We start from the raw sequence: 44,210 nt of genomic DNA, 5'->3' as shown, positions 1-44,210 counted from the left end.
TGGAAACGGCTCCCCTAGCCCCGATAGAAGCGGAAATCCTTTTTGGGGCGGGGTTCGCCCCAAAAAGATTGCAGCGGATAGCGGGAAATGGCTCCTTATCTTTATTAAATCCCAATTTTTTATCCCGAAGCTTCGGGACCAAATTCCAATCCTGGCGGCCTCGCTGCGCTCAGCCAGATATTTGTTCTTAAATATTTTGGTTTGCCTGAATAGCGTTGCGTGAGACGCACTGCGGTGCGCCTCTACAGGGAAAATTGGCATTTTGAAAATTATACTATTATATAGTGCGAATAAATAAACCCGACAGGTTTTGGAAATCTGTCGGGTTTGATGCCGATTATTTACGAATGAATATAATCTAGCCGTGAAATTACCCCTGAGCTGCGTTCTCTACTTGCATAGTATTATGTAAAAAACAAACCCGACAGGTTCGGAAAGCTATTGGGTCGTGGATTAGAAAAATCACCCTTATATATAATAGAGTAAAGTTCTACATATATATTGTATGTATTTTTGTAATCATGTATATTTGCATTCACAAAATTATAAACAATGATCAAGATTACTTTACCCGATGGGTCAATTAGAGAGTTCGCTTCGGGCGTAACTCCAATGGAGGTCGCTAAAAACATTAGCGAAGGTTTTGCAAGGAATGTCATTTCTGCATCTTTTAATGGTACAACTATTGAAACCGAGACTCCATTAACGACCGACGGTAATCTTATTTTATATACTTGGAATGATGCTGAAGGTAAAAAAGCTTTCTGGCACTCAACTTCGCACGTAATGGCTCAAGCTCTTGAGGAATTGTATCCTGGAATTAAATTAACTCTTGGACCTGCAATTGCTAATGGTTTCTATTATGATGTAGATTTTGAAGATCAGAAAATTTCTGAAGCTGATTTCAAAAAGATCGAAGATCGCATCCTTGAGATTTCAAGAGGAAAGTATGATTTCAAAATGCGTCCGGTTAGTAAGGCGGAAGCATTAGAAATGTATAAAGACAATGTTTACAAGACTGAATTGATTTCGAATCTTGAAGACGGAACTATTACTTTTTGCGATCATGCTACTTTTACTGATTTATGCCGTGGTGGACATATTCCGAATACTGGAATTATCAAAGCGGTAAAAATCATGAGTGTTGCGGGCGCTTACTGGAGAGGTGACGAGAAGAACAAACAGTTGACTCGTGTTTATGGAACTTCTTTCCCTAAACAAAAAGATTTAACTGAATATCTTGAACTTCTTGAAGAAGCAAAACGTCGTGATCACCGCAAATTAGGAAAAGAGCTTGAATTGTTTGCTTTCTCTCAAAAAGTGGGTCAAGGTTTGCCTTTATGGTTACCTAAAGGAGCGGCTTTGAGAGATCGTTTGGAGCAATTCTTAAAAAAAGCACAAAAGAAAGCTGGATACGAACAAGTTGTTAGTCCGCATATTGGTCAAAAGGAACTTTATGTCACTTCTGGTCACTATGCTAAATATGGCGCTGACAGTTTTCAGCCGATTCATACTCCTGCAGAAGGTGAAGAGTTTTTATTGAAACCTATGAATTGCCCTCACCACTGTGAAATATACAATGTAAGACCTTGGTCATATAAAGATTTACCTAAACGTTATGCTGAATTTGGTACTGTATATAGATATGAGCAGTCTGGAGAATTACATGGTTTAACTCGTGTTAGAGGGTTTACTCAAGATGATGCGCATATTTTCTGTACTCCTGAACAATTGGACGAAGAGTTTAAAAAAGTAATTGACCTTGTATTATATGTATTTGGTTCGTTAGGTTTTGAAAATTTTACCGCTCAGATTTCATTAAGAGATCAGGAAGATAGAGAAAAATACATTGGAACAGATGAAAACTGGGAAAAGGCAGAAAATGCTATTATCAACGCAGCAAGAGACAAAGGTCTTAACACTGTTGTAGAATATGGCGAAGCGGCTTTTTATGGTCCGAAATTGGATTTCATGGTAAAAGATGCTTTGGGAAGACAATGGCAGTTAGGAACTATTCAGGTAGATTACAACTTGCCTGAGCGTTTTGAATTAACTTACAAAGGTGCTGATAATGAATTACATCGACCTGTTATGATTCACAGAGCTCCTTTTGGATCCATGGAACGTTTTATCGCAATTTTACTAGAGCATACAGCAGGAAATTTCCCACTTTGGCTAATGCCTGAACAGGCTATTATCTTGTCTTTGAGCGAGAAATACGAAAATTATGCTAAAAAAGTTTTAGATTTGCTAGAAAATCACGAAATTCGCGCCCTAATTGACAACCGAAATGAAACTATCGGTAAGAAAATTAGAGATGCAGAAATGCAGAAAATCCCATTTATGCTTATCGTTGGTGAGGAGGAAGAGAAAAACGGAACAATTTCAATTCGTCGTCACGGGCAGGAAGGAAAAGGAAACATCACAGTTTCTATCGAAGAATTTGCTTCGATTGTAGACGAAGAAATAAAAAAGACATTAAAAGTATTTACAGTTTAACTTAAATTAGAAAGTCATAGCAATAAAAAGTAACAGAGGTTTTCAACCTCGAGTAGAAAAAAAAGATGCACACAGAATAAACAATCTTATTCGTGTTCCAGAAGTACGTCTTGTAGGGGAAAACATTGAACCTGGGGTTTTTAAAATAGCTGATGCGTTACGTTTAGCTGACCAACTTGAGTTGGATTTGGTTGAAATCTCGCCAAACGCTGAGCCACCGGTTTGTAAAATTATGGACTACAAGAAATTTGTTTACGAACAAAAGAAAAGAGATAAGGCTTTAAAAGCTAAATCTTCTCAAGTTGTTGTAAAGGAAATTCGATTTGGTCCTCAAACTGACGAGCATGATTATGAATTTAAAAGAAAGAATGCTGAAAAATTCTTGAAAGAAGGAGCTAAATTAAAAGCTTTCGTTTTCTTTAAAGGACGTTCTATCATTTATAAAGATCAAGGTCAGATTCTATTATTACGTCTTGCTCAAGATTTGGAAGAACATGGTAAAGTTGAAGCTATGCCTGTTCTGGAAGGAAAGAGAATGATTATGTTCATTGCTCCTAAAAAGAAAAAATAGTCTCAGTTAAGAGTTTCGGTGTTCAGCTTCTGAACCTGAAACTTTAAACTTGAAACAAAAAATATAAGTAAGTAAGAATAAATTAAAACACTAGGAAAAATGCCTAAAATGAAAACAAAATCTAGCGCTAAGAAACGTTTTAAAGTTACTGGCTCTGGAAAGATTAAAAGAAAGCATGCTTTTAAAAGTCACATCTTGACTAAAAAATCTAAAAAACGTAAATTAGCTTTGACTCACTCAGCGCTAGTTCACCAAACAGATATGAAAAGCATCAAACAACAATTAAGAATTATCTAATAATTCTTTAGGTTAAAAAATTATTTATATAACCTTGAAGTATGGCTTTAAGTTCCTTTGATTCAATTCAGGACGCCTGCTACAAAAACACATTAAAATTATGCCAAGATCGGTAAATTCAGTTGCTAAAAGAGCAAGAAGAAAAAAAATAATGAAGCAAGCCAAAGGTTTCTTTGGAAGACGTAAAAACGTTTGGACAGTTGCTAAGAATGCAGTAGAGAAAGCAATGTGCTACGCTTACCGCGATAGAAAACAAAACAAAAGAAATTTCCGTTCATTATGGATTCAACGTATCAACGCTGGAGCTAGATTAGAAGGAATGTCTTATTCTCAATTCATGGGAAAAGTTAAAGCTAACGGAATCGAATTGAACCGTAAAGTTCTTGCAGATTTAGCTATGAACCACCCAGAAGCTTTCAAAGCTATTCTTAATAAAGTAAAATAAAACGTTTTATAAACTCAATTTAAGATTACTTACTTATTATAAAAAAACCATCCGACAAGTCGGATGGTTTTTTGTTTTTACTGCAACTTAGTCTGCAAATAATAAATTAAATTTACTAAAAGTAATTTTTAATAAATGCAAAACGCACTCATCAATCATATTCAAAAGTTCGTCAATCTAGAACCTTCAGAGATTGACGTTTTAGAGTCTTGCCTTAGTCTTTCACAAATCAAGAAAAAAGAGCATGTTTTGCAAGAAGGACAAATATGCACTACGATGCATTTTATTGTGAAAGGATGCATGCGACAATATATCATCAACTCTAAAGGGACTGAACAAACGCTTCAATTTGGAATCGAAAATTGGTGGATAACTGATTATTTAAGCTACCTTAATCAAATTCCTTCTCATTTTTATATACAGGCTGTTGAGAGCAGTGAGGTAATTGCTATTGAAAAATCGGTTTTAGATTCTGTTTTAATTCAAATTCCTAAACTTGAAAAGTATTTCAGAATTGTTGCTCAAAAGGCTTTTGGCGCAGCGCAAATGCGAATTAAATTCTTGTTTACCATGTCTGCAGAGGAAAGATATTATCATTTCAAAAATCAGCAGCCAGATTTTGTACAGCGCGTTCCTCAATATATGCTTGCCTCCTACTTAGATTTTTCAGCAGAATTTATGAGTAAAATTAGAGCTGGGAAAGTTTAGTTCTAATATACTAAGGCTCTAAGCCGCTAAGCTACTAAGTTGTTGGAACCTATATTTTTTTTTTAGAAAGACTTATAAACTTAGCAGCTTAAATAATTTCTTGAAGTAGTTCAAGTTTTTGAAAGTATACATTACTGACCTTTGTAATGAACTTTTAAAACAAATAAAAATGAAATCAAGAATTGTTATTCCGCAAGTTGCTCCAGAAGCTTATCAGGCTTTAATGAATTTAGAAAAATATATTTCTTCAACCTCTTTAACTCCTGAACATAAAGAATTAATTAAAATACGTGCATCGCAAATTAATGGCTGTGCATACTGTATTAACATGCATACTGCTGATGCTAGAAAATATGGAATTTCTGAACAAAGAATTTATCTTATTAGTGCATGGCGTGAAGCTGATGTCTACAGTGAAGAAGAAAAAGCAATCCTAGCTTTGACCGAACAAGTTACTTCTATCTCTAATCATGTTTCGGATGAAGTTTATCATAATGCAGCACAATTATTTGATGAAAAATACCTTGCTGAAATCATTCTTGCGATCATTACTATTAACTCATGGAATAGACTTGCAATTACAACTGGTATGCGTGCAGAATAATTTATAAGGATAAGCTTTACAACATTTTCAAACTTTAACATCCCCTCGCCCGGAGGGGTTGTTTGTATATTGTTGTAAATGAATAACCAAAAAATAAAAAATATATTTTTTGCAAAAAACAGGTATTTATACGCTTTCACAGGAACTCAGTTTTTTTATTTTTGGCGCATGATACCAAAAAGAGTACAATTTTCACTCTATATACTTCTAGTTTTTATGGTTTTTTTTGCCTGTGAAAACAAAAAAAAGAATACTGTGAAAATTACAAATGACAATGCCAAGATTGAAAAGGCGATACATGCAGCTGATTATTTCTACAAGAATAAAGAGTTCGATAGCGCATTTTATTTCTACAATAAAGCCAGAACAAAATGTAATCCGAACAGAGATGCAAAAAAGTATGTTTATTGCATGTATTATATGTCCGAAATTCAACAGGACCATCAAGATTATATCGGAAGCACTGCTACTGCAAATGAAACAATCCCATATTTAAATAAAGTAAAAGATCCTAATTATGTATGGAACATTTATAGTGTTTTAGGGAGAAACTATTATTACACTTATGACTATCCAACTGCAATTTACTACTATTCTAAAGCTTTTACTTTAAATACCGACAGGATAAACAAACTCGAAGCAAAAAATAATATAGCCGCAATTTATATTAAACAACATCAGTACAATAAAGCACTTCAATTATTTTCATCAATAAGTAACGAAAAAATTGTACAGCAAAATCCAATATATTATTCAAAAATACTGGATTATATTGGTATTTGTTATTTCAAACTCAAGAATGAGAAAGCTTTGGCTTTTTTCAAAAAAAGTATACAAATAAAGACTGAAGCAAAGTATGAAGATGGCTTAGGCAAAACATATTATAATCTTACGGAATATTATCGTAACAATAAGGCTTTATCGATGATGTACGCCAAATTAAGTTACAAAAATTACACATTATCTGGTAATACTGATGACCGTTTACTTGCTTTACAGTTTATTACAGAAAATAATAATTCAGATATTCAATCTAAAAAAAATGCACTAGTTTATATAAAAATAGCAGATAGTATATATAGAGAAAGACAAAAAGCTAAAAATCAGTTTGCAAAAATTAAATATGACTCTAAAAAGGAACAAGAGGAAAATTTAAAATTAAGTGCCCAAAAAATTAAAAACGAACTTCTATTAGCAAAACAAGAAAGAAGAAATATTACTTTTTACATCATAATTTTAATAGCATCTTGCCTAATTGTCTTTCTCTATATTTTTCTGACTGTAAGAGCAAATCGCCAAAAAATAGAAGCTACTTACAAAAGTGAAACCAGAATTTCCAAGAAATTACACGATGAGCTTGCTAACGATATTTATCATGCACTTGCATTTGTCGAAAACAAAAATCTTTCATCAGAAGAAAACAGAAGTCATTTATTAAAACGATTAGAAGATATTTATTCGCGCACAACAAATATTTCTAAGGATAATAATCTAGAAACGAGTTCTCAAAATTTTATCTCTTCTATTAAAGAGATGATTTCTAGTTTTAATACACCTCAAGTTAATCTTTTAATAAATGGTCTGGATTGTATTTCTTGGAACGACATTAATAAAGATAAAAAAACAGCCGTTTATCGTTCGATACAGGAATTGCTTGTAAATATGAAAAAACACAGTGATGCAAGCTTGGTTGGAATAACTTTTAAGGAATTAGACAATTTTATAATCATTAATTACACAGACAATGGAAGAGGAGCTGACAAAAACAAAATGACGGTAAAAAATGGTTTGCATAATATTGAAAATCGAATTGGTTCCATTGAGGGCGGGATTAAAATTCATTCAGATTTAGGGAAAGGTTTCAAAGTACTAATCAAATTTCCGGTATAATGTTTAAAAATCTACTTTACTTTTTTCCAAAAAAAAAGGTCTTTTTCTGCCTTTTAGCTTGCGGGGTAGTTCTAGCGCTTTGTTTGTCTCTGAAATTTACAGACCCTAAAAAACTACCTTTAAATGACACCAAAATCGACCGTTTGTCACAAATAAAAAAAACACTGGCAAAGGCACATGCTTTTTCAAACGTTGAAAAAGGCGACAGCGCTTATTTTTATTTCAATAAAACTCAATTGTTATGTGAGCCAAAAGAGGACTATGCCGATTATTACGTGGAATCACTAAATAATATGGTAGAAATTTTACAAAGACAAGGTGACTATTATAAAGTAGAAAATATACTCGTAAAAGCTTTACCATACTTAGATAAGACAACAAATGTAAAATACGCCGTTAACACTTATACGTTTATGGCTTACAACTATGATTTTACTTATGATTATGAAAAAGCATTATATTATCATAGAAAAGCATTAAAGAAGGCCTTCTCTACATTTAGAAAATCTCGTATAATATCTGAAATTGCCTTTGTTTACGTGCAGGAAGGAAAATATCAGGAGGCTGTTGATTTACTAGAACCTATAGCTTGGCTGAATATAGAGGACAAAATTACTCCTGCAAACACAGGTTTTCAGCGCACTGCTAAATTGTACAATTTGGGGCTTTCCTACCTTTATCTTGGAAATCATAAAAAAGAAGCTTTTGACTGCTTTACCGAAAGTCTAAAAGTCGCTCTTACTTTAAATGATGACTATGAACTAATTACCTCCTACTATGCTCTTTATAAATATTACGAAAAATACAATAATCCTAAGCTCAAAAAAATTAATATTGAGAAAGCGTATTACTATGCTAAAAAGTCAAACTCTAAATCCTATGAGGTTAACATGTTAGGCTATCTAATTGAGGCAGACAATGCAGCAAACTCAAAAAAGAATTTTAAAATTTATAGTAGAATGCTTGACAGTCTTATTGTGAGCAGAAAAAAAGCAAAAAATCAGTTCGCAAATATTATATATAATTCACAGAAAGATAAAGATGAGAACTTAGAACTTAAAAATTTTAAAGCCGAAAACGAGTTAAAACTCCAAAGGCAAAAAAATAGAAGCTATATCTCTTATATAGTAATTTCAATGAGTATTATAAGTTTAATATTTATATTTTTTTACATAACTGTAAAAGGAAAAAAAGAAAGAAACAATGAAGTTTTCAAGAATGAAATGCGCATTTCTGAAAAATTGCAGTTTGAACTCGAAAAAGACATTGATAAAATTTTGTTGTTTACAGAAAATTACAATCTAGAAAAAGAAGAAAATAAAGAAAAACTTCTATCTCATTTAAACAATATCTATCTAAAAACCAGAAATATTTCTCGAGAAAATAGCGAAATAGCTACCGATGAAAATTTTGAAAAGGCGCTTAAAGAAATGATTTCTGGATATACCAACCAAAACCTAAACATAATAATAAATGGTTTGCATACTTTTTCGTGGTGTAAAATCGAACGAGTGAAAAAAATTACTGTTTATCGTGTTCTTCAGGAAATTTTTGACCAGATGAAAACACTAAATAATGCTTCGTTAGCAAGTATAACATTTAAAAAAGAAGAAAAAAATATCTCGATAACATATAGTGATAATGGCAACGAAATCAGCTCAAAACATATTGTTTTAGAAAAAAGACTACAAAATGTGGAAAACCGTATTAAAACAATAAAAGGAACACTTAATTTTGGCACATATTCCGAGAGCGGTTTTAAAATAAGTTTCAAATTTCCAATATAAGACCATATATGTTTAAAAAAGTTTTAGTTGCCGAAGATCTAGACAGTATCAGCATTGCAGTTGTTCAAGTACTTGAAGAGTTACAAGTTCCTGTAATTCATCACGTGAAATATTGTGACGAGGGTTTGCTCAAAGTAAAAAAGGCATTGGCTGATAAAGAACCTTACGATTTAGTGATTACAGATTTGTCTTTTAAGTCTGATCATAGAAAAGTAAATTTAAATAGCGGCGACGAACTTATTGAAGCCATCAATAAAGTACAGCCAAATATTAAAAAAATTGTTTTTTCTATAGAAGACAAAAGCTACAGAATTAAATCTTTGTTTAATGATTTAGGAATTAACGCCTATGTTACAAAAGGAAGAAACAGTATTTCTGAGTTAAGAAATGCTATTAAAAGCGCCTTTAATAACGAAGAAAAAATTCTTTCTTCAGATCTGTCTTTTAGTTTTAACGATAAAGCGCTTATTGAAATTGAATCGTACGATATTTCTATTTTAAAACTTTTATCTCAAGGATATATTTTAGAAAGTATTTCTAAGGAGTTTAAAGATTTATCTATAACACCAAACGGAACAAGCAGCATCGAAAAAAGAATCAATAAGCTTAAAATTTACTTTAAAGCAAACAATAATGTGCATTTGATTGCAATTGCAAAAGATTTCGGATTGGTGTAATTTTTATGGGCTTTACGGGTTTCCGTAAGGATTACACTTTTGATTCTGCTAAATTTGTGAGTATCTATTAACTGACTAATGAAACCAAGAAGTAAAGCAAGTATTATCTTGTCTAAAATTAATACTACCCAAAATAAAATTATAATGAAAACAATGTTACTTTGCCTTTTTTTATCGATAAGTTTTGCCATTGTTTCTGAAAGAACAGGCTGGCTGGAAATTGACTGGAAAATAATTTTTATTCCAGCTTTATTAGTATTGCAAATTATAATTATCGGTACAGCCTTAAAAAATCGATACAAAAAACATTAATTAATTTTAAGAAAGGCTTAATTATTGCAAGAAGAGAAGATTCATATCTTAGTTTCTTTACATTTTACATGAAAAATACTCTTAGCCTCGTCTTATTATTAATTACATTTATTTCTTTTTCGCAGACCAAAGTTGCCTCTTGGAATATAGAAAATCTCGGAAAATCAAAATCTGATTTCCATTTAAATTATATTGCCAAAACAATTTCTAATTACGATATAATTGCAATTCAAGAAGTTGTTGCCGGAAATGGAGGAGCTCAAACCGTTGCTAAACTTGTCACTTTACTTAACCAAAAAGGAAACAAATGGGATTATAGTATAAGTAATCCTACTTCTAGCAGCAGTTACAAAACAGAGCGTTATGCTTTTATTTGGAAGACTCACAAAGCCAAATTAAAAAACAAACCTTGGCTTGAGAAAAAATATAATCTAGAAATTGATCGGGAACCTTATTTTGCCACGTTTGAAATTAACAAAAAGACGTTCACACTTGTCAATTTTCACGCAATAACACAAAAAAAGCAACCCGAAACCGAAATCAAATATTTCAAGTTTTTACCAAACGAGTATCCAGATTTAAATCTCGTCTTCTTAGGTGATTTTAACTGTCCAGAAAAACACACTGTTTTTAATCCGTTAAAAAAAATGGGATATTCGCCTGTATTAAAAAATCAAAAAACTACTCTTAAGCATAAATGCAAAAACAATATTTGTCTGGCGTCTGAGTTCGACAATATTTTTTACAATACATCTGCACTAAAAGTCAGCAATTCTGGAATTATAAAAACGTATGAAGATTTTGATTCACTTCAAAACGCAAGAAAAGTATCCGACCATATTCCGATCTGGTTTGAATTTTCTTTAAACTAATTACGTTTTAAGCTTCTTTTTTCTGGCAGCAGGAAACAAAACATTATTTAATATCAATCTGTAACCTGGCGAATTTGGATGCAAATCTAAAACTGTTGGCGGATCACCAACTTGATGCTGAAAGTCTTCTGGATCATGTCCTCCAAAAAAGGTAAACATTCCCTTCCCTTTTTCCCCATGGATATATCTCGATTCTCCGTTTAACTCGCAGGTACCCATAATCAAGATATTCGATTTTATCAAAGAAGTATCAAACGATGTTGTCTGCCCCATAAAACCTTTTACCAATTGTGTATGATTTTGGCATAACATACTCGGAATCGGATCCCATTTTGCAGAAAATTCCATTAAAGTAAAGTAATCCTTATCCATTACTATTCGCCTTTTTGTAGTCATATCGATATCTGAAAACTCATAAACTTCAGGTCTTCTTTCCAATGTAAAGTTTTTAAAGGCAAAAGAATTATTATAATTTAATTTTGATTGATAATTTGATTCGCTAGGATCTCCGTCAAACATCGTTTCACAAATATCTACTCCATCGGCAGCAAGCGCAATATCAAAACTATCTGTAGCAGAACACATGGCAAACATAAAACCGCCGCCAATTACAAAATCTCTAATTTTTTTTGCAACAGCTCCTTTTTCCTGAGATACTTTCTCATATCCTAGCTTTGCTGCTAAAGCTTCAGCATCTTTTTTCTGGTCAATATACCAAGGCGTATTTTTGTAAGCGGCGTAAAATTTTCCATATTGTCCGGTAAAATCTTCATGATGCAAGTGGAGCCAATCGTACATTAATAACTGATCGCTCAGAACTTCTTCATCATAAATTGGAGTAAAAGGAATTTCAGCATAAGTTAAAACCAAAGTTACAGCATCGTCCCAAGGCTGTTTCCCTTTTGGCGTATACACAGCAATTTTTGGTGCTTTTTCTAAAATAACAGATTCCATATTTTGAGAAGGACTCGAAATATCATTTAAAATCGATGCCTGTTCACTATCTGAAATTACTTCAAAACTAACTCCTCTTATTTTACATTCTTTTCTAATTTCATCAGCATCAGGCAATAAAAAAGAACCGCCACGGTAGTTTAAGAGCCAGCTTGCTTTATAATCCCTGCTCAAACACCAGTAAGTAATTCCGTATGCCTTTAAATGATTTTGCTGCGTTGTTTCGTCCATCGGAAGTAAGATAAACGACGCCTTTGCATTAAACGTAACTAATAGTATAAAAATGTAGAATAAACTCTTATTCATTAGAAAATTATTTTAGTAAAGATATAAAAGGCTGCAACAAAAAAAGAACACTCAATGTCTTTTCTGACCTAATAGAATGTTAAATAAAAAAGACTTGAAAAAACAAGATTTACATCAAGTGAAAAACAGGTAAAAACACCTATACTTTGGAAGAATTTTCTCTATACATTTGCTATCCCAGGTTCACAAAACTAATCGCTGTAAAAAATTAACCATTATGAAGTTTAATGAAAGTAACAACCAGCAAAAGGGTCTGAATATAATTCAGAAAATAGGTTTATGTGTCCTAGTAATAACAATCATATTGTATTATGTTTTGTCAATTCAGTTTTTGACAGCCTAATTTTTTTAGATTGTCAAAACCGCCAATTCATTTTGGATGGCATAAACAACTAAACCAGCAATATTTCGCGATTCTGTTTTAAGCAATAAGTTGTTCCGGTGTCCTTCTATAGTTCTCGGACTTAAGAAAAGATGTTCTGCAATTTCTGCGGTAGTTTTCTGCTGGCAAATTAATTGGAGAATTTCGATCTCACGAGGCGAAAGGAAATTGGTTTCTAAACCGCCTCTTGCATTTTTAGGAGAAACTATTGTTTCTTGAATTGTTTTTAAGACATTCTCGTTATAATAGAATCCTTTTTTAGCTACTTCGTTGATCGTATGAATTAAATCTTTTGGAGTGGTGTTTTTAATTAAGTAGGCTACGGCGCCAACTTGAATCATATTTGCAATAAACGATTTGGTATCGTAACTCGTTAGTGCTATAATTTTAATATCAGGATACAGCTTTTTAATTATTTTAGTGGCCTCGACACCATTTAAGACCGGCATCTTTAGGTCCATTATTATAATATCTGGCTTAATTTCTCTTTCGTCTAATAGAGAAATAAGTTCATCTCCATTGGAAGCTTCGAAAATAATGTCGATATTTTCTTCTCTCTGTAATAAAAAAGAAATTCCTTTTCGAAACAAAATTTCATCATCGACTAGAGCAATTTTAATAACAGCATTCATCCTATTTGGTTTTGGTCGTTAAATTTGGTTTATCGAAATTACAAAATATGATTTAGAAAAAGTCTAAATACCTTATTTTATTGCCTAAAAACCTACCAAAACACACAAATTTAACTTAGAATGTAAAGTTTACAGCAATTCCGTTATTGATTTCAGACTTAATTTCTATCGTCCCTTCCAAAAATGATATACGGCTATCAATATTTTTCATTCCTAAACCTTTTTGATTTTCCGCATTAGAACCATCAAAACCAACACCATTATCTAGGTAATCACAAGTATTTATTCCGTTTATATTAGCAAAAGAAATCCATATCTGTGTCGCCTTTCCATGACGAAGCGAATTATTCATAAGTTCTTGGAGAATTCTAAAAACATGCAAATGACGGTCTATGTCTTTATCATCAAAATCAATTTCATTTTTATAATGGGTTTTAACCGATTTACTAGATTCAAACTCGTCACACAGCTCTTCAATGCCTGCATGCAAACCAAATTTTTCGAAAACTGGCGGTAGCAGATTGTGGGCAATTTTTCTAGAATTATCTAATGCTTTGTTGGTTAAATTGATTATGTTTTCAGTAATCTCAGCCGTTTCACTTTCAGTAAGATTGGGTGCCGAAAGCAAATGAGTGTTTAAGGAAACAATGTTTAATTTTGAGCTAATATCGTCATGAAGATCTTGCGCTATTCTTTTGCGCTCTTCTTCTTGCGTTACAATAATAGCGTGCAATTGCTCTTTTTGATAACGAAGTATTAAATCTATTTTCTCTAGTTCCTTCTGAATGATTTTTTTTCTAGAAAAATAAAAGAATATAATTAATGCTACTGCAACAATTATGAAAAACAAAGAGATATATAATATTATGGCTACGAGCTCTTTCTCAGGAATATGGCCTGCATTCATATCTTTTTTATGTATGTTATATAATTACGAATTAGTTTTTAAACCTCTTTTCGAAAAGCTCACTTTCCATTCATAAAGAATAAAAAGATAATAAACTACATTCAAAAATGCATTTAACTGCCAACTCAAATATTTCACTTCGGTATTTAAAACTGAAGTCAGATTACCAATAATAAACAATACTGTACTTGACAATAAATATAGAATTATACCCATATTTACATAATAATACGTTTTATTTTCAGTAAGCATATTATAGAAATGCAACAATGCAAAAACAACAATCGACAGAGAGGTCAATGTAATTTCAAACAGATTAAATTTTAAAAACTCTTTTGGCGAATTAACAAACTGTATTGTCAGAGCAAGAAGAGCTACGACAAGCCAAATCTTCACAAATTGCTTTTGAGCTTTAACATTTAAAATGGAATAATAAAACAAACTCAACAATATCATTTGGCCTATAAAGAAACTATTGACCAGAAACAAATTATTCATTTTAAGAGAATACAAAATCTCCATTGAAATCTGTATAAAAAAAATAAATGCCAAGTAAGAAACTAAAAAAACATTAGCTTTTTCCTTTCGGAAAAAGCTAAATGAATATAATATTAGATCAATTAATAAAATCAAATAACCTGAATATATTAAAAAATCAATCATTTTATTTTATTGTCTAAAAAATTAAAAAGGAGGACTTGGACGTGAACCATCGTATACAACTTCTTCACCGCCTTCACAATTATCGTCCTTATCAGCAATACCGTAAACATTAACCCATTTACCAGTTTTGTCATCAAATTTGGCTCCGTTAAAAAGTAACGTTTTCTGTTTATCATCGTTAATACCGATATAAGCCCAAACTGCTTCCGTACCAAGCTCTAATACTTTTTCAAGACTTTTTCTTGGTATCAAATAAGCTTTTACTTTTTTACTTGCATCTTCAATTGTGGTATCGCCTTGAAATCTTTTTTCCCACTCATTTGCAGTTGCTACAGGAATTTGAATAGGTCCTGGAAAAGTTTCTTCATTCATAATTTAAATTTGTTATTGGTTAATAATTAAAAAAAAATTGATAGTTTATAATTGGTTTAGCTAAACTACTGATTTTTATTAGAAGATTAACGTTAAAACATAAAAAAAGCCTTAATAATAAGGCTTTTTAATTTTTTAGAATGGTACATCGCTATCGTCATCATCGTCATTTAAATTACTTCCGAAAGCTTCGTTAGCAGATGGTAAATTTTTAGTTATATATTGATTATCATCATGATTCATTTTAGAAGGCAAGTCATCATAACCTCCTGTAAATTCATCAAGATTATCAAATTTTCCTAAGTGTCCCAAAAATTTCAAACGAATGTTTTCAATACCACCGTTACGGTGTTTTGCAATCATAATTTCAGCCTGACCCGCAGTTGGCGAAGCTTCTTCATCATCCCATTCTTCAATTTTGTAATATTCTGGTCGGTATAAGAACGAAACAATATCGGCATCCTGCTCAATTGCTCCAGATTCACGAAGATCCGAAAGCAAAGGACGTTTACTAGATCCACGCGTCTCAACGGCACGCGACAACTGAGAAAGTGCAATAACTGGAACGTTAAGCTCTTTTGCCAATGCTTTTAAGTTTCGGGAAATTGTCGAAATCTCCTGCTCACGGTTTCCTCCTCCTTTAGCATTTCCTCCCGCAGTCATCAACTGCAAATAATCGATAATAATAATTTTAATACCATGCTGCGACGCCAAACGACGACATTTTGCTCTTAAATCGAAAATAGAAAGTGAAGGTGTATCATCAATAAATAAAGGCGCTTTCTCTAAATCTTTTACTTTAGTACTCAACATGGTCCATTCGTGAGCCTCTAATTTACCGGTACGCAATTTTTCTGATGACAATCCTGTCTCCGAAGAAATAAGTCTCGTAATTAACTGTACAGATGCCATCTCAAGTGAAAACAAAGCTACTCCATGTCCATATTGGATAGCAATATTTCTCGCCATAGAAAGGACAAATGCCGTTTTTCCCATCGCCGGTCTCGCCGCGATAATAATTAAATCCGAAGGCTGCCATCCAGATGTTAGCTTATCCAGATTATGAAAACCAGTTTCTACACCACTTAATCCCTCTTTTTTAGAGATCTCTTCAATTTTCTTTTTAGCTTGTAAAACCAAACTCTGTGCGGTTTCAGAACTACGCTTGATGTTTCCCTGCGTAACTTCGTATAATTTAGATTCAGCCTGATCCAATAAATCAAAAACGTCTGCACTTTCATCATATGATGCTTCAATAATTTCTGAAGAAATTCGAATCAAACTTCTTTGAATAAATTTTTGAAGGATGATACGCGAGTGAAATTCGATATGCGCCGAAGAAGCAATTTTCTGAGTCAGCTGAATTAAATAAAAATCTCCGCCCGCTATATCCAATTTTCCGTTTTTCTTTAACTGAGTCGAAACCGTTAAGATATCAATTGGCTGCGTTTCGGTAAAAAGCTGTAAAATAGCTTCAAAAATATGTTTGTGTGCGTCTTTGTAAAAAGCGTCTGGTTGCAAAATATCAATTACATCGTCAACCCCTTTTTTATCAATCATCATTGCCCCCAACACAGCCTCTTCTAAATCAATGGCTTGCGGTGGCAACTTCCCTTTTTCTAAGTTGATAATTGTGGTTTTGTCGACCTTAACCGGGTTTAAGTTTTTGAAATTTTCCATATAGCGAAAGTAGCAAAATTTAAAAAAAATCTGCTATCGAGTTATAACTAATAATTGTTTATAAATAATACTGATTTGTTCATAACCAAAAAAAAATCCGAAACCGTAGGGCTTCGGATTTTTAATCATTTGATATGAATTTACTCTTTAAACTCGCCCATATTACTGTATTTGTCCATTCTCTGGGCAATTAAGTCGGCTGTTGATAAGTCTTTTAATTCATTATATCCTTTAGTAATGTATTCTGCTACTGTTTTGAAAGTAGTTTCGCGGTCGTAGTGTGCTCCGCCTAGTGGTTCTGGAATTACATCATCAACTAATTTTTGTTTCTTCATGTCAGAAGAAGTTAATTTTAAAGCTTCTGCTGCACGCTCTTTATACTCCCAGCTTTTCCATAAAATAGAAGAGCAAGATTCTGGAGAAATTACAGAGTACCAAGTGTTTTCTAACATATAAACACGATCTCCAACGCCAATTCCTAAAGCTCCACCAGAAGCACCTTCACCTACGATAATCGTAATGATTGGCACTTGTAGACGAACCATTTCGAAAATGTTTCTAGCAATTGCTTCTCCTTGTCCTCTTTCTTCTGCTTCAAGCCCTGGGTATGCACCTGGAGTATCTACTAAAGTAAGAACAGGAATACCAAATTTTTCTGCCATTTTCATTAAACGCAAAGCTTTACGGTACCCTTCTGGGTTTGCCATACCAAAGTTACGATACTGGCGTGTTTTTGTATTATAACCTTTTTGCTGACCGATAATCATAAACGACTGTCCGTTTATCTTACCAAGACCACCAACCATCGCTTTATCATCTTTAAAACTTCTGTCTCCATGAAGTTCTAAGAAAGTCTCTCCGCAGATTGCTTTGATATAGTCTAAAGTATAAGGTCTATTTGGGTGTCTTGACAATTGTACCCTCTGCCAAGCCGTAAGGTTTTTATATATATCTTTCTTAGTCTGTTCTAATTTCTTGTTGATTTCCTTGCACGTTGGGGTCACGTCAACGTCAGATTCTTTCCCAATAATAACGCACTTTTCTAACTGGTCTTCAAGTTCTTTAATTGGAAGCTCAAAATCTAAATATTCCATGGATTTTTGAATTTTGTTTGTAAATCGAACCGCAAATATAAAAATATTATATCATTGGCGAAGTTAATTGTTATTTAAAGTATAAAAATGCATTTTAAAAATAAGGAAACTATTACAAGTTTTCTTTCTTGTTCTGATAATGTTTAAACACACCATTCAGAATAACAGTTATGATAATTATAACCGCTCCAATGTAAAATTCGACACTCATTTTTTCTTTTCCTCCCAAGATAAAATAAGCCAAAACTATTCCGTAAACCGGCTCCAAATTAGTGGTTAGCATTACAGTATAAGGCGTCAATCGTTGCATCACTTTTACTGAAGCCGTAAAAGCATAAGCCGTACAGATTGAAGCCAAAATCAGTAATAAAACCCAGTTATTTAAAGACAATTCAAAAAAATCGGCAGTAAATTTTCCTTGAAATAAAAAATAAATCGTGATAAAGAAAACGCCCGCTCCAAACTCATAAAAAGTAATAACTGAAGGTTCGTGATCTGAAATTAATTTCCCGTTCATTAACGTAAATAAAACGCCTAAAATAATTGCTGCCAGAGCATAATAAACTCCTGTGAGATATTTTATTTCTACCTGAAGAATTAATCCTAAACCTGCAATAATTATAAGTCCGAAGAAAACCTCGTACCAAAGCACTTTTCTTCCGTAAAATAAAGGTTCTAATAAAGAAGCAAAAAATGCTCCTAAAGAAAATATGGAGAGTGTAATGGAAACGTTGGAAACATGAATGGCTTTAAAGAAGAAAATCCAATGAAGCGCAATCAACAATCCAACAAAAATCAACTTAAAAAATTCTTTTATAGGAACTTGAAAAGACTGTTTTTTGAAGGCAATAAATCCGCCAAGAAAAATCATGGCAATCAGCATTCTGTACCAAACTAGATTATCGGCATCAATAGTAATTAAAGCGCCTAGAATAGCCGTAAAACCCCAGATAAAAACAATTAAGTGAAGATTTAAATAACTTTTTAAATTATCGTTTCGCATTACGTAATAGATAAACTGCTAAAATTCCGAAAACAATATTCGGGAACCATACAGCCAATAAAGGTGAAAATGTAGATTTTTCGGCAAGTGTACCAAAGATTTTATCGAAGAATACAAATGAAAACGCAATTGCAATTCCAATAGCAAGGTTCATTCCCATTCCGCCTCGACGTTTCATCGAAGAAACTGAAACCGCAATAATCGTTAAGATAAAGGCAGAAACTGGTATACTGTATTTTTTATAAAGAACAACCAGATACGTATTGATATTTCCAGAACCTCTTTTTCTTTCTTTTTCGATAAAATCAATTAATTTACCCAAAGTCAGCGTTTCGGCAATGTAAACAACTGGCGTTAAGTCGGCCAATTCAAATTTAAAAGCAACATTTCTCTCTGGAAATTTTTCAATTACATCATTCAATTCTCCAACAGTTCTTTTTGTGTAATCGTACAAAACGTAAACCTTCTTTTTCGGATCCCATTTAATACGGCTTGCTGTAATTTTATAGGTTAATTTTTCTTTTTCGAAATGTTCTAAAGAAAAATTAAAAGCTGTTTTAGTTTCTTCATTAAAGCTGTTTACGAAAATAAAATCATTATCATTTATCTGTCTGAAAACGTTAGTGTTTTCACCACGCATGAGCTGTTTACCATTTCCTTTCAGATACGTATACCTAAAATTATTGTAGCCTTCACTTGCTGCTGGAACAATAAAGAATCCCATCAGCAAAACGAAAATAGAAACGATTGTTGCTCCTATTATATAAGGACGCAAAAAACGCGTGTAAGAAATCCCAGAACTTAAAATCGCAATAATCTCTGTATTATTCGCCAGTTTTGAAGTAAACCAAATTACCGACAAAAACAAAAATATCGGAAACAGCGAGTTAATAAAGTAAATCGTGAAATTATAATAATAGAAAGCAATATCTCCAAACGGAATCTTATTTTCTAGCATTTTATTAACCTTCTCAGAAACGTCAATTACGATTCCGATTGGCGCAAATAAAAGAAGCATCACAGAAAAAGTTCCGAGGTATCTTTTTAAAATGTATTTATCTATTATCGACAGCATAAATTTTTTGTTTATTTTGTTTCAGGTTTAATGTTTCAAGTTATCTACACAACCTAAACTTGAAACCTGAAACTTGAAACTTTTTTAAAGTCGTTGGCTCATATTTTTAACCATCATTTCTTTCCATGGTCTAAAATCTCCGGCTAAGATATGTTTTCTAGCTTCACGAACCAACCACATATAAAAACCAAGATTATGAATCGTAGCAATTTGTTTTCCTAAATATTCGTTAGCAGCAAACAAATGGCGCAAATATGCTTTAGAATACTCTGTATCAACAAAAGTATGCCCCATTTCATCGATTGGAGAAAAATCGGCTTCCCATTTTTTATTCTTGATATTGATGGTTCCGTTTGCTGTAAAAAGCATTCCATTTCTTGCATTACGAGTTGGCATAACGCAGTCAAACATATCGATACCTAAGGCAATATTTTCTAAAATGTTTATCGGAGTTCCAACCCCCATTAAATAACGAGGTTTATCTTCTGGAAGAATTTCACAAACCACTTCAGTCATAGCATACATTTCTTCAGCTGGTTCCCCTACAGAAAGTCCGCCAATTGCATTTCCTTGCTGTCCAGCATTGGCTATATACTCAGCCGACTGACGGCGTAAATCTTTATAAGTACTTCCTTGAACAATTGGAAAAAACGTTTGCTCGTAACCGTATTTATAAGGAACTTTTTCCAAATGATTGATACAACGATCTAACCAACGGTGCGTCATGTGCATAGAACGCTGTGCGTAACGGTAGTCGCAAGGATAAGGTGTACACTCATCAAATGCCATGATAATATCGGCACCAATGGTACGCTGAATTTCCATTACGTTTTCTGGCGTAAAAAAGTGGTAAGAACCGTCAATATGCGATTTAAACTTAACTCCTTCTTCCTTAATTTTTCTATTTGATGAAAGAGAATATACTTGATATCCTCCAGAATCGGTCAAAATATTACGATCCCAATTCATGAATTTATGCAGTCCTCCTGCTTTTTCAAGAATTTCAGTTTGCGGACGTAAATATAAATGGTAGGTATTTCCAAGAATAATATCTGGATTGATTTCTTCTTTTAGCTCACGCTGATGCACTCCTTTTACAGAAGCAACAGTTCCAACAGGCATAAAAATAGGCGTTTCAATTACGCCGTGATCTGTAGTAATACTACCCGCTCTAGCTTTAGACTGCGGATCTTTTTGTAATAAATCAAACTTCATAAATTCGTTTTTCTCCCTATTGTTCGGGACGGCAAAGATAATCTAATTTAAAGAATTAGATAATTTGTGAATTAGAAAATTAGAGAATGATTAACAAACTTGAAATCTGAAACCTGGAATTTGGCAAATTAGACAATTGGACAATTAGAAAATTAGATAATGATTAAACAAACTTTAAATCTTAAACCTAGAATTTGGGCGTTCCCTTCGGTCGGGCTATCCGCTATATTCCCGATTAACAAAAACTACGGCTAAAAAGCCTTGTTTTTCTAAATCGGGAGATGCCGCTTCTATCCCTAACGCAAACGTCTTTGTAACAATTAAATGTAAAAACTGCAATTTCCATCATTTAAAATATAATATCGTAACACGATGATTTTGTAACTTTAAAACAATAAACAATTAAATTTTAGAAATCATGATAAATGCTGAAGAAAAACGAGACCAAATCAAAGATGAACAGATTGAAAAAAATCTTGAGAACATGGATTATCCAGCAAACGAAGACATTTACAATCAAGATAATAAATTGGAAGATATCAATCCCGAAGAGATTTCAGGAGAACGCATCATTAACCAGAACAATCACGAATGGAAGCAAAACAGTGACAAAATCGGAAATGATTTGGACATTCCAGGAGCTGAGCTAGACGATGAGATGGAAGATATAGGCTCAGAAGATGAAGAAAATAATTTTTATAGCGAAGGCGATACTGAGTAACAATCTTTTGCTTTCTCTCCAACTTAAAATCTTGCAAAGCGCAAGATTTTTTTATGAATTAAATAAAAATTGTAAAAAATACACTTATAAAAAATCAAAAAGAAAAACAGTCGTTATATTTTTTTAGATAATGTAAAAAAAAGAGCAAATTTTAACAATTGCTGTAAAACTAAAGCAAAAAATCATTTGTCTCCCCGCAAAATAACGTTTACTTTTGCTTCAGTTTAACTTTTACATATAAAATGAAGCCTAACACACAACAATTAAGCGATTTAACGATCCAAGTAAGAAGAGATATTCTTAGAATGGTACATGCTGTAAACTCTGGACACCCAGGTGGTTCTTTAGGTTGTACTGAATTTTTGGTTACACTATATCAAAATATTATGGACCGCAAAGAAGGTTTTGATATGGACGGAATTGGAGAGGACATCTTTTTCCTTTCAAATGGTCACATCTCACCAGTATTCTATAGCGTTCTAGCGCGTAGCGGTTATTTTCCAATTTCAGAATTGTCTACTTTTAGATTATTAAATTCTCGTTTACAAGGACACCCAACAACTCACGAAGGTTTACCTGGAGTTCGTATGGCATCTGGTTCATTAGGACAAGGTTTATCTGTAGCTTTGGGAGCAGCTCAAGCTAAAAAATTAAACGGAGACAAACATTTAGTTTTTACTTTACACGGAGACGGAGAATTACAAGAAGGTCAAAACTGGGAAGCTATTATGTATGCTTCTGCTAAAAAAGTAGACAACCTTATTGCTACAGTTGACGTTAACGGAAAACAAATTGACGGAACAACTGACGAAGTTTTGGCAATGGGAAGCCTTCGCGCAAAATTTGAAGCTTTTGACTGGGATGTTTTAGAAATTACAGAAGGAAACAATATCGATGCTATTATCGCTGGTTTAACTGATGCAAAATCAAGAACAGGAAAAGGAAAACCAGTTTGTATCTTATTGCACACAGAAATGGGTAATGGTGTAGACTTCATGATGCACACACACGCTTGGCACGGTAAAGCTCCAAACGATGACCAATTGGCAGCTGCATTAGCTCAAAATTATTCTAAAGACCAAGTAGACTATTAAAAAAAGTGTTCAGTATTCAGTAAAAAGTGTTCAGTGAAAAACGTAGAACCTTAACAGCTGAAAAACTTAGAACCTCAAAAGATAAACAATGAAAAAATATACAAATACAGGAAGTAAAGATACTCGTTCTGGTTTTGGAGCGGGAATGACGGAATTAGGTCAGAAAAACGAAAATGTTGTAGCATTATGTGCTGACTTAATTGGATCATTAAAATTTGATGAATTCAAGAAAAATCACCCAGAGCGTTTTTTCCAAATCGGAATCGCTGAAGCAAACATGATTGGAATCGCTGCAGGTTTAACAATTGGAGGAAAAATTCCTTTTACAGGAACTTTTGCTAACTTCTCTACAGGAAGAGTTTACGATCAAATTCGTCAATCTGTTGCTTACTCAGACAAAAATGTAAAAATCTGTGCTTCTCACGCAGGTTTAACTTTAGGAGAAGATGGGGCAACTCACCAAATCTTAGAAGATATCGGATTAATGAAAATGTTGCCAGGAATGACTGTAATCAATACTTGCGATTACAACCAGACTAAAGCTGCAACATTAGCATTAGCAGATCACCACGGTCCAGCATATTTACGTTTCGGACGTCCAGTTGTAGCTAACTTCACTCCTGCTGACGAGCCATTCGTAATTGGAAAAGCAATTATGTTAAACGAAGGAACAGATGTTACCATCATTGCAACAGGACACTTAGTTTGGGAAGCTCTTATTGCTGCTGAAGCTCTTGAAGCAAAAGGAATTTCTGCTGAAGTAATCAACATCCACACTATCAAACCTCTTGATGAAGAAGCTATTCTAAAATCTGTTGCTAAAACTAGATGTGTAGTTACCGCAGAAGAGCACAACTACCTTGGGGGTCTTGGAGAAAGCGTTTCTGGCGTATTAGCTTTAAACAATCCAACTCCGCAAGAATTTGTGGCTGTAAAAGATAGTTTTGGAGAATCTGGAACTCCAGAGCAATTAATGGAAAAATACAAATTAAACAATCAAGCAATTGTTGAAGCTGTAGAAAGAGTTATTAAAAGAAAATAATTTAAAGTTTTCTTATTACTTTATAAAAACCTCGGAATTTACATTCCGAGGTTTTTTTATGGCCTTTTTTCACCCTTTCAATATTCTTTTTTCTTTTAGTTTATTACTTTAAACCAAAACTTTTAAACTCACAAACATCATTAATACAAGAGAAAAAAACAACAAAAAAAGCCTCGAAATCTAAATTTCGAGGCTTTTTCTATATTAAACTATTTTTTAATTCTTTTGATAAGGATATGTTTTATCAAGATGAATTCTTAAACGCCCTGGCGCTGTATAATCCTCAGGAACAAACAAGCGAGGATTTGTTATAGACTCCGGTTTTGTAGGATCTGTAAGCTCTCCTGTTGGTCTTCTAGGAACACCCCAAGTCTCTGTTTCATCAACATTTGGTGTAGCAGGATTGTCTCCAATTGGATCATAAGGATAATACAAACTAATTCCCGTAACTGGAGCTCCAGTAGGTTTTGTAATTTCAAAACGAGTTAAATAACCGTCCCCATCGTCATCATGATCTAAGAAGTCTGGAATTAAATCTCCATCAGAATCGTCTGGATTAGCAGGCGGATTAGGATATAATGTTGTATTTCTGTAGTCACGAACATATCCATCTCCATTTAAATCTTCCTGATAATCAAAAATACCATCAGGATTCAAAACTAATTCTCCAGCTGTAGAATAACCATTATTTTCATGATCCAATCTCTTGTAATCGTATAATTTTATAGTAAAAATTAAAGGAGAATATGCTGGAATTGTACCTCCACTAGAACTACCTGCGTAATACCCTAAACCAGAAGGAATAAACAAAACTCCAGCTCCAAAGTCTTGGTAATTTGCAGATCCGTCTTCATTATAAGTAGTTGTACCAGTTTTAAATTGTGGAAATAATTCACTCCAACCTAATATAGTTTGAAATAAATCTAGAGAAGTCTTAGGATAAACCACTTCTTCAAACAATGTTGTGGTTAAATGAGTAGGCTCAGAAGCCGTTGCATCAACACGCTTTAAATACTCTCCTCTATAAGCCGTTACTACTCCATCTGTATTCATCGGAGAAGTACCTGAACCTTCTCTCAAAACTAAATAGTATGCTTTATAAGTTATTCCGTGTACGTATGGTATCTCTCTTAAAAGCAGTTTTGGATAAGTCGGACTATTTAAATAAGACATTACAGAAGGCTGAGTTGCTGGATCGGTTATTTTCGTAAAAGTAACATCCATATTAGCAGACACAGTAATATAATTGGTATTCAAATATTCTTCAATATTTGCATTATCAGTATTAAATTGCTCTTGATAATCCCTAAGCGGAACAACTACTGGATCATCGTCATCCTTTTTATTACAAGAAACGATGGCAAGACCAGCAAGTAACAAAACAAAATAATATTTAAATTTATTCATTATTAGCATTTTTTTAGGTGCGCAAGATACAATATTGATTTATTTTTGTAAAGAATTTAACTTCTATTTTAGAAAAATTATGAGAATAGATAAATACTTATGGTGCGTTCGATATTACAAGACTAGAAACATGGTTACAGAAGCTTGCAAAAAGAACCAGATCACTGTAAATGGGCAAGTTGCAAAACCATCAAAAGAGGTATTTCCAACAGACAAGATTACCTTTAGAAAAGATCAAATTACACAAATTATAACAGTTTTAGACATTCCGCAAAATCGTGTCGGAGCAAAATTGGTAGATATTTATCAAAAAAACGAAACTCCGCCAGAGGCGTTTGCACATTTAGAGATGTTAAAACTATCTAAAGAACATTCTAGAAGAACTGGTGCAGGACGCCCGACTAAAAAAGACCGAAGAGACATTGACGATTATGGAGACGATTTTATTGATGAGGAAGATGATGAGATTTAAATTCCAAATCTTAAATTCCAAATTCCAAAAAACTCACAAAACCTAAAAAATAGATTCCAAATTCCAAAACTACATCGCTAAATTTTGAATTCAAGCAATTGGAATTTGGATTTTAGAAATTGGAATTTAAAATAATTATCTTAGCAAAAAATAAAATCATGAGCAGCAATATTATCTTAACAAATCAAGAAATCGACCATAAAATAAAACGTATCGCTTACCAAATTTACGAGACTTTTGTAGACGAAGAAGAAGTGATTATTGCCGGAATTGCTTCTAACGGATTTGTTTTTGCCGAAAAAATAGCTTCGGCACTTAGCAGCATTTCTACCTTAAAGGTTTCTATCTGCGAAGTCAAAATAAACAAACAAAATCCGCAAGAAGCGATACACACTTCATTAAGTGCTGAAGAATATAAAAACAAAGGATTGGTTCTGGTTGACGATGTTTTAAACTCAGGAACCACCTTAATCTATGCTGTTCGTCATTTCTTAGATGTTCCGCTTAAAAAATTCAAAACAGCAGTACTTGTTGACCGAAATCATAAAAAATACCCAGTAAAGGCAGATTTTAAAGGAATTTCGCTTTCAACTTCTTTATTAGAGCATGTTCAAGTTGTTTTCAATTCAGAAAACGGCGATTATGCTTCTTTAAGCTAATATTTTCAAAATATCCTGAACCGTTTCTTCGACAGATTGACCATCAACTGAAACTTTGTATTTCGCTTGATTGTAATAAAAACTTCTGTCGAATAAATGTTTCGCGATAAACTCTTTCATTTCTTCCTCATTCATATTAGCAATCAAAGGACGCTTACTTTTGTTATGCACCAATCTATCATATAAGGTGTCAATTGATGCTTTTAAATATATAGAGGTTACATCATCGCCTTTTAGCAATTCATGATTATTGGCATAACACGGAGTACCTCCACCTAAACCAATGATATTATTTTCTGAAGACTGTAGCAATTCGACGAACATTTCGTGTTCTAATTTTCGAAAATACACTTCTCCGTGCTTCTCAAAAATCTCATTTATGGATAAATTTGCTCTTTCTTCGATGCATTTATCTAAATCTAAGAACGGAATATTTGTAATTTTTGACAAATTTTGGGCTATTGTCGACTTTCCGCAGCCCATATAACCTAACAACACAATTTTTTTCATATTAATAAAACCTTATAAACTAAGCAATTGGAAACTTTTCCAAAAAAAAGACAAATTTATGATAAAATAGCTTGGAAACTTCAAAAAAAACTCCTTATATTTGCACCCGCATTCAAGAAATTAAATGACTCGATAGCTCAGTCGGTAGAGCACATCACTTTTAATGATGGGGTCCTGGGTTCGAGCCCCAGTCGGGTCACAAATTTTGTGATTAACAAATTAAATTTCTTGAAAGCAATGACTCGATAGCTCAGTCGGTAGAGCACATCACTTTTAATGATGGGGTCCTGGGTTCGAGCCCCAGTCGGGTCACAAAAGGTCGCGTAATTTATTTTACTCGACCTTTTTTCTTTTAAGGCCATGTGGAGAAACGGTAGACTCGCCATCTTGAGGGGGTGGTGCTCGCAAGGGCGTGAGGGTTCAAATCCCTCCATGGTCACTAAAAGCGGAAATCTTGTTGATAGGATTTCCGCTTTTTTAGTTTTACAGGTTTTACACTACTTCAAAATCGGTTATATTTACATTACTATAAACTAAACTATAATAGCCGAAATAAATATATGAAGCCAACACATGTATTATCAATCATACTATTTTTCATTTTACATTCCTGCCAAAAGAATAATGACAAAAAATTAGAAAAAGATATTCTTGGCGAATGGACGTATATCAAAACATTAAGCATAAAAAAACCACAAAAACCTAAGAATTCCAAAATTCCGCCACCACCGCCACCACCTTTTGCCGAGCGCAGAATAGGATATACATTTTTAGAAAACCATATCTGCGAAAACAAATCTGGATATTTCAAAACAACCGAAGCAAAAGAATGGAACGATAGAAGAACATACTTTTTAGGAACTAATACCAAATATAAAATCGAAAACGATAGTTTGAAAATTTTTGATTTAGGAAGTAAAACTTGGGAGAATCAGAAAATAAAATCTATTATTGAAGATACATTAACTACACAAATAGATGACAGTACCTTTGCTAAATTTGCCAAAGTAAAATACAAAATCAATCCAAACGAAAATTATGACCAAATCATAGTTTCTTCTTCAGGATGTTTTGGCTCTTGCCCTATTTCAAACATAAAAATTGAAAACAATGGCAATGTCTTATATTATGGACAAGATTATAATACCCAGAATGGTTTTTTTAAATCAAAAATAACCCAAACCCAATATCAAAAAATTCAAACCAGTTTTAAAAAAGCTGATATAATGAATCTTGAAGATAGCTATACAGCAAACTGGACAGATGATGAAACTATCACTATAACATTCATCAAAAAAAATAAAATTGTAAAATCGGTTAGCGATTACGGAAGACAATCTCCTGAAGCTCTAATTTGGGCATATATGCCTGTTAGATATTTGTACCAACAAATAAGACTCGCTCCTATAAAAACAGAAAAGCTCTTATTTCCGTTACGAAGAATCAGTTTTAGAAAAGGAAATCAGATTTGCGATTTAACTAAATCTGAAAGCTATTATTTATTTACAGAAATTTTCAAAGGTCAGAAAACAATCAGCAATTTCGAACATAAATATTATATCGAATTCTGGAATCCTCAAGATAAGAAAGAAATAATTTACACTGACGGAAGATATTTTAAATCTAAAGACAAAACCATCGATATTGGTTACAACTTCTTGGTAACAAATGCTATTGTGGCAAATTTTAGACTAAAAGATAAGTACGATTAATCTCTAACGAAATTTCTGCCTTATTTAAAATCATAAAATTTTATTCCACTACAAAACAAGCGCTTAGGATTTTATATAAATTTTATTTCAAAATTCATTCAAAAAAGGCTTGCCAACCTAAAATAAGTCCTTATATTTGCACCCTCATTGAAGAAATGACGACTCGATAGCTCAGTCGGTAGAGCACATCACTTTTAATGATGGGGTCCTGGGTTCGAGCCCCAGTCGGGTCACAAAAGGTCAAGTAATTATTTTACTTGGCCTTTTTTGTTTTTTTTAGGCCATTTAAAAAAACAATAGATCTAATCAATTATACGCTTATTTCCAAAGCAAAACAATCAAACATTTAAATCAACAAAAGGAATAGCAAAGACTTTTATTTTTATCCGATTTTTTCTACATATCACTTCAAATTTTATTTAATTTGCAAGGAAGCAAAATGTCGAAAATCCTAAAAATCTAGTTCCGTTTTAAATGAAAAGAATATTACTGTTCGTGCTTCTATTTTCTTGCACTAAAAACATCGCTCAACAAAACATAATAGATAAAGATAAATTCATCCCTTCTAACATTGATTTTAAAGGATGTGTAAAGAAAATATTTATTGAAGACTATAGAATAAACAGATCCGGCAATAAAACAGATTCAATCAAAAAAATTTCTGAAATTGAATTTTCTTCTAAAGGAAAATTAAAAACTCTAAATCTCTACGACAAATCAATCAATAACCTATGGCAAGCAATTTATTTTGATGATTTAGAAAGAATTATTACTATTTCTCAATTTGACCAAAATATACTTACGCCTGTAATATTTCAATATTTCAGCAATAAAACTGCATTTCCAGATGTAACTAGAATTAATACTTACCCAAAGCAAAAAGAAAAATACCTTAATCATTTCAAAGACAATCTGGTTATATTACAAGAACACTTTATAAACGACACTTTAGCAGATTCCAGAAATTATAAATACAATAATCAGAATCAACTAATTCAGGAATTATATATTAATCCTGAAAACCCAACAGGCGAAGGAATGCTCTCTAAACAAGAAAATCAATTGAGTTTTTATCCTGAAAGAGAAACCTTGTATGAATACAAAAAAGCGAAAGACACCATTTTTAAAATAAAAATTCGCCCCAAGTATAATAGAAAAGAAATTGTAAAAAATATAAAAAACAACAAATACTCTTTGGAAATAACAGAAAGCTATGACAATAATTTCCTGGAAAATTCCAGGTTTTATTACACCTATAAAGACTCTATCTCTGATTCTAAATATTACTACACGAACAATAAAGAAATTCGGAATTATTACAAAACTTATATAACTCCAAAATCAAAAACTTACAAATGGCTATCGGGTTATTCCGCTAAAGAAGAAAAAATATCACATGTAAAAATTGATATTATCTATGACAAGTATAAAAACTGGATTACAAAAACATATACAGATGAAAACAAGATGATAATTCACATTATAAGAAGAAAAATTGAATATCATTGTCATTAAAAAATTTTGTTTTACTAATCATTATTATTTAAAAGAAATTTCCCTCATAAAATAAAAACTTTCCTAAATTCGTAGACGAATAATTAAATCACTAATCCCAAATTAGTTTTATGAAAAACCTACTATTAGCATCATTTATGATGATCGCATGCTCTTCATGGGCACAATCTGCAACCGCTTATTTTGACAAAGCCATGAAAAAAGCCGAAGCTGGAAACACCAAAGGTGCCATCGCCGATTACACCAAAGCCATCAGCATGAATTCTAAATTTGTTGAAGCGTATCAAAATCGCGGTGTGGCAAAACTGAAGTTAAATGACCTGAAAGGAGCTCAAGCCGACTTTAGCAAAACAATTGAACTAGACAGCATGAATGCCGATGCTTTTACCGGCAGAGCCAATGTCAATTACAAATTGCAAAACTACCAGGGCGCTATTGATGACTGTACCGCTTCTTTAGGCTTAAATCCGAAAGATTATATCGCTTATAACTTAAGAGGTTTGGCTTATAATAAAATTGGAGACAAAAAAAATTGCTGTAAAGATTTTAGCAAAGCAATCGAATTAGGAAGTCAGAGCGCTATAAAAAACAAAGCCACTTTCTGCAAATAAACATAAAAATCGAACATTTTCAGAACAGCCAGTCTAGATTTTAAATCTGCTGGCTGTTTTGTTTTTTATCAAAGTAATATATTTCTTAAGAAATAATTACCTGATTTTAGGTAAAAAATATATTCTGAATACCTAAACCTCTAATTCTCTATCTTTTTAATGTAGTTTTAAGGTCGCATATAAGATTTTATTTTACATTTGTTGACTTAATCGCGAATAATGATAAACAATATTAAAACTGTTTTCAGTATTAAAGATCTTGAGAACTTATCTGGAATTAAAGCGCATACCATACGCATTTGGGAAAAAAGATACAATATTCTTGAACCTATGCGAACCGATACTAATATTAGATTTTACAATCTTCAAAACCTGCAGAAACTTTTAAATATTACGTTACTGCACGAATACGGCTATAAGATTTCTAAAATTGCAACCTATCCTGAAGAAAAAATACCGCAGTTAGTTCGCGAAATAATTTCGAAGAAAAACTCTCAAAACTACGCCATTACCTCTTTTAAAATGGCAATGATGAATTTTGACCAAGAATTATTCTTCAATACATTCGATTGGCTTATTACAGAAAAAACGTTTAAAGAAGTTTTTAAAGATCATTTTTTGCCTCTTTTAAAAGAACTTGGATTGTTATGGCAGTCTGAAACCATTACTCCTGCAAATGAACATTTTATGAGTCATTTGATCAAACAGAAAATATTGATTTACACAGAAAGCCTTCAAATTAGAAAACCGACAAAAACGGATCGAATTTTTGTTCTATCGCTTCCGCTAAATGAAATTCACCAGATTGGATTATTATACCTGCAATACGAAATATTAGATAAAGGCTACAAAACCATTTATTTAGGAGAAAGCATGCCTATAGAAAACCTTCAGGATCTAACGAAACATTTTGAAAACATTGTTTTCATTTCTTTTATGACAGTTCAGCCAGACAGAAGTGTAATCAACCAATATGTTAAATCTATGGGACAGAAATTATTGCAGCAAAACAACGAAATCTGGCTTATGGGCAAAATGACAGAATCTATAGACGCCAAAGTCCTTACAGACAGAATCCGTGTTTTTGACTCCATGGAAGAAACTATTAACATGCTTTAATTTATTTTTTGTTTAAGTTTTTCTTATATTTGTTAAACAAATGAGAAAAACTATTCAAATAATTGGTTCTGGCTTCTCTTCTTTGGCGGCCGCGTGTTACCTTGCTCAGCAAGGAAACACGGTTACTATTTACGAAAAAAACAGCACCATTGGCGGGCGTGCAAGACAATTTAAAGAAGACGGTTTTACGTTTGACATGGGACCAAGCTGGTATTGGATGCCTGATGTTTTTGAACGTTTTTTTAATGACTTCAACAAAAAACCTTCGGATTATTACGAGCTTATAAAACTAAATCCTGCTTATCAAGTTTATTTTGGCATCAATGATTTTATCAGCATTTTTGATAATCTCGAAGAAATAAAATTCACTTTTGAAGCAATTGAAAAAGGAAGCGGTCAAAAACTGCAAAACTTTATTAACCAAGCCAAAAGCAATTATGACATTGCTATCAAAGATTTAGTATATCACCCTGGGGTTTCTCCTCTTGAATTGATTACAAAAGAAACGGCATTAAAACTCGATCAGTTTTTTAAGAATGTTAGTTCTGATATTCGAAAAAAATTCAAGAACGAAAGATTAATTCAAATTCTAGAATTTCCCGTTTTATTTCTCGGAGCAAAACCAGCCAAAACGCCTTCTTTTTATAATTTCATGAATTATGCCGATTTCGGCTTAGGAACTTGGCATCCGAAAACCGGAATGTTTGATGTCATTCGAGCAATCGAAAAACTGGCACTGGAGTTGGGCGTTACAATTAAAACCAATTCTCCGATTGAAAAAATAATCGTTGAAAACAAAACTGCTTCTGGAATTGTAATAAATGGCGAAATCATAAAAGCAGATATCGTTTTAAGCGGTGCCGACTATCAGCATTCTGAAACTTTATTGGAAAAAGAGCACCGAATGTATTCTGAAAAATACTGGGAAAGCAGAGTTTTTGCACCTTCTTCTCTCCTATTTTTTATTGGTTTCAATAAAAAAATAGAAAACATTTCGCATCATGCCTTATTTTTCGATGTCGATTTCAATCAGCATGCTGCCGATATTTACGACAATCCAAAATGGCCTGAGGCTCCATTATTTTATGCCAATTTTCCGTCCAAAACAGATATAACTGCTGCACCAGAAGGAATGGAATCTGGGTTTTTCTTAATTCCGCTTGCACCCGGAATTGAAGATACCGAAGAACTTAGAGAAGAATATTTTGAAAAGATAATCGCTCGTTTTGAGCAACTTACACAGCAAAAAATAAAAAATAACATTATCTTTAAGAGATCATTCTGTAAAAATGACTTTGTAACTGATTATAATGCTTACAAAGGAAATGCTTACGGAATGGCCAATACGCTATTGCAAACGGCTTTTTTAAGACCAAAATTAAAGAGCAAAAAAGTCAAGAATCTATATTTTACAGGACAATTAACTGTTCCTGGCCCAGGTGTTCCGCCTGCTTTAATTTCAGGAAAACTAGCAGCTGAATTAATTCAAAAATCTTTTAGATCTTAAAAAATGAAATCACTATTCGACGCCGTTTCTTTCAAATGCAGCAAACTGGTAACCAAAAATTACAGTACCTCATTTTCGCTTGCTGTCAAAATGCTTTCACCAAGCATTCGCGATGCCATTTACAGCATTTACGGATTTGTCCGTTTTGCTGACGAAATCGTAGATTCATTTCACGATTATGAAAAAGAATATCTTATAGAAGATTTCGAAAAAGAATATTATAAAGCCATGGAACTTGGCATTAGCTTAAATCCTATTTTGAATTCTTTTCAGCACACCGTAAAAGAATATAATATTACGGACGATCTGGTTCAAGCATTTCTAAAAAGCATGAAAATGGATCTCATAAAATCCAATTATCAGACACAAACCGAATACATTGACTACATCTACGGTTCTGCAGATGTTGTTGGATTAATGTGTCTGAAAGTTTTTGTTTCTGGAAAAGAACATAAATACGAGCAATTGAAAAATGAAGCCATGCGTTTAGGATCTGCTTTTCAGAAAGTAAATTTCTTGAGAGATTTAAAAGACGACAATACCATTTTAAACCGTGCATATTTCCCAGGAATCAATCTCAATAATTTCAACGAAGATTCTAAAAACCAGATCATCAAAGAAATCGAAGAAGATTTTAGAATTGCGTATCAGGGAATTGTAAAACTTCCGATTGAAGCAAAATTCGGGGTTTACACCGCTTATGTTTATTACAGAAAACTGCTCACAAAATTAAAAAACACACCTTATTATGAAATTGGAAATTCTAGAATAAGGGTTTCGAATTATACCAAAGCAGGGCTTTTGGCGCAGAGTTTTGTAACTTATAAATTGAAGTTGGTTTGAATGTAGTTACAAAGGGACAAAGTGACAAAGTGACAAAGATGTTTCACTTATTGAAATCTAAGTGTTGAAAATAAAACGTACCGCTTGTCACCCTGAGCGGAGTCGAAGGGCATCTCGTTTCGCTCAAACTGATAAAAAATAAATAATTTAAACACATAGAAACATAGAAATCAAGATGGAGAAAAAGGCGTTTCACTTGCATAAAAACACATAGTTCCCATGTGTTAAAAAATTAAACGTAAAGCTTTGTCACCCTGAGCGGAGTCGAAGGGCACGCAAGAAGCTCCGCAATCTTTGTCGAATCACTAGTGTGATTGCTCCTTCGTCGGATTGACAAAAAACATTGAACAAAATAATAACATCAACAATAAAAAAATGATTTCTTTTTTAATCTTTTTAGGCGTTTTTCTGTTTATGGAATGTGTTACTTGGCTAACGCACAAATACGTAATGCACGGTTTTATGTGGTATTTTCACGCCGATCATCACCAGCCGAAATACGAAAACACCTTCGAGCGCAATGATATTTTCTTTGTCATTTTTGCCATTCCGAGTATTGTGCTGTTTTATTTTGGCGTTCAAGGCGGATTCAATTATCTGTTTTTTGTCGCCTGCGGAATCACGCTTTATGGAGCCTGTTATTTCCTAATTCACGATGTCTTGATTCATCAGCGTTTTAAATGGTTCAAAAACACCAAAAATAAATACCTCATCGGACTCAGAAAAGCACACAAAATCCACCACAAACACCTTCAAAAAGAAAAAGGAGAATGTTTCGGAATGCTGTTCGTGCCTTTTAAATATTATAAAATGTAGCATTATTTGGGCGCAATTTTTAAACACATAGTCTATGTTTAAAAACCATATAAACCATATAAGTTCATTTAATTCAAAACTTGATTTTCTTATATGACTTATATGGTGAGAATAAATACACAGTTTGGAATTTGGGATTTAAAAATTTGGAATTTATAAAGTTTATGAAATTATACAAAATAGTAACTGTACAGCATATAAACGCCAGCATAGAAGAATGTTGGGATTTCTTTTCAAGTCCAAAAAACCTTCAGACGATTACTTTGGACAATATGAATTTCCAAATTCAAGATTACGATGGCAAACGCATGTATCAGGGACAGATCATTACCTACACTTTAAAACCGCTTTTCGGAATCAAAATGTCTTGGGTTACCGAAATCACGGCTTGTCAAGAAAACGAATATTTTGTCGACATTCAGCAATTCGGACCTTATAAACTCTGGCATCACAAACACTTTTTCGAACCGGCTCCAGACGGCGGAACAAAAATGACAGACATTGTGCATTACGCCCTCCCCTTCGGAATTTTAGGCAGAATCATGAATAAGCTAGTCGTACAAAACAAACTCAAAAGCATATTCGAATACAGACACAACAAAATCGAAGAATTATTTAATTCCAAAAAATAAGATTTGTTCGCCACGAATTCACGAATTTTTTTTGATATGCTGTGTGTATTTTAAAACGAATTACACTGATTCTTTATCTTTAGATTAGAAAAATTCGTGAATTCGTGGCTAGTAAACACACAGCATATCAAAAGATTAGCGTAATTCGTGTAATTCGCGGCAAAAAAAAACACAAAGCATATCAAAAAAAATTCGTGAATTCGTGGCTAAAAAAACAAAACAATGACAAAACAAAAAGTTACCCTTTTCTGGCTTAGACGTGATTTGCGTCTAGAAGACAACACAGGATTATTTCACGCTTTACAATCCGATTTTCCTGTTGTTCCTTTATTCATTTTCGATGATGAAATTTTAGAACACCTTCCAAAAAACGACTCCAGAGTAACTTTTATTTACGATACACTCGAAAAAATAAACTCCGAATTACAAAAACTAGATTCTTCGATTTTAATCAAAAAAGGAAAAACAAAAGAAGTCTGGAAATCACTTATTGAAGAATTTGATATTCAATCGGTTTTCTTCAACAAAGATTATGAGCCGTTTGCCATCAAACGGGATACTGCAATTACAGCTTTATTAAAAGAAAATAATATCGAATCTTTCTCGTATAAAGACCATGTAATTTTCGAAGAAAAAGAAATCACAAAAGCAGACGGACTTCCTTATACCGTTTACACACCTTACAAAAATAAATGGCTAGAAAAATACCATCTTTCTGGTTCTGCACCTGAATATGATTCTGTTCCATTTCAATCGAACTTTTCAAAAAACAAATTCCAATTTCCAGAATTGGCTGCAATTGGTTTCGAAAGAAGCACCATAAAAGTACAGCCTCATAATTTAACTCAAATTGCCAATTATAAAGAAACCAGAGATTTTCCTGCCTTAGACAGCACTTCTTATCTTTCTCCACATTTGCGTTTTGGAACCGTTAGCATTCGAAAATTGGTAAATTGGGCCAACCGAAAAAATCAGACTTTTTTAAGCGAATTAATCTGGAGGGAATTCTTTATTCAGATTCTGTTTAGTTTCCCAAATTGCGTCAATCATAATTTTAAATCCAATTACGACGGAATTCAATGGCGCAATAACGAAGAAGATTTTAAACGCTGGTGTTCTGGAACAACTGGATACCCAATGGTCGATGCCGGAATGCGCCAGTTAAATGAAACGGGATATATGCACAATCGTGTGCGTATGGTTGTGGCGAGTTTTTTGTGCAAACATTTGCTCATCAATTGGCAATGGGGCGAAGCTTATTTTGCCGAAAAATTGTTAGATTTCGAATTAGCATCCAACGTTGGCAACTGGCAATGGGCAGCGGGAACTGGCTGCGACGCCGCGCCGTATTTCAGAGTTTTCAATCCGGAAATCCAACAAAAGAAATTTGACGAAAAAGGAGAATACATTAGAAAATGGATTCCAGAGTTTGATTTGGGTTACAACGAACCAATGGTGGATCATGCTTTTGCCAGAGATCGCGCGATTGCAACTTATAAGAAGGGAATCTTGAAATAAATTCCAAATTTTTTAAATTCCAAATTCCAAGTAAACCTGTCAGTTTTTTTAGCTCAACGTATGTCTTCCTGAGCGGAGTCGAAGGACCGCAAAGAGAGGACGCACATTACAGATAATGCGCGCGCTCCTTCTCCCGAAGACTCGGGACGCTCAGGAAGACATACGTGTATGAAAGTTTGAATTAAAGAAAAAATCAGTTTAAATCAGCGTTTTCGCGAAAGCGAATCTGTCTCATCCGCGTGCCAATAAACAGGAAATAAAACTAAACCTTTTCGCTTTCTCTATAGGCAATTTTATCTTCCATCAGCACAATAATCTTTTTTAAACTCTCTATGGTTTCTTTTCGGGATTCTGCGAGATCTTTATAGGCAAGGTCAGATTCTGGCATGTTTTGCAAAGAATCAATTTCAGCCCTTATCATAGGCTCAATACCTTTTATAAGCCATTCGCAGCTGTAGGCAGGAAAATTTTCTACAAGGTTTAAAAGCCATTTTGATTGAATATCACTATTGTGCGCTATAGCCCGTGACAGCACACCCTTACTGGCTCCGATTGTCAGCTCGAGCTTAGTGATTGTAATACCTTCATTCTTCGCCAATAATTTAAGGCGTTCTAAAATAGGATTCATTATACAAAATTACCCTCCAATAAAATTATTTATATAAAAAGATACTTTTTTTTAGTTGCAAAATTTTAAACCAATGAATAAACACACAAAAGTACAATAAAAAGTTTTATGTCGGAATTTATTTACGCATAAGCTTTTATAAATATTTATTGAAAATGATTATTTAAAAATCCAAAATAGGATATAATTTACAACTATAGTAAAATTATTATAAACTGAATTATAATTCTATTAAAAATCTAATAAAAGCAAATCTGCTAAAACAGCCATTTTTACTTGGTAATTCCAATAATTTAGCCACGTTAAAATTATAATTAAACACTAAAAAGTAAGAAATTATCATCTAAAAAATTTGACAGATTAAAATTATCAACTAACTTTGTAACGATTTTTAAAACAATAAAGTGATGAATACTAATAAGAACAAAATTTACAAATCTTATGATTCAAATATTTTAGAAGCGTTGTTTTTAAAATATAAAGTTTCTAAGTACTATATCCGTCAATCTATTAGCGGAGCAGTTAGTGGTATTAAACCCGATAACATTAAAAGAGATTATGCGAAGATGGTTAAAGCAAACGAACAAACCATTGCTAACCTTTTAAGGAATGTATCAGAATAGCTTTTCTCAGAATTAACATATTTTTTCAAACAAAATAAACAGCAAGCATACAAAACAATATTTCCGTTTTCTATTTTCCATTTCAACAGACGCTGTTTTAGTTTCTCTTCAATATCTAATAAAATTCAATCCTACACGCTATTTCCGTAAGAGAAGTACGATATTTTTATATCCGATACAGAAATAAAAAAATTGCCGTTTTGTATAATTATCAACATGAAGAAGATAATTATCTTATTTTAATAGTATAAAAACTTTTAAAGGTTATTCAACTTTCATTGCCGAAGTAATTTTGCGCTGTAATTAAACCTCATAAGCAACCGCTTATATTTTAATTTTAGTAACAAAATAACATTCATCATGAAAAAGAATTTTATCTTTATTTTATTAACAGGAATTTTATCCTTAAGCCAAGTAAATGCCCAAATGGCAATACCTGGAAAAAAAGCCCCAGATGACTCCTCTATATTAGATCTTAACTCCACAAACAGAGGACTATTAGTACCTAGGATAAGCATACCTAGTCTTACAGACAAAAGCATTATTAACGGAGGAAACCCTGTAAACAGTTTACTGGTTTATAATACCAATACCGCCCTTACAGGAGGAGCAGGATTTTACTTTTGGAACGGAACCACTTGGAATAAATTAATTACAGGTGCCGATGCAACTGGCGATAACCTTGGTAACCATACCGCAACTACAACTCTTAATCTAAACGGAAACAGAATTAATAATATTTACGATAGTTACTTTAAAGATCAGGTAACTGACAATAATAGCACGTATGGATTGTACAAAAACGCAGGTGTTTTTGGAATTTACTCTAGTAAAAATAGCGGAAACGATTTAACCATTAATGAAAATACCCGTAAGACTACGGTTAACAATTTAGCAATTTCTAAAGGCACAGACGGCACTGCTCCTGCTACTGGTTCTATCGCAACTGCTGCAGATGCTAACGGTAACATAATCTGGAAGTCTGCTGCCTCTATTGGAGCAGGTGATAATCTGGGTAACCATACCGCAACTCAGGATTTAAACATGTCTACTAAAGACATAAATAATGCGACAAATATCAATGCTAGCAAGAAAGTAAGCATTGCAAATGGACAGCTTTCTTTTGATCAAGTAGTGACTGGAGACAAAATATGGATTTATGGAAGTAAAGACATGACTAAAATTGCAACAGAGGGTGCATACAACTTGGTAAATCATTCTGGTGACGTTGCTTGGGCCAACTCAGGTCAGTTTACTTGGAAAACCATTGATGCTAATAAAGCATGGGTACAACGTATGGCTCTTGACAATAGCGGTACTCTTACTATTTCTAACAAACTAAATGCACAACAAGCACAAATAGCAAAAGGTACAGACGGCACTGCTCCTGTAGCTGGTTCTATTGCAACTTCTGCAGATGCTAACGGTAACATAATTTGGAAATCTGCGGCTTCTATTGGAGCTGGCGATAATTTGGGTAACCATACCGCTACTACAACGCTTAATCTAAACAGAAACAGAATTGATAATATTTACGATGCTTACTTCAAAGACCGATCAACAAATAACGACAACACTTATATATTGTACAAAGAATCAGGCAATTTTGGTATTTACTCTAGCAAAAATAGCGCAAACGATTTGACAATTGAAGAAGCAACCCGCAAAACTACAGTTAATAATTTAGCAATCTCTAAAGGTACAGACGGCACTGCTCCTGCTGCTGGTTCTATTGCAACAGCTGCAGATGCTAATGGTAACATAATTTGGAAATCTGCTGCCTCTATTGGAGCTGGTGATAACCTAGGTAACCATACTGCAACGCAGGATTTAAATATGGCGACTAAAAACATTACAGCCGCAACAAATATAACCGCTACAGGAAAAACAACGACAAATACAGCGCAAATTAAATTGGGTACAAATAATAAAGCACCTCAAGCAGGAGATGTGGCAACATCTGCAGACGCTTCAGGTAATGTGATCTGGACAAAACTGGAAGATTTTGGTGCTATAGTATACACTAGTGCCACCGTGGCTCCTGGTGCTTCTTACACATTTAATCTTACTGCTGATCCAAAATTCTCAAATTTCACTATCAGCAGTGCAGATGGCTGTACTGTACCGATGATTATAAATCTTGCCACATATTATAATGGTATGGCCTACACAGGAGGTTCTGGAGCTGGAAATCCCTATACAGTAACTAATACTAACGGTTACGCCACAGGTTTAAAATTTACAGCTTCTGCTACGACTTGCCAAGATGGAGGTAATAGTACACAATTTGATGTCACAATATTAAAACAAACTGGTAAACTTATAATTACCAATAATGGAAACGTAAATAGAGTTTATGAGATGAGGCAAAAAATTAATTAATCAAATGATCTTTAAAAGTTATCTTTCCATAAGAGATTAAAATGAATCTTCAACTATAATTTGGATAAAAAAGGTTGCTTTGTGTATCTTACATAAAAGCAACCTTTTTATTTTTTTCAAATTAAATAATTATTTTATCCTCTCGCAAGTTTGGCAGATTTATTATTTAGATTTTATAATTGAAGAAAAAGGATCGCTCGCATTGTGCATATGTGCGATTCTTCTCCTGAAACTTAAAGATCGCTCAAAAAGACACACACAGTATATAATTTTAAAGCTAAACAAATAAAAAAAATCCAAATTCCAGTTCTAAGAAGATTGGAATTTGGATTTTTTTTATTTGAAATTTCTAAACTTAGTATTTCAAATAATTATCTACTACAATTTTAGCTTTCAAATCAAACATTAAATTATACAAACCAAAGAAAGTGCGGTTCATGTAAATAAAGTGCTTAGAGCCACGATTTCCGTTCATTTTTTTTAGATTGGTATCTTCTGAGAAACGTTTTCCTAATTCGGCGATCGCGTTAAAGAATTTTTCATCTGCAAAATCGAAAGTTTCGTTTTGGAAAGGTTTCGTGAAAAGCGATAATAAATCATGAAACATTTCGGTGAAATATTCAATTTCTGCAGGTGTATCATCTTGACGCAGAATTTCTAATTCGAATAATTTTTCGTTGAAAAGTTTTTCGTCTGTAATTACATTTTTATTGATTAATTCGAAATACGGAACATAAAAATCTTCTGGAATATGTTTCATACAGCCAAAATCTAAAGCAATCAATTGGTTCTGATCGTCGACCAAAAAGTTTCCTGGATGCGGATCTGCATGCACTTTTCGTAAAACATGGATTTGGTACATATAAAAATCCCAAAGCGCCTGTCCTATTTTATCGCCTACTTCCTGATCGGTATTTTGGGCGGTGAATTCAGAAAGGTGAATTCCCGTCATCCAATCCATGGTTATGATTTTCTCCGATGAAAACTCAGAATAATAGTTTGGAAACTTAATGTTTTCAATTTTAGCGCAGGCATCAACCACTTCTTGACTTTGTTTCAATTCCAGCAAATAGTTTGTTTCCTCAATCAGTTTGTCTTCAACTTCTTTAAAATATTTATCAGAATCTTTTCCTTGAAGATTAAACATTCTAATCGCAATTGGTTTTACCAAAGCCAAATCTGACGAAATGCTATTGGCAACTCCAGGATATTGAATTTTTACGGCCAGTTTTTTATCATTTTTCTTTGCCAAATGCACCTGACCAATACTGGCAGCGTTTACCGAATTTGGGTTGAATTCGTCAAAAATTTCATAAGGCGTTTTTCCAAAATTGTTTTTAAAGGTTTTTAAAACCAATGGAGCAGAAAGCGGCGGAACAGAAAATTGCGACAAAGAAAATTTCTCTACATAAGCCTGAGGCAAAAAGTTCTTGTCCATGCTCAACATTTGAGCCACTTTTAAAGCGCTTCCTTTAAGGCTTTTTAGTCCGTCGTAAATATCTTCGGCGTTGTTTTCATTCAATTTATCACGAGTCAGATCGGGATTTACTATTTTCTCGGCATAATGTTTTACATAGTTTACGCCAATTTTAGCTCCAGTCTGAACCAGTTTTCCCGCTCTTTCAATTTTTGAAGTCGGAATATAATCTATCGTTTTCATTATCTGCTGTGTACTTTTTCTTTGAACAAAAATTTTCCGAAATCAATCAGATGATTCATCGGTGCTACATTCATCAATTCAAATGAAGCATTAACCGATTTTTCGATAAAAATATCCGTTTTCTCAAAAGCAGGAGATTCGTCTTCCATCCAGAATTTAATCGTCAGCATTAATTGCAACCAAGAAGATTCTTGAATGGCTTTTTCCTGAAACTTCTGAAATCTTTCTTGTTCTAATCTATAATCGTCAGTTAAAATTTCAGAAACATATTCCTTAAAGCTATTGCGAAGCGTTGTGAGCTGCACTAAATTCTTAATCGGGTTTTTATCTATTTTAAGCGATTGCAAAACATAACTTCTGTTTGCTGTCAGGATTTCGAAGAAAGTAAAATAAAAGCTCAGCATTTTATTCTTCATGTCATATTGCTGGTATTCTTCGTTCTTGTGAAGTAGATTCACCGTGTTTTCAAAAAACAGTCGGAATATTTCTTTTTCTAAACCTTCTAATGTTCCAAAAAATGCATAAAATTCGGTTTCTGTAAAATCATTTTCTTTAGCAAAATGATAAACCGATTTCGGTTTTTGTCCTTTTTCCAGAACTTCTTCCATATATTTTGAAACGATATCGTCTTTGGTAATTACCTTCTTTTTAGTCGCCATCTTATTAAAATTTAGAATTTGCCATAAAGGTAAACATTGTTTAAGTACCTTTACTCTTCCTTAAACATTATACACTGTTAAATATATTATAAACTATTATGGCTCAAAATGTTCTACTAACGGGCGGAAGCGGTTTTATCGGAAAACATTTGACAGATGTACTGATCGAAGCAGGTTTTACTGTATCGGTTTTGAGCCGTTCTGATAGAGAAAATACGCCAAGGGTTACGTATTACAAATGGGATATAAAGAAAAATTATATCGACAAAAATGCGATTCTCAATGCCGATTATATTATTCATCTTGCAGGCGAAGGAATTGTAGAAAAAAGATGGACCAAAAGACGCAAAAAAGCCATTATAGAAAGCCGTGTACGTCCTGTAGAAATGATTTATTCGATTTTAGAAATGAATAATAAAAAACTGGAAGCGTTTGTTTCTGCTTCTGGAATCGGAATTTATGGTGCCGTTACGAGCCATAAAATCTGTACCGAGAACACGCCTCCAGCTGATGATTTCCTTGGCATAACTTGCCAAAAATGGGAACAGGCCGCTGATAAAATTGGTTCGTTGAATATTAGAACGGTCAAAATTAGAACAGGTATCGTTTTAGGAAAAAACGAAGGGTTCTTAAAAAAAATGATTCCGACCTTTAAATCTGGTTTTGGTGCGGTTCTGGGTTCTGGCAAACAATACTTGCCTTGGATCCATATTGAAGATTTGTGCCAGATTTATTTAAAAAGCATTGTAGACACTAAACTAGAAGGTGCTTACAATGCTTGTGTAACCGACAATACGACCAATTCCCGATTTTCTAAAGTGATGGCTAAACTATACGATTATACGATATGGCTGCCTAAAGTTCCGCCGTTTGTGTTAAAGATTTTACTTGGCGAAATGAGCATTGCAGTCTTAACGGGACAGCGTGTTTCATCAGAGAAAATTCAGAAAACAGGTTTTGAATTTCAATCTACCGATTTAGAAAAAACGCTTATAAATTGTATTAAATAACTTTAGCGCTTAATTATAACGCGGATGACACAGATTTGCTATCGCAAAGACGCGGATAAAAACGGATTTTTTTTAATTAAATCTGTGTAAATCTGTGTCTTTGCGGCAGCAAATCTGTGTCATCC

General features: G+C 33.2%; 44 protein-coding genes and 4 tRNA genes. 33 read left to right on the top strand and 15 right to left on the bottom strand.

Translation table 11 applies throughout. The annotated features are described in order from the left end of the window. From AC3E9W_RS13605 to AC3E9W_RS13550, 12 genes are all read left to right on the top strand, one after another. The coding region (locus AC3E9W_RS13605) for a hypothetical protein (protein WP_488768766.1) at window positions 1–223 on the top strand (223 nt) is incomplete at its 5' end. Window positions 224–552: 329 nt separating this feature from the next. After that, window positions 553–2,499 (top strand): threonine--tRNA ligase, encoded by a 1,947-nt coding sequence (gene thrS / locus AC3E9W_RS13600; RefSeq protein WP_488768765.1) that lies wholly within the window; start codon window positions 553–555, stop codon window positions 2,497–2,499. 16 nt (window positions 2,500–2,515) lie between these two features. Then, a complete protein-coding gene (infC, locus tag AC3E9W_RS13595) occupies window positions 2,516–3,070 on the top strand; it encodes a translation initiation factor IF-3 (protein ID WP_111286002.1) in 555 nt (184 codons plus the stop codon). Window positions 3,071–3,169: 99 nt separating this feature from the next. Continuing rightward, complete coding sequence (gene rpmI / locus AC3E9W_RS13590; RefSeq protein ID WP_026727505.1) at window positions 3,170–3,367, top strand: 50S ribosomal protein L35; 198 nt, start codon at window positions 3,170–3,172, stop codon at window positions 3,365–3,367. 100 nt (window positions 3,368–3,467) lie between these two features. Further along, a complete protein-coding gene (rplT, locus tag AC3E9W_RS13585) occupies window positions 3,468–3,812 on the top strand; it encodes a 50S ribosomal protein L20 (protein ID WP_035649542.1) in 345 nt (114 codons plus the stop codon). A gap of 135 nt (window positions 3,813–3,947) precedes the next feature. Beyond that, a complete protein-coding gene (locus tag AC3E9W_RS13580; protein ID WP_488768764.1) occupies window positions 3,948–4,520 on the top strand; it encodes a Crp/Fnr family transcriptional regulator in 573 nt (190 codons plus the stop codon). A 169-nt stretch (window positions 4,521–4,689) separates the two neighbouring features. Then, entirely contained in the window at window positions 4,690–5,124 is a 435-nt protein-coding gene (locus AC3E9W_RS13575; RefSeq protein WP_488768763.1) for a carboxymuconolactone decarboxylase family protein, read from the top strand. Between the two features lie 78 nt (window positions 5,125–5,202). Continuing rightward, window positions 5,203–7,014 carry a tetratricopeptide repeat-containing sensor histidine kinase gene (locus AC3E9W_RS13570; protein WP_488768762.1) on the top strand — a complete coding sequence of 604 codons (1,812 nt, stop codon included), beginning with the start codon at window positions 5,203–5,205 and terminating at the stop codon, window positions 7,012–7,014. Window positions 7,015–7,157: 143 nt separating this feature from the next. Continuing rightward, the gene (locus AC3E9W_RS13565) at window positions 7,158–8,801 is read left to right on the top strand and encodes an ATP-binding protein (RefSeq protein ID WP_488768761.1); all 1,644 of its coding nucleotides are present in this window, start codon (window positions 7,158–7,160) and stop codon (window positions 8,799–8,801) included. 8 nt (window positions 8,802–8,809) lie between these two features. Beyond that, on the top strand, window positions 8,810–9,478 hold the full coding sequence (locus AC3E9W_RS13560; RefSeq protein WP_456897326.1) for a DNA-binding transcriptional response regulator: 669 nt from the start codon (window positions 8,810–8,812) through the stop codon (window positions 9,476–9,478). Between the two features lie 144 nt (window positions 9,479–9,622). Next, complete coding sequence (locus tag AC3E9W_RS13555; protein ID WP_164515346.1) at window positions 9,623–9,790, top strand: hypothetical protein; 168 nt, start codon at window positions 9,623–9,625, stop codon at window positions 9,788–9,790. 68 nt (window positions 9,791–9,858) lie between these two features. Beyond that, window positions 9,859–10,662, top strand: a complete 804-nt coding sequence (locus AC3E9W_RS13550) for an endonuclease/exonuclease/phosphatase family protein (RefSeq protein WP_488768760.1) — start codon at window positions 9,859–9,861, stop codon at window positions 10,660–10,662. On the opposite strand, the gene AC3E9W_RS13545 is transcribed toward AC3E9W_RS13550, so the two are convergent. The 10 genes from AC3E9W_RS13545 to tgt all read right to left on the bottom strand — a co-directional run bounded on the left by AC3E9W_RS13545 (window position 10,663) and on the right by tgt (window position 20,945). Next, entirely contained in the window at window positions 10,663–11,922 is a 1,260-nt protein-coding gene (locus AC3E9W_RS13545) for an asparagine synthetase B (RefSeq protein WP_306161334.1), read from the bottom strand. 348 nt (window positions 11,923–12,270) lie between these two features. Next, complete coding sequence (locus AC3E9W_RS13540; protein WP_306161337.1) at window positions 12,271–12,936, bottom strand: response regulator transcription factor; 666 nt, start codon at window positions 12,934–12,936, stop codon at window positions 12,271–12,273. A 115-nt stretch (window positions 12,937–13,051) separates the two neighbouring features. Further along, a complete protein-coding gene (locus AC3E9W_RS13535; protein WP_488768759.1) occupies window positions 13,052–13,843 on the bottom strand; it encodes a sensor histidine kinase in 792 nt (263 codons plus the stop codon). 24 nt (window positions 13,844–13,867) lie between these two features. Further along, entirely contained in the window at window positions 13,868–14,239 is a 372-nt protein-coding gene (locus AC3E9W_RS13530; RefSeq protein ID WP_488768758.1) for a hypothetical protein, read from the bottom strand. A gap of 288 nt (window positions 14,240–14,527) precedes the next feature. After that, on the bottom strand, window positions 14,528–14,878 hold the full coding sequence (locus tag AC3E9W_RS13525) for a hypothetical protein (protein WP_456897315.1): 351 nt from the start codon (window positions 14,876–14,878) through the stop codon (window positions 14,528–14,530). A gap of 135 nt (window positions 14,879–15,013) precedes the next feature. Continuing rightward, window positions 15,014–16,558 carry a replicative DNA helicase gene (gene dnaB, locus AC3E9W_RS13520; RefSeq protein ID WP_306161346.1) on the bottom strand — a complete coding sequence of 515 codons (1,545 nt, stop codon included), beginning with the start codon at window positions 16,556–16,558 and terminating at the stop codon, window positions 15,014–15,016. A gap of 140 nt (window positions 16,559–16,698) precedes the next feature. Further along, entirely contained in the window at window positions 16,699–17,652 is a 954-nt protein-coding gene (locus AC3E9W_RS13515) for an acetyl-CoA carboxylase carboxyltransferase subunit alpha (protein WP_306161348.1), read from the bottom strand. Window positions 17,653–17,764: 112 nt separating this feature from the next. After that, on the bottom strand, window positions 17,765–18,655 hold the full coding sequence (locus tag AC3E9W_RS13510) for a DMT family transporter (protein WP_379701273.1): 891 nt from the start codon (window positions 18,653–18,655) through the stop codon (window positions 17,765–17,767). Beyond that, window positions 18,642–19,730: an LptF/LptG family permease gene (locus AC3E9W_RS13505; protein ID WP_488768757.1), complete on the bottom strand. Its 1,089-nt coding sequence runs from the start codon at window positions 19,728–19,730 to the stop codon at window positions 18,642–18,644. The genes AC3E9W_RS13510 and AC3E9W_RS13505 overlap by 14 nt, the downstream gene beginning before the upstream one ends. An 84-nt stretch (window positions 19,731–19,814) precedes the next feature. Next, on the bottom strand, window positions 19,815–20,945 hold the full coding sequence (tgt, locus tag AC3E9W_RS13500) for a tRNA guanosine(34) transglycosylase Tgt (RefSeq protein WP_026727521.1): 1,131 nt from the start codon (window positions 20,943–20,945) through the stop codon (window positions 19,815–19,817). Window positions 20,946–21,363: 418 nt separating this feature from the next. Here tgt and AC3E9W_RS13495 point away from each other — a divergent pair, with 418 nt between their 5' ends. From AC3E9W_RS13495 to AC3E9W_RS13485, 3 genes are all read left to right on the top strand, one after another. Next, on the top strand, window positions 21,364–21,666 hold the full coding sequence (locus tag AC3E9W_RS13495) for a hypothetical protein (protein ID WP_306161354.1): 303 nt from the start codon (window positions 21,364–21,366) through the stop codon (window positions 21,664–21,666). Window positions 21,667–21,908: 242 nt separating this feature from the next. Further along, window positions 21,909–22,760 carry a transketolase gene (locus AC3E9W_RS13490; protein ID WP_306161356.1) on the top strand — a complete coding sequence of 284 codons (852 nt, stop codon included), beginning with the start codon at window positions 21,909–21,911 and terminating at the stop codon, window positions 22,758–22,760. Window positions 22,761–22,848: 88 nt separating this feature from the next. Next, window positions 22,849–23,802: a transketolase family protein gene (locus AC3E9W_RS13485; protein ID WP_306161358.1), complete on the top strand. Its 954-nt coding sequence runs from the start codon at window positions 22,849–22,851 to the stop codon at window positions 23,800–23,802. 216 nt (window positions 23,803–24,018) lie between these two features. On the opposite strand, the gene bamM is transcribed toward AC3E9W_RS13485, so the two are convergent. Next, window positions 24,019–25,209 (bottom strand): BamM family beta-barrel-assembly machinery protein, encoded by a 1,191-nt coding sequence (gene bamM / locus AC3E9W_RS13480; protein ID WP_488768756.1) that lies wholly within the window; start codon window positions 25,207–25,209, stop codon window positions 24,019–24,021. Between the two features lie 79 nt (window positions 25,210–25,288). Between bamM and AC3E9W_RS13475 the strand changes: the two genes are divergently transcribed. Both AC3E9W_RS13475 and AC3E9W_RS13470 read left to right on the top strand, forming a co-directional pair. After that, complete coding sequence (locus tag AC3E9W_RS13475) at window positions 25,289–25,681, top strand: RNA-binding S4 domain-containing protein (RefSeq protein ID WP_306161362.1); 393 nt, start codon at window positions 25,289–25,291, stop codon at window positions 25,679–25,681. 158 nt (window positions 25,682–25,839) lie between these two features. Next, window positions 25,840–26,340 (top strand): phosphoribosyltransferase domain-containing protein, encoded by a 501-nt coding sequence (locus AC3E9W_RS13470; RefSeq protein ID WP_306161364.1) that lies wholly within the window; start codon window positions 25,840–25,842, stop codon window positions 26,338–26,340. On the opposite strand, the gene AC3E9W_RS13465 is transcribed toward AC3E9W_RS13470, so the two are convergent. Then, entirely contained in the window at window positions 26,332–26,850 is a 519-nt protein-coding gene (locus tag AC3E9W_RS13465) for a shikimate kinase (protein WP_488768755.1), read from the bottom strand. The genes AC3E9W_RS13470 and AC3E9W_RS13465 overlap by 9 nt on opposite strands. Before the next feature lie 126 nt (window positions 26,851–26,976). On the opposite strand from AC3E9W_RS13465, the gene AC3E9W_RS13460 reads away from it, so the two are divergent. From AC3E9W_RS13460 to AC3E9W_RS13400, 13 genes are all read left to right on the top strand, one after another. After that, window positions 26,977–27,049: transfer RNA gene (locus AC3E9W_RS13460), tRNA-Lys, on the top strand. 40 nt (window positions 27,050–27,089) lie between these two features. Then, window positions 27,090–27,162, top strand: a tRNA-Lys gene (locus tag AC3E9W_RS13455). A 44-nt stretch (window positions 27,163–27,206) separates the two neighbouring features. After that, window positions 27,207–27,289: transfer RNA gene (locus AC3E9W_RS13450), tRNA-Leu, on the top strand. Between the two features lie 121 nt (window positions 27,290–27,410). Beyond that, a complete protein-coding gene (locus AC3E9W_RS13445; protein ID WP_488768754.1) occupies window positions 27,411–28,562 on the top strand; it encodes a DUF6438 domain-containing protein in 1,152 nt (383 codons plus the stop codon). A gap of 160 nt (window positions 28,563–28,722) precedes the next feature. Further along, a tRNA-Lys gene (locus AC3E9W_RS13440) sits at window positions 28,723–28,795 on the top strand. Window positions 28,796–29,036: 241 nt separating this feature from the next. Then, complete coding sequence (locus tag AC3E9W_RS13435) at window positions 29,037–30,077, top strand: hypothetical protein (RefSeq protein WP_488768753.1); 1,041 nt, start codon at window positions 29,037–29,039, stop codon at window positions 30,075–30,077. 110 nt (window positions 30,078–30,187) lie between these two features. Next, complete coding sequence (locus AC3E9W_RS13430; protein ID WP_488768752.1) at window positions 30,188–30,688, top strand: tetratricopeptide repeat protein; 501 nt, start codon at window positions 30,188–30,190, stop codon at window positions 30,686–30,688. 219 nt (window positions 30,689–30,907) lie between these two features. Next, a complete protein-coding gene (locus AC3E9W_RS13425) occupies window positions 30,908–31,807 on the top strand; it encodes a MerR family transcriptional regulator (protein ID WP_488768751.1) in 900 nt (299 codons plus the stop codon). Between the two features lie 40 nt (window positions 31,808–31,847). After that, entirely contained in the window at window positions 31,848–33,314 is a 1,467-nt protein-coding gene (locus AC3E9W_RS13420) for a phytoene desaturase family protein (RefSeq protein WP_488768750.1), read from the top strand. Window positions 33,315–33,317: 3 nt separating this feature from the next. Then, entirely contained in the window at window positions 33,318–34,157 is an 840-nt protein-coding gene (locus AC3E9W_RS13415) for a phytoene/squalene synthase family protein (RefSeq protein ID WP_488768748.1), read from the top strand. Window positions 34,158–34,532: 375 nt separating this feature from the next. Next, on the top strand, window positions 34,533–34,973 hold the full coding sequence (locus AC3E9W_RS13410) for a sterol desaturase family protein (protein WP_306158930.1): 441 nt from the start codon (window positions 34,533–34,535) through the stop codon (window positions 34,971–34,973). A 164-nt stretch (window positions 34,974–35,137) separates the two neighbouring features. Beyond that, complete coding sequence (locus tag AC3E9W_RS13405) at window positions 35,138–35,605, top strand: SRPBCC family protein (protein ID WP_488768747.1); 468 nt, start codon at window positions 35,138–35,140, stop codon at window positions 35,603–35,605. Window positions 35,606–35,827: 222 nt separating this feature from the next. Then, window positions 35,828–37,123: a cryptochrome/photolyase family protein gene (locus AC3E9W_RS13400; RefSeq protein WP_488768746.1), complete on the top strand. Its 1,296-nt coding sequence runs from the start codon at window positions 35,828–35,830 to the stop codon at window positions 37,121–37,123. 262 nt (window positions 37,124–37,385) lie between these two features. Here AC3E9W_RS13400 and AC3E9W_RS13395 read toward each other — a convergent pair whose 3' ends face one another. Then, a complete protein-coding gene (locus AC3E9W_RS13395) occupies window positions 37,386–37,751 on the bottom strand; it encodes a hypothetical protein (protein WP_488768745.1) in 366 nt (121 codons plus the stop codon). A gap of 407 nt (window positions 37,752–38,158) precedes the next feature. Between AC3E9W_RS13395 and AC3E9W_RS13390 the strand changes: the two genes are divergently transcribed. Further along, on the top strand, window positions 38,159–38,374 hold the full coding sequence (locus tag AC3E9W_RS13390) for a hypothetical protein (RefSeq protein ID WP_306158937.1): 216 nt from the start codon (window positions 38,159–38,161) through the stop codon (window positions 38,372–38,374). A 360-nt stretch (window positions 38,375–38,734) separates the two neighbouring features. Further along, window positions 38,735–40,756, top strand: coding sequence for a hypothetical protein (locus tag AC3E9W_RS13385; RefSeq protein WP_488768744.1), 2,022 nt, complete (start codon window positions 38,735–38,737; stop codon window positions 40,754–40,756). A gap of 355 nt (window positions 40,757–41,111) precedes the next feature. On the opposite strand, the gene AC3E9W_RS13380 is transcribed toward AC3E9W_RS13385, so the two are convergent. Together AC3E9W_RS13380 and AC3E9W_RS13375 are read right to left on the bottom strand one after the other, a co-directional pair. Continuing rightward, entirely contained in the window at window positions 41,112–42,416 is a 1,305-nt protein-coding gene (locus AC3E9W_RS13380; RefSeq protein WP_488768743.1) for an ABC1 kinase family protein, read from the bottom strand. Beyond that, complete coding sequence (locus AC3E9W_RS13375; protein WP_488768742.1) at window positions 42,416–43,075, bottom strand: TetR family transcriptional regulator C-terminal domain-containing protein; 660 nt, start codon at window positions 43,073–43,075, stop codon at window positions 42,416–42,418. The genes AC3E9W_RS13380 and AC3E9W_RS13375 overlap by 1 nt, the downstream gene beginning before the upstream one ends. Window positions 43,076–43,173: 98 nt before the next feature. On the opposite strand from AC3E9W_RS13375, the gene AC3E9W_RS13370 reads away from it, so the two are divergent. After that, window positions 43,174–44,085 (top strand): TIGR01777 family oxidoreductase, encoded by a 912-nt coding sequence (locus tag AC3E9W_RS13370; RefSeq protein WP_488768741.1) that lies wholly within the window; start codon window positions 43,174–43,176, stop codon window positions 44,083–44,085. Window positions 44,086–44,210: the final 125 nt, after the last annotated feature.

This window comes from Flavobacterium sp. 38, from assembly GCF_057799715.1.
This window is presented reverse-complemented; position numbering and strand designations above follow the sequence as displayed.

Coding starts and splice junctions, on each gene's coding strand:
- AC3E9W_RS13435 (WP_488768753.1), top strand. CDS start 29,037: ATGAAAAGAATATTACTGTTCGTGCTTCTATTTTCTTGCACTAAAAAC.
- AC3E9W_RS13385 (WP_488768744.1), top strand. CDS start 38,735: ATGAAAAAGAATTTTATCTTTATTTTATTAACAGGAATTTTATCCTTA.
- AC3E9W_RS13370 (WP_488768741.1), top strand. CDS start 43,174: ATGGCTCAAAATGTTCTACTAACGGGCGGAAGCGGTTTTATCGGAAAA.
- AC3E9W_RS13525 (WP_456897315.1), bottom strand. CDS start 14,878: ATGAATGAAGAAACTTTTCCAGGACCTATTCAAATTCCTGTAGCAACT.
- AC3E9W_RS13395 (WP_488768745.1), bottom strand. CDS start 37,751: ATGAATCCTATTTTAGAACGCCTTAAATTATTGGCGAAGAATGAAGGT.
- AC3E9W_RS13410 (WP_306158930.1), top strand. CDS start 34,533: ATGATTTCTTTTTTAATCTTTTTAGGCGTTTTTCTGTTTATGGAATGT.
- bamM (WP_488768756.1), bottom strand. CDS start 25,209: ATGAATAAATTTAAATATTATTTTGTTTTGTTACTTGCTGGTCTTGCC.
- AC3E9W_RS13380 (WP_488768743.1), bottom strand. CDS start 42,416: ATGAAAACGATAGATTATATTCCGACTTCAAAAATTGAAAGAGCGGGA.
- AC3E9W_RS13430 (WP_488768752.1), top strand. CDS start 30,188: ATGAAAAACCTACTATTAGCATCATTTATGATGATCGCATGCTCTTCA.
- AC3E9W_RS13495 (WP_306161354.1), top strand. CDS start 21,364: ATGATAAATGCTGAAGAAAAACGAGACCAAATCAAAGATGAACAGATT.
- dnaB (WP_306161346.1), bottom strand. CDS start 16,558: ATGGAAAATTTCAAAAACTTAAACCCGGTTAAGGTCGACAAAACCACA.
- tgt (WP_026727521.1), bottom strand. CDS start 20,945: ATGAAGTTTGATTTATTACAAAAAGATCCGCAGTCTAAAGCTAGAGCG.
- AC3E9W_RS13510 (WP_379701273.1), bottom strand. CDS start 18,655: ATGCGAAACGATAATTTAAAAAGTTATTTAAATCTTCACTTAATTGTT.
- AC3E9W_RS13465 (WP_488768755.1), bottom strand. CDS start 26,850: ATGAAAAAAATTGTGTTGTTAGGTTATATGGGCTGCGGAAAGTCGACA.
- AC3E9W_RS13575 (WP_488768763.1), top strand. CDS start 4,690: ATGAAATCAAGAATTGTTATTCCGCAAGTTGCTCCAGAAGCTTATCAG.
- AC3E9W_RS13535 (WP_488768759.1), bottom strand. CDS start 13,843: ATGAATGCAGGCCATATTCCTGAGAAAGAGCTCGTAGCCATAATATTA.
- AC3E9W_RS13445 (WP_488768754.1), top strand. CDS start 27,411: ATGAAGCCAACACATGTATTATCAATCATACTATTTTTCATTTTACAT.
- AC3E9W_RS13475 (WP_306161362.1), top strand. CDS start 25,289: ATGAGAATAGATAAATACTTATGGTGCGTTCGATATTACAAGACTAGA.
- AC3E9W_RS13405 (WP_488768747.1), top strand. CDS start 35,138: ATGAAATTATACAAAATAGTAACTGTACAGCATATAAACGCCAGCATA.
- rplT (WP_035649542.1), top strand. CDS start 3,468: ATGCCAAGATCGGTAAATTCAGTTGCTAAAAGAGCAAGAAGAAAAAAA.
- AC3E9W_RS13420 (WP_488768750.1), top strand. CDS start 31,848: ATGAGAAAAACTATTCAAATAATTGGTTCTGGCTTCTCTTCTTTGGCG.
- thrS (WP_488768765.1), top strand. CDS start 553: ATGATCAAGATTACTTTACCCGATGGGTCAATTAGAGAGTTCGCTTCG.
- AC3E9W_RS13555 (WP_164515346.1), top strand. CDS start 9,623: ATGAAAACAATGTTACTTTGCCTTTTTTTATCGATAAGTTTTGCCATT.
- AC3E9W_RS13485 (WP_306161358.1), top strand. CDS start 22,849: ATGAAAAAATATACAAATACAGGAAGTAAAGATACTCGTTCTGGTTTT.
- AC3E9W_RS13550 (WP_488768760.1), top strand. CDS start 9,859: ATGAAAAATACTCTTAGCCTCGTCTTATTATTAATTACATTTATTTCT.
- AC3E9W_RS13390 (WP_306158937.1), top strand. CDS start 38,159: ATGAATACTAATAAGAACAAAATTTACAAATCTTATGATTCAAATATT.
- AC3E9W_RS13540 (WP_306161337.1), bottom strand. CDS start 12,936: ATGAATGCTGTTATTAAAATTGCTCTAGTCGATGATGAAATTTTGTTT.
- AC3E9W_RS13490 (WP_306161356.1), top strand. CDS start 21,909: ATGAAGCCTAACACACAACAATTAAGCGATTTAACGATCCAAGTAAGA.
- AC3E9W_RS13545 (WP_306161334.1), bottom strand. CDS start 11,922: ATGAATAAGAGTTTATTCTACATTTTTATACTATTAGTTACGTTTAAT.
- AC3E9W_RS13425 (WP_488768751.1), top strand. CDS start 30,908: ATGATAAACAATATTAAAACTGTTTTCAGTATTAAAGATCTTGAGAAC.
- AC3E9W_RS13400 (WP_488768746.1), top strand. CDS start 35,828: ATGACAAAACAAAAAGTTACCCTTTTCTGGCTTAGACGTGATTTGCGT.
- rpmI (WP_026727505.1), top strand. CDS start 3,170: ATGCCTAAAATGAAAACAAAATCTAGCGCTAAGAAACGTTTTAAAGTT.
- AC3E9W_RS13375 (WP_488768742.1), bottom strand. CDS start 43,075: ATGGCGACTAAAAAGAAGGTAATTACCAAAGACGATATCGTTTCAAAA.
- AC3E9W_RS13560 (WP_456897326.1), top strand. CDS start 8,810: ATGTTTAAAAAAGTTTTAGTTGCCGAAGATCTAGACAGTATCAGCATT.
- AC3E9W_RS13515 (WP_306161348.1), bottom strand. CDS start 17,652: ATGGAATATTTAGATTTTGAGCTTCCAATTAAAGAACTTGAAGACCAG.
- AC3E9W_RS13505 (WP_488768757.1), bottom strand. CDS start 19,730: ATGCTGTCGATAATAGATAAATACATTTTAAAAAGATACCTCGGAACT.
- AC3E9W_RS13570 (WP_488768762.1), top strand. CDS start 5,203: ATGAATAACCAAAAAATAAAAAATATATTTTTTGCAAAAAACAGGTAT.
- AC3E9W_RS13415 (WP_488768748.1), top strand. CDS start 33,318: ATGAAATCACTATTCGACGCCGTTTCTTTCAAATGCAGCAAACTGGTA.
- AC3E9W_RS13470 (WP_306161364.1), top strand. CDS start 25,840: ATGAGCAGCAATATTATCTTAACAAATCAAGAAATCGACCATAAAATA.
- AC3E9W_RS13580 (WP_488768764.1), top strand. CDS start 3,948: ATGCAAAACGCACTCATCAATCATATTCAAAAGTTCGTCAATCTAGAA.